34 protein-coding genes (2 of these 34 cut by a window edge) are annotated in these 57,671 nt (G+C 58.8%); 7 read left to right on the top strand and 27 right to left on the bottom strand.

The window, feature by feature from the left end; translation table 11 throughout:
* The 9 genes from ACFQY0_RS07005 to ACFQY0_RS06965 form a co-directional block, all read right to left on the bottom strand.
* A protein-coding gene (locus tag ACFQY0_RS07005; protein ID WP_379710742.1) for an alpha-E domain-containing protein crosses the window boundary here: on the bottom strand, window positions 1–353 show its 5' portion. The gene continues 694 nt to the left of window position 1, outside the view; only the first 353 of its 1,047 coding nucleotides appear in the window; the start codon lies at window positions 351–353; its stop codon lies beyond the left edge, outside the window.
* A gap of 5 nt (window positions 354–358) precedes the next feature.
* Window positions 359–1,789 (bottom strand): circularly permuted type 2 ATP-grasp protein, encoded by a 1,431-nt coding sequence (locus ACFQY0_RS07000; protein WP_379710740.1) that lies wholly within the window; start codon window positions 1,787–1,789, stop codon window positions 359–361.
* A gap of 123 nt (window positions 1,790–1,912) precedes the next feature.
* On the bottom strand, window positions 1,913–2,827 hold the full coding sequence (locus ACFQY0_RS06995) for an ABC transporter ATP-binding protein (protein WP_379710738.1): 915 nt from the start codon (window positions 2,825–2,827) through the stop codon (window positions 1,913–1,915).
* Window positions 2,824–3,729, bottom strand: coding sequence for an ABC transporter ATP-binding protein (locus tag ACFQY0_RS06990; RefSeq protein WP_379710736.1), 906 nt, complete (start codon window positions 3,727–3,729; stop codon window positions 2,824–2,826). The genes ACFQY0_RS06995 and ACFQY0_RS06990 overlap by 4 nt, the downstream gene beginning before the upstream one ends.
* A gap of 45 nt (window positions 3,730–3,774) precedes the next feature.
* Window positions 3,775–5,400, bottom strand: coding sequence for an ABC transporter permease subunit (locus tag ACFQY0_RS06985; RefSeq protein ID WP_379710734.1), 1,626 nt, complete (start codon window positions 5,398–5,400; stop codon window positions 3,775–3,777).
* 179 nt (window positions 5,401–5,579) lie between these two features.
* Window positions 5,580–6,923, bottom strand: coding sequence for a CmpA/NrtA family ABC transporter substrate-binding protein (locus ACFQY0_RS06980; RefSeq protein ID WP_379710732.1), 1,344 nt, complete (start codon window positions 6,921–6,923; stop codon window positions 5,580–5,582).
* 286 nt (window positions 6,924–7,209) lie between these two features.
* Window positions 7,210–8,928 carry a protein kinase domain-containing protein gene (locus ACFQY0_RS06975; RefSeq protein WP_379710730.1) on the bottom strand — a complete coding sequence of 573 codons (1,719 nt, stop codon included), beginning with the start codon at window positions 8,926–8,928 and terminating at the stop codon, window positions 7,210–7,212.
* Window positions 8,929–8,978: 50 nt separating this feature from the next.
* Entirely contained in the window at window positions 8,979–10,457 is a 1,479-nt protein-coding gene (locus ACFQY0_RS06970) for a NarK family nitrate/nitrite MFS transporter (protein ID WP_379710728.1), read from the bottom strand.
* A gap of 107 nt (window positions 10,458–10,564) precedes the next feature.
* Entirely contained in the window at window positions 10,565–11,599 is a 1,035-nt protein-coding gene (locus ACFQY0_RS06965; RefSeq protein ID WP_379710726.1) for a CmpA/NrtA family ABC transporter substrate-binding protein, read from the bottom strand.
* A 91-nt stretch (window positions 11,600–11,690) separates the two neighbouring features.
* On the opposite strand from ACFQY0_RS06965, the gene ACFQY0_RS06960 reads away from it, so the two are divergent.
* Window positions 11,691–12,614, top strand: a complete 924-nt coding sequence (locus tag ACFQY0_RS06960; protein ID WP_379710724.1) for a LysR family transcriptional regulator — start codon at window positions 11,691–11,693, stop codon at window positions 12,612–12,614.
* 107 nt (window positions 12,615–12,721) lie between these two features.
* On the opposite strand, the gene ACFQY0_RS06955 is transcribed toward ACFQY0_RS06960, so the two are convergent.
* The 6 genes from ACFQY0_RS06955 to ACFQY0_RS06930 all read right to left on the bottom strand — a co-directional run bounded on the left by ACFQY0_RS06955 (window position 12,722) and on the right by ACFQY0_RS06930 (window position 22,754).
* Window positions 12,722–13,987 carry an alginate export family protein gene (locus tag ACFQY0_RS06955; protein WP_379710722.1) on the bottom strand — a complete coding sequence of 422 codons (1,266 nt, stop codon included), beginning with the start codon at window positions 13,985–13,987 and terminating at the stop codon, window positions 12,722–12,724.
* Between the two features lie 325 nt (window positions 13,988–14,312).
* Window positions 14,313–15,815: a S10 family peptidase gene (locus tag ACFQY0_RS06950; RefSeq protein WP_379710720.1), complete on the bottom strand. Its 1,503-nt coding sequence runs from the start codon at window positions 15,813–15,815 to the stop codon at window positions 14,313–14,315.
* Window positions 15,816–15,881: 66 nt separating this feature from the next.
* Window positions 15,882–17,156: a hypothetical protein gene (locus ACFQY0_RS06945; protein ID WP_379710718.1), complete on the bottom strand. Its 1,275-nt coding sequence runs from the start codon at window positions 17,154–17,156 to the stop codon at window positions 15,882–15,884.
* 415 nt (window positions 17,157–17,571) lie between these two features.
* Complete coding sequence (locus ACFQY0_RS06940; RefSeq protein WP_379710716.1) at window positions 17,572–19,563, bottom strand: TonB-dependent receptor domain-containing protein; 1,992 nt, start codon at window positions 19,561–19,563, stop codon at window positions 17,572–17,574.
* Window positions 19,564–19,689: 126 nt separating this feature from the next.
* Complete coding sequence (locus tag ACFQY0_RS06935) at window positions 19,690–21,357, bottom strand: hypothetical protein (protein ID WP_379710714.1); 1,668 nt, start codon at window positions 21,355–21,357, stop codon at window positions 19,690–19,692.
* 83 nt (window positions 21,358–21,440) lie between these two features.
* Window positions 21,441–22,754 carry an NAD(P)/FAD-dependent oxidoreductase gene (locus ACFQY0_RS06930; protein ID WP_379710712.1) on the bottom strand — a complete coding sequence of 438 codons (1,314 nt, stop codon included), beginning with the start codon at window positions 22,752–22,754 and terminating at the stop codon, window positions 21,441–21,443.
* A 160-nt stretch (window positions 22,755–22,914) separates the two neighbouring features.
* On the opposite strand from ACFQY0_RS06930, the gene ACFQY0_RS06925 reads away from it, so the two are divergent.
* From ACFQY0_RS06925 to ACFQY0_RS06910, 4 genes are read left to right on the top strand one after another with little or no spacing between them, the layout of a single operon-like run.
* The gene (locus ACFQY0_RS06925; protein WP_379710710.1) at window positions 22,915–23,679 is read left to right on the top strand and encodes a TetR/AcrR family transcriptional regulator; all 765 of its coding nucleotides are present in this window, start codon (window positions 22,915–22,917) and stop codon (window positions 23,677–23,679) included.
* An 8-nt stretch (window positions 23,680–23,687) separates the two neighbouring features.
* On the top strand, window positions 23,688–25,100 hold the full coding sequence (locus tag ACFQY0_RS06920) for an efflux transporter outer membrane subunit (protein ID WP_379710708.1): 1,413 nt from the start codon (window positions 23,688–23,690) through the stop codon (window positions 25,098–25,100).
* Window positions 25,097–26,305, top strand: a complete 1,209-nt coding sequence (locus tag ACFQY0_RS06915) for an efflux RND transporter periplasmic adaptor subunit (RefSeq protein ID WP_379710706.1) — start codon at window positions 25,097–25,099, stop codon at window positions 26,303–26,305. Before ACFQY0_RS06920 ends, ACFQY0_RS06915 begins: the two co-directional genes overlap by 4 nt.
* Before the next feature lie 5 nt (window positions 26,306–26,310).
* Window positions 26,311–29,505 carry an efflux RND transporter permease subunit gene (locus ACFQY0_RS06910; protein WP_379710704.1) on the top strand — a complete coding sequence of 1,065 codons (3,195 nt, stop codon included), beginning with the start codon at window positions 26,311–26,313 and terminating at the stop codon, window positions 29,503–29,505.
* A 407-nt stretch (window positions 29,506–29,912) separates the two neighbouring features.
* Here ACFQY0_RS06910 and ACFQY0_RS06905 read toward each other — a convergent pair whose 3' ends face one another.
* The 11 genes from ACFQY0_RS06905 to ACFQY0_RS06855 all read right to left on the bottom strand — a co-directional run bounded on the left by ACFQY0_RS06905 (window position 29,913) and on the right by ACFQY0_RS06855 (window position 51,911).
* On the bottom strand, window positions 29,913–38,066 hold the full coding sequence (locus ACFQY0_RS06905) for an RHS repeat-associated core domain-containing protein (protein WP_379710702.1): 8,154 nt from the start codon (window positions 38,064–38,066) through the stop codon (window positions 29,913–29,915).
* Window positions 38,063–40,270, bottom strand: coding sequence for a hypothetical protein (locus ACFQY0_RS06900; RefSeq protein ID WP_379710700.1), 2,208 nt, complete (start codon window positions 40,268–40,270; stop codon window positions 38,063–38,065). The genes ACFQY0_RS06905 and ACFQY0_RS06900 overlap by 4 nt, the downstream gene beginning before the upstream one ends.
* A 12-nt stretch (window positions 40,271–40,282) precedes the next feature.
* Window positions 40,283–41,113, bottom strand: a complete 831-nt coding sequence (locus ACFQY0_RS06895; protein ID WP_379710698.1) for a hypothetical protein — start codon at window positions 41,111–41,113, stop codon at window positions 40,283–40,285.
* Window positions 41,114–41,749: 636 nt separating this feature from the next.
* The gene (plsX, locus tag ACFQY0_RS06890) at window positions 41,750–42,775 is read right to left on the bottom strand and encodes a phosphate acyltransferase PlsX (RefSeq protein WP_379710696.1); all 1,026 of its coding nucleotides are present in this window, start codon (window positions 42,773–42,775) and stop codon (window positions 41,750–41,752) included.
* An 86-nt stretch (window positions 42,776–42,861) separates the two neighbouring features.
* Window positions 42,862–43,044, bottom strand: a complete 183-nt coding sequence (gene rpmF / locus ACFQY0_RS06885) for a 50S ribosomal protein L32 (RefSeq protein ID WP_379710694.1) — start codon at window positions 43,042–43,044, stop codon at window positions 42,862–42,864.
* A gap of 12 nt (window positions 43,045–43,056) precedes the next feature.
* On the bottom strand, window positions 43,057–43,557 hold the full coding sequence (locus ACFQY0_RS06880; RefSeq protein ID WP_379710692.1) for a YceD family protein: 501 nt from the start codon (window positions 43,555–43,557) through the stop codon (window positions 43,057–43,059).
* Window positions 43,558–43,689: 132 nt separating this feature from the next.
* On the bottom strand, window positions 43,690–45,633 hold the full coding sequence (locus ACFQY0_RS06875; protein WP_379710690.1) for a glycosyltransferase: 1,944 nt from the start codon (window positions 45,631–45,633) through the stop codon (window positions 43,690–43,692).
* A 113-nt stretch (window positions 45,634–45,746) separates the two neighbouring features.
* Entirely contained in the window at window positions 45,747–47,474 is a 1,728-nt protein-coding gene (locus tag ACFQY0_RS06870; protein WP_379710688.1) for a hypothetical protein, read from the bottom strand.
* Between the two features lie 226 nt (window positions 47,475–47,700).
* On the bottom strand, window positions 47,701–48,777 hold the full coding sequence (locus tag ACFQY0_RS06865) for an Ldh family oxidoreductase (protein ID WP_379710686.1): 1,077 nt from the start codon (window positions 48,775–48,777) through the stop codon (window positions 47,701–47,703).
* A gap of 78 nt (window positions 48,778–48,855) precedes the next feature.
* Window positions 48,856–50,148 (bottom strand): hypothetical protein, encoded by a 1,293-nt coding sequence (locus ACFQY0_RS06860; RefSeq protein WP_379710684.1) that lies wholly within the window; start codon window positions 50,146–50,148, stop codon window positions 48,856–48,858.
* A complete protein-coding gene (locus tag ACFQY0_RS06855; protein ID WP_379710682.1) occupies window positions 50,145–51,911 on the bottom strand; it encodes a hypothetical protein in 1,767 nt (588 codons plus the stop codon). Before ACFQY0_RS06855 ends, ACFQY0_RS06860 begins: the two co-directional genes overlap by 4 nt.
* Window positions 51,912–52,148: 237 nt before the next feature.
* On the opposite strand from ACFQY0_RS06855, the gene smc reads away from it, so the two are divergent.
* Complete coding sequence (smc, locus tag ACFQY0_RS06850; protein ID WP_379710680.1) at window positions 52,149–55,940, top strand: chromosome segregation protein SMC; 3,792 nt, start codon at window positions 52,149–52,151, stop codon at window positions 55,938–55,940.
* Between the two features lie 83 nt (window positions 55,941–56,023).
* Here the strand turns inward: smc and ppnP are convergent, their stop codons facing one another.
* A complete protein-coding gene (ppnP, locus tag ACFQY0_RS06845; RefSeq protein ID WP_379710678.1) occupies window positions 56,024–56,347 on the bottom strand; it encodes a pyrimidine/purine nucleoside phosphorylase in 324 nt (107 codons plus the stop codon).
* A 205-nt stretch (window positions 56,348–56,552) separates the two neighbouring features.
* On the opposite strand from ppnP, the gene ACFQY0_RS06840 reads away from it, so the two are divergent.
* Window positions 56,553–57,671, top strand: partial view of a DEAD/DEAH box helicase gene (locus ACFQY0_RS06840; RefSeq protein ID WP_379710676.1) — the 5' end (the start) only. 1,401 nt of this gene lie beyond the right edge of the window; 1,119 of the gene's 2,520 nt are visible here — the first part of the coding sequence; its start codon is at window positions 56,553–56,555; its stop codon lies off the right edge, out of view.

Genomic DNA, 57,671 nt, shown 5'->3' with positions numbered 1-57,671 from the left:
AGGTAGAGCCCGTTGAGTTCCTCCCAGATCGATTCGGAAAGTTGATCCCGGACAGTCCGCGCATTCTCACGTGCTTGAGCAATGCAGGAGCGGATGCTGTTAGGATTCGACGAGGAGAGACTGAGGAATTGGATGATTTCGCTGCTGCCACCATCCGGGTAATGTTCGTCGAAGAGTTCTTCATCTCCGGTGCTCAGGATGATGGGTCGCCAGAAGGCGTCGATTCGCGGCAGATCAATGTGATCGACGTCGAGCAACAGCTGTTCGTTGACCTCAAGCATCCGGGCGAGGTTATCGGCCCGCTCAACATTGCGGACCATCCAGTAGAGGGCGTTTGCGACTCGGGATAACATGGGATTTAGTGGCTGAGAACCCAGGTGTCTTTGCTTCCGCCACCCTGGGATGAGTTGACGACCAGCGAGCCCTTGGTGAGCGCGACTCGCGTCAGACCGCCGGGGACGATCTTGATGTCGCGGCCGTAAATGATGTAGGGACGGAGGTCGACGTGACGGCCTTCCATCCCGTTTTCCGTCCAGGTCGGACAGCGGGAAAGGGCGAGCACGGGTTGGGCGATGAAGTTGCCGGGATCCTCAATGATTTTTTCACGGAATTCCTCGATCTCCTTCTTGCTTGCGGAGGGGCCCATCAGCATGCCGTAACCGCCGGACTCGTTGGTTGCCTTGACCACAAGTTCGGAGAGGTGGTCGAGAATGTAGGCGCGGTCGTCGTCATCGACCGCGAGATAAGTCGGCACATTCGGCAGGATCGGTTCCTGGCTGAGGTAGAACTCGATCATCTTCGGCACATAGTGATAGATCGCCTTGTCGTCCGCGACCCCCGTGCCGACGGCGTTGGCCAGCCCGACGTTGCCGGCCTTGTAGGCCCCCATCAGTCCAGGTACGCCGAGCACCGAATCCTTGCGGAAGACCAGCGGGTCGATGAAGTCGTCGTCGATCCGCCGATAGATCACGTCAACCCGGACGAGTCCCTTCGTGGTGCGCATGTAGACGAAGTTGTTCCGCACGACGAGGTCGCGGCCTTCGACAATCGGGATGCCCATCTGCCGGGCGAGGTAGGAGTGCTCGAAGTAGGCGCTGTTGAAGACACCGGGAGTGAGAAGCACGCAGACCGGATCGATGTCCCGACCCGGCGAGATGTAATGCAGCATGTCGAGCAGGTCCGAGGGGTAGGACTGGACCGGGCGGACGCCGGATGACTCGAAGATCGCCGGGAAGGCTCGCTTGAGGGCATTGCGATTTTCCAGCAGGTAGGAGGCACCCGATGGGCAGCGACCGTTGTCTTCAAGCACGTAATACTGTCCGTCGTCACCGCGTACGAGGTCGGTGCCACAGATATGAACGTAAACGTCCCCCGGGACATCGACGCCGCGGAACTCAGGGCGGTAGTGGACGGCATTTTCGACAAGATGGGCCGGAACGACGCCTTCCTTGATGATCTGCTGATCGTGATAGATATCGTGGAGGAAAAGGTTGAGGGCCGTGATCCGCTGGGTAAGCCCGGCCTCGATGTGATCCCATTCGTCGGCGGGAATGACCCGTGGCATGGGATCGAAAGGAAAGATGCGTTCGGTTCCCTGATTGTCGTGGTAGACGTTGAAGGTGACGCCTTGTCTCAGAAAGTGGCTGTCGCAGGCCGCTCGGCGAGTATCGAAATCCTCATCGGGGATGCATTTGAATCGCTCAAGAAGACCCTCGCAGTAGCTTCTAGGAGATCCATCAGGGAGGAACATTTCGTCGTGGAATCCGTCGGTCGTGTAGCCTTCAAACATACATCATTGGGGTTTTGGGAAATTGCTTGGAAACCCCAAATAGCAGACGGTGGGCCAAGGTGGCCCACAGAGCGTCACTCTGAAAGAAAAATGTTGAGAGCCCTCCCGCAGGAATGTCGGCGTCTAAGCCGCCGAGTGCGTGGCGGAGCTGCCCTTCTCCCTCTCCACCCCACAGAAACCCATCAGGTTGTCGCGCTTGTGGATGCGGGTCTCGCCCTTGAGGTGGGCGCGTTGTTCGAGGAAGGCGAGGAGGTGCTCGCGGTATTCGAAAAAGGCCGGATCGTTGAAGACTTCCTTGCGGTCGCGCGGACGTGGGAAGTCGATTTCCATGATCTCCCCGACGCCGGCCTTCGGGCCGTTCGACATCATCACGCAGCGGTCGGCCATGAAGACGGCTTCGTCGACATCGTGGGTGACAATCATGGCGGTGAGTTTCTCACGGGCGAGGATGTCGATGATGACATCCTGGAGCTCCATGCGGGTGAGGGAGTCGAGGCGGCCGAAAGGTTCATCGAGGAGCAGCACGCGTGGCTGCAAGGCGATGGCGCGGGCGATGCCGACACGCTGCTGCATGCCGCCGGACATTTCGCGTGGGTACTTTTTCATGGAATCGCCGAGACCAACGACTGAGAGCGCGTGTTCGACGATCTGTTTCTGAGTCGCCTTGTCGGCGTGGGGGTAGATGTTCTTCACACCGAGCATGACGTTGCCGAAGGCGCTCATCCACGGCATCAGGCAGGGGGCTTGGAAGACAACCGCACGATCGGGACCGGGGCCGTCGATCTCCTTGTTGCCGACGATGATGCCGCCGTCGGAGATCTCATTGAGACCGGCAAGCATGGTGAGGATGGTCGACTTGCCGCAGCCGGAGTGTCCGATGAGTGAGATGAATTCTCCCTCGCGGATGTTGAGGTTGAAATCCTCGACGACGCGGAAGTCCTCACCGTAGGGGTTCGGGTATTCTTTGACGAGGTTCGAGATTTCGACGAAGCGGGTATTCTCGTGCTGGCTCACAATGGAAAGGTGGTTGGGGTTCACGCGGCTGATTTGGGTTTGCTGGGTTGAGGTCGACGGTTCTTCAGGCGGGGTGTCGCGCTGGGGAGGGAGAAGTCCTTTGGTCGGACGTCGGGCATCGGGATGATCTCGCTCGTTTTGAGGCTCTTGGCTTCTTTGTTGAGGTCCATCATGAACTGGGTGATCTCGGACTTCAGTCGCATGAATTCCGGATGGTCATTGAGAGTGTGTCGATCGCGCGGCCGTTCCATGTTGACGATGAATTCGTCGGCCAGGGTGGCACCGGGACCCATGGTGAGCGGGATGATGCGGTCGGCCATGAGGACGGCTTCATCGACGTCGTTGGTGATCATGACAACGGTGCGCTTGTCCGTCTCCCAGATGTTGAGAATCTGATCCTGGATCTCGGAGCGGGTGAGGGCATCGAGTGCCGAGAGAGGTTCGTCTAACAGAAGGATCTCCGGGTCGAGTGACAGCGTGCGGGCCAGTGAGGCGCGCTGACGCATACCGCCGGAAAGCTCGTGAGGCTTCTTGTCGGGCGCGTGGCCGAGCTTCACCATTTCGATGTAGTGATTGATCTTCTCCGCCTTCTCGGATTTCGAGAGCTGCGGAAAGACACGATCAACGGCGAGTTTGATATTGTCGAAAACGGACAGCCATGGGAGCAGCGAGTAGTTCTGAAACATCAATCCGCGGTCGGGACCGGGGCCGTTCATGGGTTGACCCTTCATGCTGACGCTGCCGCTGCTGGGATCTTGGAGGCCGGCGAGGAGCGACATCAGGGTCGACTTTCCAGCTCCGGAGAATCCGATGATCGCGACAAATTCCTTCTCTTTGACCGAGAGGTTGATGTCGCGGAGGACTTCGGTGCGGTTCGATGGAGGACCGAAGCCGACGCTGACGTTCTTGAGTTCGAGGAATGACATTTTTTGAAATGCTGAGAACTGAATGGTTGAAATGCTGACATTGGGTCAGACGCCGGCAGCGCCACCTTCGAACGAGACGAGTCGTTGGAAGACGATCATGATGCGGTCGAGAATGAGGCCGATGAAGCCGACGATGAAGACGACCACCACCATCTTGGCGAAGGAGTCGGAGGCACCGTTATTGAACTGGTCCCAGACGAACTTGCCGATGCCTTCCGAGGAGGAGAGCAGCTCAGCGGCGATGAGCACCATCCAGCCCACGCCGAGTGAAATGCGCAGACCGGCAAAGATGAGTGGCAGGGCGGATGGGATGACGATCTTGAAGAGACGCGACCAGAAGCCGAGCTTGAGGACGCGGGCGACGTTCATGTGGTCTTTGTCGATGCTGGCGACGCCGAGGGCAGTGTTGGCGAGTGTGGCCCAAAGGGAGCAGAGCGCGACGGTGCAGGCCGAGGCGATGAAGGCGGGATTGATGTCGTAGCTCTTCAGGAACCACGCGTCTTCCCACATCCAGGCCATGAGGGCGCTGTCTTCAGGAGCAGGCACGTAGGCGCTGGCAATGATCAGGCAAATCGGCAGCCAAACGATGGGGGAGACCGGTTTGAAGATGGCGACGAAGGGAGTCATCGCTGCCATGAAGGTGGAGTTGAGACCGCAAAGGATGCCGATCGGAATCGCGATGGCGGAACCAAGAATGAAACCGGTGAAGACGCAGAGAATGCTCCGGCGTGTCTGATACCAGAGCGTCTTCGCACCGGCGTAGTCGGAAGTCTCGGTCTTTGCCAGGCGGGCCTCATCCTTGGCAATTCTCTTCGCGGACTTCAGGGCGTCCGCGCCGGTGAGCAACATCAGGGCGTCCGTGTCCTCCTTGATGTCGGCTTTGGCGGAAGCGACCTTTTCGCTGCGGTTGTCGCGTGTGAGTTGGTCGATCTTCTTTTCGAGAAACTGCTTCTCCTCGGCAGCCTGAGTCTGGGCATAAAGTGCGGCGGCGACTTCCTTCGACTTCTTGTCGCGGATGTTGTCGATTTCTGTCTTCAGGTTGCGAAGTTGCTCCTTTTCAAGGTCGGTCATCTCCGTGTCCAGTTTGACGGCGGCGAGGAAGGCTTCGTAGCCAGCCTGATCGCCGGGTTGGAGGCTTTCGGACTGACTCGCCAGGCTGGCTTTGCGTTCATCCTGGGCTGCCTCGAACTCAGTCTTGAGTTTCTCACGCTGCGCGGTGAGAGGCGCGATGGTCTTCTCCTGCTTTTCTTTGTAGGCTTCCTTGGTGGCTGCAACCTTTTCGGTGGTGGCCTTAGCGAGAGGTTCGATGGTCGCGAGCAGTGACTCCGTGGCCGTGAGTTCCGAAAGCCGTTCGGGGCCGGACATGAGATAGGCTTCCTCCTTCAGGGCTTCGTATTCGGCAAAGGTGTCGATGGCTCCATAGGCTTGGAACATTTCCTTGGGCGAGGGAAGGCGGCCGGACTTGGTATGAATCTTTTCCGAGGCGGAATTCCATGCCATGAGGAAGATGCCGATGGCGGCGACGGGGATGATGATCCATTGAACGATCTTCTTCGCCTGCACTGCCGGTTCCTCGCCATAGCAGAGTCGAACGACCGGCGATAGGAAGGTCAGGCCTGAGAAGTCGATGGCCTTCAGGATGGGGTATTTGATGGATTGGAGAAGCTTCATATCCGTTGGAGGGAAGATTTTGACTGGCTGGCAATTGGTCGGGATGGCCTTTTGAAATGGTAGGGAACCAGGATGATGGACTGGGAGTATCTGCCCCGTTTCACCTGGCTTGTTAGCGAGGGAGTGGAGCCAGCCCGGCAGTGTGCCGGACTGGTCCCATACCGATTCCAACCAAGAAATTATTCGGGGTCCTTGTTGCCGATCTTGTGGCTGTTGAGGTATTTGATCGGCTCTTTGCCGTCATACTCGACCTTGTCAATGAAGTCGGTTGTAGCAGGTTTGAAGCCATCCGTCTTCCAGGGGATGTCGTCTTCTTCGATCTTGCCCTCAGCAAGAAGCATCTCGGCAGCGGCGAGATAGATCTCGGGCTTGTAGACCTCCCTGGCTGTTTCGAAGTACCAATCCTTCGGCTTCGCTTCGGTGATCTGTCCCCAGCGGCGCATCTGAGTCAGAAACCAGACGCCATCAGAATACCATGGATAGGTGCAGTGATGTTTGTAGAAGACGTTGAAGTCCGGCATCGAACGTTTGTCGGTCTTCTGGAAGAGGAAAAATCCGGTCATGGAGTTCTTGATGACATCATAGTCGGCTCCGACGTAGTCGGGGCGCGAGAGAATGCGTGCGGCTTCCTCGCGGTTGACGAGTTCGCCAGCACTATTGGTTTCATCGAGCCACTGGCCGGCGAGAATCAAAGCTTTGGTGACGGCGAGATAGGTCTGGGGGTTTTCATCCGCCCATTCCTTGCTCACACCAAAGACCTTCTCGGGGTTGTTTTTCCAGATGTCGTAGTTGGTGGTGACGGGCACCCCGATGCCTTTGGCCACGGCCTGCTGGTTCCATGGCTCGCCAACGCAGTAGCCCTGGATGTTTCCTGCTTCAAGCGTGGCGGGCATCATCGGTGGCGGGGTGACCGAGAGTTCAACTTCGGCATCAGTGCGGCCACCGATGTCGGTCTTGGTATACATGCCCGGGTGGATTCCCGAAGCGGCGAGCCAGTAGCGAAGTTCGTAGTTATGGGTTGAGGTCGGAAAGACCATGCCCATCTGTAACTTTTCACCGTCTTCGAGCTTCTCGTCGACAATGGGCTTCAGCGAGTCTGCGGTGATCGGGTGGGGTGGTGTCGGGGAGTCGAGTTTGGAGTCATTCTCCTGCATCTGGCTCCAGATGTCGTTCGAAACGGTGATGCCGTTCCCGTTGAGGTCCATGGTGAAGGCGGTGACAACATGGGCCTTGGTGCCGAATCCGATGGTGGCTGCGATCGGTTGACCCGAGAGCATGTGGGCGCCATCGAGCTCACCCGAGATGACATTGTCCAGCAGCGTCTTCCAGTTGGGTTGAGCGATGACTTCGACTTGAAGTCCTTCGTCTTCAAAGAAGCCTTTTTCTTTTGCGATGACGATTGGCGCACAGTCCGTGAGTTTGATGAACCCGAACTTCAGTTCGTCCTTTTCGACGTCGAGTTGGTCGGCCTGAAGCGAGCCAATTGTTAGTGCGGCGATGAGTATGGTATTTCCTAATTGCATGTCTGGATATTGCGTGAAGTCACCGATAATCCAGCGTTTGGCATGCCACAGGTTTTATTAGCCCATGAAGCAGGGATCTAGAATTTCATTGTCTAAGTGAAACTGCTTCATTCGAGGTTTAAGTCCCATGTGATGAATGACTTAAAAGGTTTCGGAAGGTCGTTTGACATCCGGGAGTTTGAAGTTTGATCAATTATGAATGAGCTTGATTCACGGATCAGACTCGCGCTGAGGAATCGCGCTCATTCCGAAGGCCTTGATCGCCTCCTTGGGCCAGCGTAGAATTCTATTTCGCGATCCAGGTGATCACCCAGGCGACGAAGAAGAAGAGGGCGACCAGCTTCCAGACCAAAACTGGATTGCGCACCACCATTGGTAGCGGGGCGGTGGTGATCAGGTCGGGGTCGGGGTGTTCAAGGAAGCGAACGAACTCCGACATGGATTCGTGACGGCGATCCGGGAGGATCGAGAGCGCTTTTCTCAATGTTGCATCCATCCACAGGGGGACCATGGGATTGTGAGCTGTGGCGCTGGTGTAGGAGAGGGTATGGAAATCGCGAAGGATTTTGGCCCGGGCCCAGGGATCACCGTAGGGATGCTGACCACCTGTTAGAAGGTAGTAGGTGATCGTGGCAATGGAGAATAGGTCAGCGCTGGTGGTCGGTGTGGCTCCAAGGCGATACTCGGGGGCGGAGAAGTCGAGGGTGCCGAGTGCCTCGTTCCGATGGAAAGGTGTGGCAATCTCCGAAATGCCGCCAATCCTGCAGGAGCCGTAGTCGATGATCTTCACCGTGCCATCGGCATCGAGTAGAATGTTTCCCGGCTTCAGATCCTGATGGAGGGTGTCCTTTCGGTGGAGGGCGCGGGTTCCGGAGACGATGCCGCGAACGATCTTGACGACACTTTCAACCGAAGGGCTCGGATTCTGTTTGCTCCACTCGTCAAGGGTTGGTCCCTTGACTGGTTCGAGAACGTAGTAGAGGAAGCGCCGCGGCGTTTCGCGGCGTACCGCTTTGACGAGGTTGGCATTGTCCGTTCTCAGGCCGATCCATTCCTCGAGGGCGAAGCGCTCAAGGTAGCCCGGATCATTCTGGTAATGGATCGACGGAGTTTTAAGGACGAGTGGCCGGTTGTTGTCGCAGGTGTCGTGGACGAGATAGAGTTGCGAGTTCGGCGAAGCGGCGATGAGTTTCTCGACCATGAGCCCGTCCATGGATTGGCCAGGAAGAAGGTCGGGAGGGAAAGGGAGAGTGCTGAGCTGGCGGAAGACGTCGTCCTTATCCTGATCAGGAAGGGTGTCGACGCGAACAATCAGCGCCGAGCGGTTGTCGTCGCTATGATCGGTGGCGTCACCCAGTTCGGCGGCGATGGCTTCTGGATCCCTGCCTGAGGAAAGGATTTCGAGCAGTTTCGAGTGGGAGAGAAACTCGTGGATGCCGTCGGTCGAGAGGAGGAAAAGATCGCCCGGTTCGAGATCGAGGGTGTGGTAGTCGATGCGAGGGGTGAGGCTGATGCCCATCGCTCTTGTTAGATAGCAGGCGTCGGCGGAGACGCGGCTCGAGTGATCCCGCGAAATCTGCTCGAGCTCGCCGCTGCGGAGACGATAGATGCGTGAGTCTCCGATGTGAAAGATGTGCGCCGTCTGGGATTTGAAAACGACGGCGGTGAAGGTGGTGACGTAGCCTTTTTCCGCGGAGACAGATCCTTGTCCCTGTCCGTAGAGCCAGCGGTTGATGGCGGTGAGGACGCGCTGGCCGGCGGTTTTCACCTGCCATGACTCCGGTGTTTCGTAGTAGTCGTTGAGGAACGAACGAATGGTGGTCTCGCTGGCTTCCCGGGCGGCGCTGGCCGCTGAGACTCCGTCGGCGATGCAGGCCGAGATGCCTTTGGTGGCGAGAAGCGGGCCTTCGGGAACATGCATCCCCAGGAAGTCCTGATTCTCGGGCTTCGGGCCGGGGTCGGTGAAGCGACCGCTGGTGACGCTCAGGTTTTCGGCGAGATGCACGTTGGTGACGAAAGCCTTTCGGGCGGTGGATACAAGGCCGGAGACGGAATTCAGGAAACTTCGATCAATTGCACGGAGCCATCTTCAGCGACCTCGGTGATGTGGCCTTTCGGTTCGGTAAGGAACCACGAGGCGAAGAATCCGATGACCGATGAGGCGGCGATGATCATGAAGAAGGTCGGTGTGCTGACGAAGGAGTAGATGGTCAGGAAGGTGACACCGCCGACATTTCCGTAGGCGCCTGCCATGCCGGCGATCTGGCCGGTCATGCGGCGCTGGATCAGGGGGACCATGGCGAAGACGGCGCCTTCACCAGCCTGCACGAAGAATGAGCAGCACATGGTGGCGATGACCGCTAGCGCAAGTGGCCAGGCGGGGCCGATCTGGGAGAGCGTCAGATATCCGGCGGCGAGCCCGGCGAGGAGGATGAGCATGGTTTTGCGGCGACCGAACTTGTCGGAGAGCCAGCCGCCACCGGGGCGTGCCGCAAGGTTCATGAAGGCGAAACCTGAGGCGAGTAAGCCTGCTTTGACCGGAGTGAGGCCGAAGGTTTCAGCGAAGAAGGCAGGCAGCATGGAGACCACGGCGAGCTCGGAGCCGAACGTGATGAAATAATTGACGTCGAGGATGGCAACCTGACGGAAGGAGTAGCGCTGATGTTCGGGGACGGAGCCGGACTTCAGCATGTCCTCATTGACGCGATAGATCTGATAACTCTGGAAGATGAAGAGCAGTCCGAGAACAACGTAGGAGGTGGTAACGAATGGTTGGGTCAGTAGCCCGACACCGGTGGGCGAAAGTTTCCAGGCGAGCACAGCAAGCGCCGCATACATGGGAACGTTCATGCCGAGCAGGAACCAGAACTCGCGGGGCGTGGAGACTTCGAGGCCGCCGGACTTCTTCGGTTTGAAATACGTGGAGCCTTTGGGCGTGTTGCGAGCGGCGCGGTAGAAGAAGATCCCGTAGCAGAAAGCGATTGCGCTGATCGTGAGAAGCGCGTAGCGCCAGCCATTCTCACCGCCGAAGGCGAGAGCGAGCGAAGGGAGAAGCATCGCGGCAGCGGCGGAGCCGAAGTTGCCCCATCCTCCGTAAACTCCTTCGGCAAGTCCGACCTGACGCGCAGGGAACCATTCGCCGACGAGGCGGATGCCGATCACGAAGCCCGCTCCGACAAAGCCCATCAGGAATCGGGCGAGGGCGAGCATTTCGAAACTCTGGGCGAGGGCGAAGAACGAACAAAGCAGGCCGGCACTCACCAGGAGTAACGAAAAGGTGACCCGCGGTCCGAATTTATCAACGAGGATGCCGATCACGATGCGCGACGGAATCGTCAGGGCGACATTGAGAATCAAAAGGGCCTTCCACTGGGCATTCGAAATATCGAATGCCGAAGTGATGGCTTCTTTCATCGGCGCGTGGCTGAACCACAGCACGAAGGTGAGAAAGAAGGCGAACCAGGTGATGTGCAGGGTTCGAATCGAAGGCGATTTAAAATCGAGAAGGTTCAGTTTTCCGTCGGATGCGCTCATGGAGTGGTGAGTGACTTGTCAGCGAATGGCATGCCAAACGCGGCTGGGTGATTGGGTGCCTCAGGTGAATTGCCCATCCATCTCATGAGCCGGCTTCATGACCGATCTCAGGCTGGGAGGAGGATTTTTTCTGAAGCGCGGAAAAGGTCCTGCCGGTAGAGTCGGGTCAGGGGGGCGGCGGCCGTTTGGTCGGGGAGAAGGCCGGTCCCGCGCATACCGGAGAGAAACCAAGATGCCTTGTCGGCGGTCGGACAGTTCAGGTCGTTGCCGTAGAAGAGATGAAAGTTGGCGGCATCGATGTCGCCGCGGCCGCTGGTGAAGACCTTGCCGAGGCTGTTTTCGAGGGTCGACTGGGCGCAGCCGGTGTAGTCGGGTCGGGAAAGAATATTGATCATTTCCGGGCGGAAATCCGGATCGTGGCAGATTCGGCAGGCATGGAGCAGAGCGGCTCCCAAGGCGATGCTGTCGTCACGCCGCTGACCGATGAATCCGCCATCAACGAGCAGCACTTTTTCGGGATGGCCGGTGGCCAGTTCCGCCGAGGTGGCGGGGCACCAGCCGGTGCCTGTCAGGATGGACTCCGAGTTCCATGGTTCGCCGACGCAGTATCCATCAATATGGTTGGACTTGAGATGGCCGGGCATGAGGGGCGGCGGCAGGAAGACGATCTCCACGTCACGGCCGGGCTCGAGGCCGTGACGACGAAGCCATGCGTGGAGCAGGATGTGATGGGATGAAAAGCGGTGGGCCGCGGCGAATGTCGGTGGGCGACGCTTCTTCCAGCGATGGGTGATGAAGCCAGCCAGCCCTTCTCCCTGGCGAATGGTCTCGGGAGGAAGTTCGTTGGAAAGAGTGATCGCGTTGCCGTGGGCGCTGAGGACGAGGGGCACCGCGACATCCCGGCGCAGATTGCTGAGTCCGAGCGCGAAGTAGAAGGCGAGGCCGGCAATGGATTGGGCGGCGTCGAGCTCGCCGTAGAACATCATGTCCCGCACGGTGGCCCAGCCGGGCTGGCGGGAAAGTTGCACGTTTAAGCCGTAGTCCCTGAAGATTCCAAGTTCATGAGCCACGGCAACCGGAGCGCAGTCATTCAGTGGAACGAATCCCAATCGAATGGGCGAGGTGGTGCTTGGCTTGGACATGATGGGCAGACCTAAGCGCAAAGAGTGCCAATCCTGCTGCCTTGGCATGACGACTGCTGATTTTGACGATAATCCCCGATGAATCATCCTCATGAATGAATTGCTTCCCGATCTCCGCCAACTAAGAGCCTTTGTTGCGGTGGCCGATGAGGGGAGTTTCACCCTGGCAGCCAAAAAGCTTTTCCTGACGCAGTCCGCGATCAGCCACTCGATGCGTGCTCTCGAAGATAGTCTCGAGTGCCGGCTTCTGGAGCGCCTCGGCAAGAAGACCATTCTAACCGAGGAAGGGCATGTCTTTTTGAAGCGATGCCGGGGGGTGCTGGGCGAGCTGGAAATGGCCAGTCGCGAACTCGATGGGTTGAAGCGCTGGGGGCAGAGCCGCATCAGGATCGGAGCGCCTCATTCGCTCTGCCAGTTTCTTTTGCCGACCGTTCTGCGTGAGTTTCGTGATTGTTTTCCGCGATGCGAACCGACGATTGAAGCGGGCGATACGAGCACGCTGATTGAACGCCTCGCCGAACATGAACTCGATATTGTTCTCGGACTAAGGACACAGAGTAACCAATCCCTGGAGTCCCGGTCCTTGTTCAAGGATCAGTTGGCGCTGGTGGTGCCGCCTGTGCATCCTTGGGCGAAGACAGGTGTTCCGGATCGGGAAGAAGTCGCGAAGGTTCAGTTCATCATCTATGCGCGAGCCAGCGAAACGCATCGACTCGTTGAGAAGCACTTTGAGGACATGGGCATCCGTTTGCGCGCACCTCTGGTGCTCGGCGACATGGAGGCCATCAAGGAAATGTCGAAGATCGGTATCGGAGTCGGCATCGTGGCTCCATGGGTGGCCAAGCGCGAACTGGATGAGGGAACTCTCGTGGCTATCCCCACCGGCGGTGAGCCGATTGCCCGGGAGTGGTCGACCTTCTGGAATGCGGATCGCCCTCTCAGTCTGATCGAGGAGACCTTTGCCGGGATCTCAGGAATGGTAGGCGAGGATCTCTCGCGGCTGGGTCGCCGGTGAGCGCCTCAACTGGCTCGATCGCCCGTTTGAGCAAGCTGTCGCAACGGAAAAACGCCGAACCCTGGGATGGGATTCGGCGTTATCCGAGGTCGCGACGGAATTGCTTGTTAGAAGGTGTAGTTCAGTTCGATTGAGAATCGGGTGGTGTCGAAAGGAGCTGGGTTTACCGCGCCAGGCGCTCCCGGAGCACCATCCGAATCGAAGTAGGAGAACTTGGCGATCGCGAGGAAGTTTTCATTGAACTTCTTGGCGAGCACCGCGTCATATTCCCAGCCATAGTCGAAGTCCGAGTTATTATCACCGAAAAGGTGGATGAACTGGCTGAACTTCATCCCCCAGAAAATCGGGGTGGTGTGGCTGATGTAAAGATCGCTGATGCCCGGGTTGCGAACCAAACCGAGTCGAGCGCCGGTCAAGGTATCCGCGAATCCATTGAAGGCGTGGACAGTGGCCAAAGGCGTGACGAAGTCGGCATCCAGGTATTCCCATCCAAGATTGAAGTCTGTGTTCCACTGCTTGGTAGAGACCTTGAGGTGGGTGTAACCGGCGAGGTCCGGCTTGAACGCTGGCGAGCTATCGGTGTCCGTCTGGAAGGCGAACTCTCCATAGAGCGTCACCGGACCAAGCGGAGTGGTGGCGATTCCACCGTAAGTGTTGTTGCTGATGTAGCCGGCATTGGCGGCAGTCTCATCGAAATCCATCAGGTAGGCGTAGGCCGTGAGCGAGACGTCGCCGAATCCCCTGTAGTTGACATTGAACAGGTTGACGTTCCCCGCGAAGCTTCTCAGGGCGCCGGTTGCATCGGAGCCGAAGATCCGGTTGGCGCGGTTGATGTAGGAATAGAAAATGGTGAGGTCTTCGATCGAGGTGTTGCTGATCGAGATCCCGTCATAGGTCTGCTCGTTCTGCCGCCAGCCGACGTTTCCGACGAAGGCCGCGTTGTCGAGGATGATGCGCTGGCGTCCACCGCGGAACTGAGTATCAAATCCTTTGTATTGAAGATAGAGCTGGTTGAGCTCGTTGGTTTCCGGATCGTTGATCTGGGTGTCGAAGGGATTGTTGGGAGAGGTCGTCGGACTCGAACTGGAGTTATAGTTGTCATCAATGGCCTGAGTGAACTCGCCTTCGACGAGCGCACTGAAGCCATGCCAATCTTTGGTGACGAGGCCTACCCGTTCGCGAGTGGTGAAGGCGGTGGCGGAGTCGAGCAAGGGGTCGGCGACGTCTCCGTATTCAAAGCGCGCGCGAATATCCAGGATCGGCTTGATCCATGGTTCGGGAGCAGGGGCGGGCGCTGCTGGTTCAGCTGCAGGCGTTCCGGCTTGCGATGTGATGATGGTCGCGAAGGCGAGGGGTAAAATGTGGTATTTCATATCAAGTGGCGCAAGACGGTGAAGCGGTCTCTTTGCCAAATTCATGGCGGTCACCAATGTTTACGGAGAGTCACTCGCAGGGTCGGGATGAGCTGAACTCATAGGGGAACCCGCCGGAAATGCCGTTCTCGCTTGGTGGGCAACTTGAAACTGATGCAATCGAGCTGGGAAAACAAGTCGAATAAAGAAGTAAACTTCCGGATTATCTGGCCGAGCTGGCCTGGCTCCGGATGCTCGGGGGCTGGAGTCTGCCGAGAGGAAGTCTGCCACGACACCGCCATGCTCGGCGGTGTCGATGGGAAAATCCCGGGGGGCAAGGGCCCGCTTATTCAGCCGTTAGAAATGCGGCCAGATCCTTGCGGGCCTTCTCCAGGTCGGGCGGATTGAGGTAGAACATGTGGCCGGCGTCGTAGCCGACGTGCGAGATTCGCTTCAATGCTGATTCAGGGGCGTCGGTCATCTGGTTCAAGGAGTAACGGATGCCATCGAGGGGTGTGGCCAGGTCACAACCACCCTCCATGACGAGCACGCGAAGATGAGGGTTGTCACGAAGGGCGGTGCCGAGCCGGTTGGTGAGGTTGACGTAACCATTGGTGGCTCCCCATTTCCAGGGATGCACCTTTCGAGTGAGAATCTCATAGGGAGAGTCCTCTTCCCACCCCAGTTCCTCCGTAAGATAGGAGAGCATGGTGGTGGAGTAAGCGCCAAGCGCCAGCGAGAATGAGGGGTCATAACTCGGCCAGGAATCGGCTTCGTTGCCGGCGGGCCAGGCGACCCGAGCATCGAAGCGGCCAATGACCTTGCCCTCGGCACGCAGGAGTTCCGCACGGAAGCGGCTGGGGTCGAGCTGCAGGTCAAGCTTCTCGATCAGATCGGCATCGATGGAAGTGAGTCGCGAAAGGGTGGCGGCGACCTCCTTCTTCTTTTCGGGTGCGAGCGAATTTCCCTGAATCAGCGCGAGGGCGTATTCGCCATTGGCGAAGGCGCGTGCTTCGGAGACGAGAGCCTCCCGGTCACCTGTTAGTTTGCCATGATGATGGGCGACGGAGGTGAAGGTGGGGAGATATACCGAGTAGAGGAGGTTGTCTCCATCGCCTCCGCGGAGGGTGCGGAAATCGAGAAGCGATGAGAGCAGAACGACGCCGTTGAGAGACATGCCGTAGCGGGACTGGAGGTGCTCGGAGAGTCCGGCGACACGGACACCGCCGTAGGATTCTCCGAGGAGATACTTCGGCGAGGACCAGCGGTCGTTCTCGGTAATCCAACGGCGAATGAAGTCTGCAATCGATTCGATATCTTCCTCGACACCGTGGAAGTCGGAAGCTTTGCCGTCCTTCTCCACGCGGCTGTAGCCGGTCGAGACGGGGTCAACGAAGACCAGGTCGGTATGATCAAGGATCGAAAATTCGTTGGGGATGAGTCGGGCTGGGGGGCGGGGAGCTTCGGTGCCATCGCCGGGCATGGCCACGCGAACCGGACCGAGGATCCCGAGGTGCAGCCAGACCGCGGACGAGCCGGGGCCTCCATTGAAGGCAAACATCACGGGTCGCTGACTGAGATCCTCGACGTCCTTGCGCAGATAGCTAACATTGAAGATCGAGGCGCGCGGGGTGCCGTCGTCTTTCTTCAGCTGCAGCTTCGAAGTGGTGACGGTATAGTCGATTTTCTTGCCGTCGATCGTGACGGACCCTTCCCGGCTCACCGGCTCCTGAACTTTTTTCTCTTCTTGGGGAGCTTTCTTTTCGGGCGCTTGCCTGACTTCAGGCTTGGGCTCTGCTGCGAGGCAGGGAATGGCGACGAGGAGGGCGAGGGTAAAGGGTCGGATCATTGAGGTGATTGTTAGATTGGTGAGGTGAGCATTCTGACGGCGGAAGTTTGGAAGGCTCGAAAGCGCCTAGCGATCCCTTTCTCCGATTTCCCGCATTCGGGACTCGAGGTGCTTGGCGACGCTATCAGGGAGTTGGGCGGAGCTGAGCCATTGGGAGGCACCTTCCAGGTCGTTTCTCATCCAGCCTTCGAGTGTGCGACGATACATCTGTTCCTGCTCTCTCTCGTTTTCAATCCGAGAGATGTAGTCGGCAGCGATGGCGGGTTCCTCACGGAACGAGCGCCAGACGAACTGGCGGTAGGTCCCGTCGTCGGCATCTGCGGCGTGGGCATCGAGGAAGCTTGCCGCCTCGCGGGGATTTTCCGAGGCCATATGACTGCTGAGACCCCGCAAGGCATTGGTGCGAAGTTCGCCGGAAGCCATGCTTTCGAAATGCGCGATCGCGGCGCTTGAGTCCTCGCGGGCCCAGATGCCCATGACCTCGTCGATGGCTCCCTTTGCGGCGTCGCCGCCACTGCTGGCGAGCCATTCGGCCGTGCCTCGTGGGTCGTCCTTGGCGAGTTGTTCGGAGACCCGCTGAATCGCTCCGTCGCGAAGACGTTCGTCTTCAATTGAGCTGGCCCAGTTCTTGGCGGCATCATCACCCTGTGACAAGACGTGGGGAATGATCGCGCCGAGAGCGTCGCCGCGTTCTCTGGAGTAAGGCATCGTCAGCATCAGTTCGCTGGCGCGTGTCGGATCGTACTGGGCGAGGCCCCGGATGACTCCGACCAGGTAGGGGTTCGCCCTGTCACCATCGTGGTTTTCGTTTGCCCAGGCGATCGCCGCTTCGGGATCGCTGGTGACCCAGGTGGCAAGAATGGTATTGCGGGCGAATGGGCTGCCGGTGTTTGCCTTGGCGTAGTCGAGAGCTTGGAGCGGATCGGTCTTGGCCCATGCGGTGAGCAGCATGGAATATTCGCTCATGTTTTCCCGGGTCAATCCTGAGTCGCGGAAGTCGGCGACAACGCTTTCGAACTGATCGGGATCGAGCGTGTTGACAAAATCAAGCCACGCCTGAGCCCGGGCGAGGGGGTCGACGGTTTCCATGATCCGCTTCATCTCAGCGACGGCGGCAGGGCTTTCGCCGAGGCCGGTGTCTTCATGCGAACGGAGTGACTTGACTGAGCGCGAGCTCGCGAGATCGGAACCAGAGGAAGCGCGCGAGGAGCGTTCCGGAATCGAAGCGCTCGCTTCCTTGATGTCCGAGCCATCTTTGGGAGCGCTGGCCCGGCCAGCAATGAAGGCCCCTCCGCAAGCGATGACACTCGCAGCAAGGGTGAGAGGGAAGCTGGGTTTCATGAGTCTTCAGGAATGCTTGGAGGGGCTATCGCCGCCGACCAATCTTTTCGTTCATGAAATCATGTCACCGGTTTATCGGTGGGCAAGGCTCGGAGAATGCCCCCACGGATGGCTCTTTCGCCACTATCGAGGACAGGGCGGGGCCTGCCTTGGTGAAGACGGCTTCGGCCAGCAGCTGGTCGTCCGGTACGGCTGCGGTTAACTTGCTGGAGGGATTTTCCCGGGAGGCGCCCCGGCAAGCTCTGGCCAAGGGCAGGGATCTCCCGACGGCGTCGAAAAGCGGGAGCGATCCGTCCTATGCCGCAAATCCAACGGTGTCTCCCACGACTCGCCGGGGCGTTTGGGGAGCGTCGATCCCATGTCATCGCGGCCCGCTGCCGAGACGGTTGCAGCGGGCCTGTCGGAGATGAGCTTGTTAGAATCGGTAAGTTGCGGAAAGCCGGACATCGCGGCCGGGCTCATAGTAGCCGAAACCATTGGCGAGCGAGCCCTGATCGACGTATGCCTTGTCGAAAAGGTTGTCGACCGAAACGGCCAGGGTGAGGTCTTCCGCAAAGGAGGGCGTCCAGTTGGCATAGAGACCGTGGACGACGTAGCTCCGCTTGATGACGGCGCTGTTCTTCAGGGTTTCCACATACCTTACGTCGTATCCGAGATTCACGCCCCAGTCCGGGATGGAGTAGTCGATGCTGCTGACCCAGGTGCGTCCCGTGGCGGCTGCGATTCCGAGCACGTTGTCGATGTCCGCACCATTGAGTGTCGGGTCGGATTCAGAGACTCCCGCGCGAAGGGTGAGTCCATTCCAGCGGTATCCTAGTCCGAGGTCATATCCAATGGTTTCGAGTTCGCCAATATTCGTCCGGGGGTTTCCAGTGATGGCGATGACGTTGTCGATCGTGGTTTGGAACACCGACGCCGTGCCGAAGAAGTCGCCATTGTCGAAATCAACTCCCACTTCGAAGCTTTCCGACTCTTCAGGGCTGAGGAATGGGGAGTTGCGGGTCGACGGCGGGAGGCCTGGAGCTGGTCCGGCTCCATTGAGGTAGACTTCACCGGGCAGGACTCCGCGGAACGCCTGGGAATATCCGGCTCGAAAATCGAGGCAGGCATTCGGGCTGTAGACAAGCGTCGCATTCGGGCTGATGGCGCTATCGCTGAAGTTCTGACCGAACTGGTCATTGTATTCATAGTCGTCGTAACGGGCTCCGAAGGTGAGCAGTAACTGCTCGGAGATTTGCCAGTCATCCTGAAGGTAGATGCCGAAGACCGATGAGTCTTCCTTGCCGGAGTAAAGGGCTGGATTCGCCAGGGTGGCCCAGCCATTGGCTTCATAGTCGTCGTCGCGGAAATCCATACCGTAGACGACGCTGTGGTCGCCGATGAGGGAGGTGTTGTTGAGGTCAAAGCCCAGGCTCGAGATGCTGGTGTTCTCATCAAGAAACGCTGGATTCACATAATCGAAGTCCGAGGTGTTGTCGGTGTAGTAGGCGGAAAATTCGATGTCGACCCAGTCGTTGGACACGTTGTCGAAGTCGTATTTGAAATTCACCGTGTCTCTACCGAGATCAACAATCGTTCCGGGCTCGCGCGCAGGGCCAAGGAGGCTGCCTGCAATGTTGGCGCGGCGTCCCCAGGGTCCGCCGTTCTCGAAATGTTCGTAGCTGAGGCTGAAGGTATGTCCGTTCTGGAAATCACCATTCAATTTGATGTAACCGTTGCGCTGGATCGATGAGGTTTCATCGAGGGTGAAGCCACGGCCGTCTTCGTAGTCATCGAGATTGGTGTAAGAGAAGGAACCGATGACGCTCAGGTATTCCGTCAGGTTTCCGTAGAGTGTCAGGTTCTCCTTATAGCCCGAGGTGTTGGTGAAGTAGGAACTGCGCACAAAGCCGCCGAAGTTCTGGCCCGGCTCAAGCATGTCGGAGGCGTCTATGGTGACGAAGTTCACGGTTCCTCCGAGGGCGCCGAAGCCGTCGGTGGCACGGCCGACACCCGGACGGATCTCGATGGCTTTCAAGAGGTCGGGCTCGACGCCGATCTTGCTCTGGTGGTGGAAGGTGGTTCCGACTTGCGGGGTGCCATCGACTTCCACGTTGAAAAGAGCGTCTTCCATCCCGCGGATATAGATCTTCTGACCGCCGCTGGCTCCGCCACCGACCGCAACGTCGGGACGATCCTTGAAAATATCTTCAAGATCCAGAGCCTGATTTTGTTCGAGCTCTTCCGAGGTAATGACGTCGGCCTCGAACTCCGCCTTTGGCTCGTCCTCGGCATTCACCACCGTGTGATCGAGTAGCTCAGCTTGCTCCGGCTCCTCTGCGGACACCGCGATGAGAGGAAGGCTGGCAATGAGGCAGGTGACCGGGAGAAAGACCGACTGGCTTCGCTTAAATTTATTGAGATTCATTCGCAAGAACGGCGTAATTAGCGGTGAACCTTTGATCAATGACTTTTTTGTGGATTTATTGTTTTGGAGCGGCGAGGGGCGCGGACAGCTCGAGCTCGTGGATTCCGTCCCCTTGATGGATGTGGGTTACCGCGAAGGGCTCGGGTCGCCTGAAAATCCCGGGACCGATCCCTGACTGAGTGGCCACCCGTCGTGGTGACGATCAAGCGATGATCCGGCCACTGATTCGATCACCCAGAGGTGTTTCTCTGCGAAGACATCGTAGCCGATGACGGTGGCGTCGGGAGCGATGAACTCGTTCGCCAGACGGTCGGGATCGGCATTGGCGGCGGCGAGTTTGGCGGCCTGCTCAGGAAGAGCGCCTTCTTTGGGGAGCACGCAGAAAATCCCAAGTTCGTCGGCGGCGTAGACCGCAATCTTCTGGCCTGCTCGCTCGTAGAATGACCAGCCGCTGATGGTGAGCGAGGGCGACCATTCGTCAGGAATGCTGACGGGTCCCGCTGCGACCGCAAACCTGCGGTGGACGCCGGTATTGTTCCAACTTCGAATCTCGTCTCCCGGTCCTTCGATGTGCAGGAGATCGCGCAGATCGCTCGCGCCATCATCAAGCATGAGGGTCGTCGGGCGAGCGACGCACTGCCGGGCGAAGTCATCGGCGACACCTCCCGCAGTGATGAGAAAGCCGGGGCCGCCCGAGTAAATTTCGGGGGAGCCGTCCGAGCCATGGCCGATCCGAACGAAGTACTCTTCCGGTTTGGACCTCACCCATTCGACGACCGCATCGGCGGGGCGATACGAGCAGTAATTCACCCACATGGCGTGGTGCTGACCATGCCGTATCTTCAAGCCATCCATTCCGGCCAAACTCATCCAGGCCTTCATCATTGAAGTATGATAATCGCCATCGAGATTGGTTTCGCGGGCTCGACTGAACTGACGCCTGAACGGGGGAAAGCGGCGAAGCGCCATGCTGCCGAGGGCGTAGTCCCAATTCATCCGATCGAGGATGTGGGTGGCTTTCTCCTTGATTGGCCCCTCGGCAAACGAGGCGATATTCAAGAGGCTGCGGAGCGTGTAGCCGACGTAGGGAATGGAGTTGTATTCGTGAATGCCTGCCCGTTCCATGCCCTCGAGATAGTCCAACAGGAATGCCTCGAGTCCGTTCCGGGAGTTATCATATTGTGGGTCCGGGTTGCCATGCCGGGCAATCCACTGGTTTGTCAGATAGCGCGACCCCTCCGTCATGAGAACATGATTCTCCGTGTCGCGGAGGGGAAGTCCGAGGATTCCCGGTGTGAATACCACGGGCTCGCCGCCCTTTTCGGTCATCAGCACGTTGACGACATGTCCCACGGTTTGCGGATGGAGGATCTCCGGACGATCTCCGAAATTGTAGAGCATCAGCGTCAGCTGGCAGAGCGTGAAGTCATAGTCACGGTTAGAACCGACCTTGGCCCAAGGTTCGGCCTGCTGGAGGATGCGGTTGACCTCGTCAATGTTCTGACCGGTGGCGAGTTGGGAGAACAGCCGATCGCCACCGTCCTTATCGAATTTCAAGTTATGGCGGTACTTCTTCGCCAGGCCATCCATGACGGAATCCATCAGCGGGGAACGTTGATTCCACTGAATGGTTCGTTTGGAAGGAACCCGGATGTTGCCGAAATTCAGGTCAGTGGACCCGTGGGTCGAGACACTGAGATTGGCCAGAATGATCCAGAGAACGGTGTAGGTGAGGAGAAGCGCGATCAGCGCCGCGATGGCGCAACGTTTCAGGGTTTTGGAGCGCGATTTCAACTTCGGTTAGCCGGGTTTCCTCTGGGGTTGGGGAAGAGTGAGGACGGATGAGGCTAACGACGAGTTGATTGTGAGCCATCGCGCTACGGGTGCTCGGCCGGGGGGTGGACGATGATGCGCGCTTCGGGCTCATTTTTTAGGTAAGCGAAGGCCCAGCCCAACAGCACGGCGAGCTTGTTCCGGAAGCCAATCAGGAAAAGGATGTGGACGAGCAGCCAGGCGAGCCAGGCAGGATAGCCGCGCAGCTTGAGCTTGCCGGATTTCACCACGGCGACGTTCTTGCCGATGATCGCCATCAGGCCCTTGTCGAAGTAGCGGAATTGCGGACGCAGGCCGTGCTTTTTTTCGGCAAAGCGTGTCTTCTCAAGCCGCAATTCTTCTTTGAGAACCTTGGCGACATGCTGGCCCATCTGAACCGCGGCGGGAGCGACACCGGGAACGGCGACTCCCTCGCGGTCGCTCATTCTCACCAGATCGCCGGCGACAAAGATGTCGGGGCGGCCGGGAAGTGAGAGGTCGAGTTCGGGTGTGATGCGCCCGGCGGGATCCGCCAGCGGGACGCCAAGCTGTCGGGTAAGCGGATGGGCTTCGACGCCGGCGGCCCAGATGATGGCCGCGGCTTCCAACGACGTTCCGTCGGCAAATCTCAAGCAATGCTCGTCGACCTGGCTGACGCGGTGGCCGGTGAGAACTTCGGCACCCAGTAACTCCAGTCGATGCCTGGCATATTCGCTCTGATCATCGTCAAAGGTCGAGAGGATGCGTTTTGAATCTTCGATGAGGACGATCCGGAGGTCGGAGGTTTTCAGGTGGCGGAATTCATCCTTCATCGACTGCCGGAGCAGGGCTGCAAATGAACCGGCGAGCTCGACGCCCGTGGGACCTCCGCCGACGATCGCGACGGTCATGAGTTTCCTCTGCTCGGCGGGGTCTTCGCTGCGCTCGGCTCGTTCGAGATTGGTGAGGATCGTGCGGCGGACGGTCTGGGCATCGGCGAGTGACTTGAGCCCGAGCGTGTGCTGTTCCCATTCCGCGTTGCCGAAAAATGAGGTTCGTGCTCCGGCGGCAAGCAGCAGGTAGTCCCAGTGGTATTCGGTGCCCGACGCGCCGAGGGCGGTCTTGGACGGGGGATCGAGCTTCTCGATTTCGTCCATCAGCACCGTGACGTTTTTCGCCTTGGTGAGGATTTGCCGAATCGAGCGGGCAATATCCGGAGCGGCGAGAGATGCCGCGGCCACCTGATAGAGTAGGGGTTGGAAAAGATGATGATTGGTGCGGTCGACCAGCGTGACCTCGAAACGGGCGTCGCCGGCGAGCTTCCGGGCGCACTCAAGACCCGCAAAACCACCCCCGATGATCAAAACCTTGCGCGCTGTTGAATTCCCATGAGTCATCATGCGGTGAACATTGTCATGGCTTTGTTAAACGGCAAGGGGTAGCTTGTGAAAAAATTCACAAGCTCGTAAGACGCTATTGATCAGTGTCTTGTTGGCTCGCGAAACGGCTTATTCAATCGAGTGTTTGACAGCATGATTTTTTGAGACAGTTTGCCGCCAGATGACGAAGACGAAGTCCAAGGCCGCGAGTGGGGTTGCGACTCGCCAGCGATTGCTGGAGGCTGCCGAGTTGTTGTTTTCCGAGCAGGGATTCGATGCGGTGTCGGTGAGGGACATTACCGAGAAGGCGGGCGCGAACGTTGCTGCGGTGAACTATCACTTCAACAGCCGCGAGCACTTGGTCGAGTTGGTGATGGAGCGCTATATCAATCCGATCAATGACGAGCGCTTGGCGCGTCTTGAGGCGTTGGAGAAGAGATCGGGCAGCAAGTCGCTCGCGCTGGAGGAAGTGCTGGATGCCTTTGTGAGACCGTTCGTCACGCAAGTGCGGCGCAGCGAGCTTTCGGAGAACATGTTCTATAAATTGATGGGCCGTTGTCTCGGCGACCGGGGTGGGATGATGCCGAAATCGGTGGAGCAGGGGTTTCAGCTGATGCTGATCCGTTTCAAAAAGGCTTTTAAGAAGGCCTTGCCTGGAGTGGGTGAGGAGGAATTGCTGTGGCGGGTCCATTTCATGGTCGGATCGATGATTCATTCGATGGCTCACGGCGATACCTTGAATCGTTTCACCCAGGGGGCGTCAGGAAATCCCAGCATGGAAACGACTTTGTCGCGCTTCATTCGTTTTGGGGCGGCCGGCATGAGGCAGGAGATCGCACCGGCTGAGTCGCCGATGAAGAAGGGGTCGTCGCCAGCAGATGGGGAAAGTCAATCGGCAGAAGCGGAAGCCCGCTCCAAGGGTCCGCAGGAAGAGTTTCTATTTTGAGCATTCCTATGCGGACGAAACAGGGAATTCTAATGGGGGCATTGGGGCTGGTTTTTGCGGCTTGTGCCGTGATGCCGCCTGACAGCCGGATGGGAGAAGCCGCCGATGCGCCAGGGGCTTGGACGGCGACGCGCCAGGCGAAGGCGGGCATTGATGACCAGTGGGTCGACCGCTTTGGCAACCGTAGCTTGAGCCAACTTGTTTCGGAGGCCTACGCCTCGAACCGCGACCTGCAAGCGGCGGCGGCGCGGGTCGAGCGGGCCTCGTCCGTTGCCCGCGGAGCCGGCGCGGCGGCCCGACCGCAATTGAATGCGGCGGTGAACGGTTCACGCAGCAAACAGAACTTCATCGGCTTTCCGGGCGTGTCAGGTTCCTCGATTTCCAATGCCTACGGAGCGAGTCTGAATCTGCAGTGGGAGATCGATCTGTGGGGCAAGATCCGGGCGGGTGAGTCAGCGGCTCTGGCGGACCTCCAGGCGCAGGGAAATGTCTATCGGGGAGCCCGAGCGTCGCTCGCCGCTCAGGTAGTTCGTGCCTGGCTGCTGCTGGCCGAGACCAACGAACAGATTGCGCTGGCTGAGGAATCGCTCAAAATCCGTGAAGATACCGCGGAGTTGATTCGCGGGCGCTTCGAGCTTGCGGCGGGAGATGCCGGAGCGACGGCATCCCAGCTTCGCCTGGCTGAGACGGATGTCGCGACCGCAAGGGCGAATCTTGCGCAGAGACAGGGCGAGAGGGATCAGGTCCAGAGGCAGTTGGAAATCCTGCTGGGTCGCTACCCGTCGGCAGAGCTTGCGGGATCGGCGTCGCTTCCGGGTGTTCCAAGCTTCCCTCCATCGGGGCTTCCCTCGGAGTTGTTGCTCCGCCGTCCCGACATTCTTGCCGCCGAACGTCAGTTCGCCGCTGCGGGCAAGCGTGAGGAAGAAGCCCGCAAGGCGTTCTATCCAAGCTTTTCGCTGACCGGGAGTGGCGGGACGAGCACCAATCAGTTGAACAACATCCTGGATAGCAGTTTTGGGGTTTGGTCGATCGCCGGGCAAGCGGCTCAGCCGATCCTGAGCGGCGGCGCACTCAGATCCAATCTGGATGTTAGAAGCGCGGAGGAGCAGGAGGCTTTGGCGAATCTCCAACAGACCGTGCTGAGTGGATTCGGCGAGGTGGAGACAGCGCTGGCGGCCGACAAGTATCTGGCGAGCCGTGAAGCGTCGATCGGAGTCGCCCATAAGCTGGCGGAAGACGGTGCGATATCCTCGCGGGAAGAATTTGCCCTCGGGACCGGTGATGTGCTGACACTGCTGGCCTCGCAAACCCGCCAAATCGATCTTGCAACCCAGCGGCTGACCTTGCGCCGCCTCCGACTGGACAACCGGGTGAACCTGCATCTGGCTCTTGGTGGTGACTATAAAGTGACGAGCAAATGAACGAAGCAGAAGTTGAGATCAATCATGAGTCCGAGCGTCGCGGCGAGATCCGCGCGGTGATGTCGTTTGTCCTGGTTCTGGCGATACTTTTCGGGTCGATCGGCGTTGCCGTGATGTTTGTCGTGAACAAAGTCGAGTCGACTCCTGGAGAGGTGAAGGTGACGCTTCCCACCGTGGTCACCATGCCGTTGGAGGTAGGGAGCTATTCGCCAAAGATCACCAGCGAGGGTGTTGTTAGAAGCCGACGGGAGGTCAGGGTGGCGGCGGAAGTCTCGGGGAAGGTCGTCAAGATTTCCGACCAGCTGATTGATGGAGGTGCGGTCGAGGAGGGTGAGGTGCTGGCCTGGATCGACAAGGCCGACTACACGGCGGCATTGGCGCGGGCCGAGTCTTCGGAAGCGGACGCCGTGCTGAACCGCGATCTGGAAATTGCCCGGCAGAAGCAGGCCGAGAGGGACTGGCTGAAACTGAGGAAGGGGAATGAGGAGATCCCCGATCTGGTGAAAAGGGTTCCCCATTTGAAGAGTGCCGAAGCCCGTCTGGCTTCAGCCACGGAAGAGGTGGAGCGGGCGGTCAGGGATCTTGAGCGCACGGAAGTGAAAGCTCCATTCAGCGGCAGAATCCGGGAGGCCGGCGTCGAGAAGGGGGCGGTGTTGGTTCCCGGCTCGATGGTGGCGGAGCTCTATTCCGACGAGGATCTCGAAGTCAGACTGCCATTCTCACTGCGGGATTTCGGACTCGTCCCCGAAGAGGGAAAGAAGCAGGAAATCACCCTGACCGCCCAGGTCGGGGCAAGGGTTGAAAGATGGCCGGCCGTGGTGGACCGGATTGAAGGCGAGGTGGAGCGCTCGACTCTATCAGGTTATGCCATCGCCAGAGTGCTGCCATCCGAGGACGGAAATTATCCGAAAGTCGGCTTGTTCGTAAGGACGGAGGTTTCCGGGACCCGATTGGATGGAGTGGCGGAGATTCCGCGTCGGGCGTTGAGGGGCTCGTCGGAAGTGTGGGTGGTGGTCGAGGGCGAGGACTCGATTATTGAAAAACGGACGGTGGAGATCGTGCGCACCTCGCGTGAAGAGGTGGTCGTCCGAGGTGATTTCGAAGCGGGGGATCGACTGGTGCTGACCCGCCTCAATGCTCCGGTGGTGGGGATGAAGGTGCTGGAGGTGAAGGAACTCGACGAAGGTGAGGAGTCCAAGAACTAGCGGGTATGGAGAATTTGATCAAATGGTTCACCAAGAACCACGTGGCGGGAAACTTCCTGATGCTGGCGGTCTTGCTGACGGGCTTTGCGACCTGGTTTCAGCTCAAGAAGGAGATCTTTCCCGAGACGACGATTGATACGGTGCTGGTCAGGATCCCGTATCCCAATGCCACTCCGGAAGAAGTCGAACGCGGGGTGTGTGTGCCGGTCGAGGAGGCCATTGCCGACCTGACGGGAATTGAGACGATCCGCAGTACTGCGAGCCAGAACATGGGGACGGTCTCGGCTGATCTCATCGCCGGATACAATCTCCGCGATGTGATGGATAGCGTGAAGAGCCGCGTCGATGCCATCGACAACTTTCCCGAACAGGCAGAGAAGCCCTTGCTTGAAGAGGTCGTCATCAAGAATCCGGTGATGAATTTGGCGATCACCACGGATCGGCCGGTCGACGAGAAAACTCTGACTCGTCTGGCGGAGCAGATCCGCGATGACCTGATGACTTTCGAGTCGAAGGGCGCGACGACCTTTGGAGACTTTTTCGCCAACTTCTTCCGCGGGAAGCAGACGATTTCACAGGTGTCGATCGCTGGCACCCGCGAGTATGAAATCTCGATCGAGGTATCAGAGCAGCGGCTCCGAGAGCTGGGGCTGACCCACAAGCAGGTCGCCGATGCCGTGAAGCGAACCTCGGTGGACTTGCCGGGCGGTTCGATCCGTGCCGAGGGCGGCGAGTTGATTCTGCGGGCGCTCGGAAAACGCTTCAATGCGAACGAATTCCGGACGATCCCCGTGGCAAGCATGGCCGACGGTTCCGAGATCCTGCTCGAGGACGTCGCTGAAGTGGTGGATGCCTTTGAAGATGTCGATCTGGCCTCTCGCTTCGACGGCAAGGACGCGGTGCTGGTAAATGTCTATCGGGTGGGCAATGAGGACACCTTGACCTTGGCGGGACTTGTTAGAGAGTATGTCGAACAGGCGAAGGACCGGCTTCCGGAAGGAGTTTCCGTAGCGATCTGGAATGATCAAAGTTCCTATCTCCAAGGGCGTCTCGATCTGCTGACCCGCAATGCGGTGGTTGGACTTCTTCTGGTCCTCGGCGTGCTGGCCCTGTTTCTGCGTCCTTCCCTGGCTTTTCTTGTCGCACTTGGGATTCCGGTTTCCTTTGCCGGAGGGATTTTGCTGATGCCGGAGATGGGCATTTCAATCAACATGATCTCGCTCTTCTCCTTCATTCTGGTGCTGGGGATCGTGGTGGATGATGCGATTGTGACCGGCGAGAATGTCTACTCGCGAATCCAAAAAGGAGAACATCCGAGAGAAGCGGCGTGGAAGGGAACCCATGAGGTGGGAACGGTGGTGGTGTTCGGCGTGCTGACCACGATGATGGCCTTCACTCCGATGTTGGGTCTCAGTGGTGTGAGCGGAAAGATTTGGCCGAACATCCCTTTGATCGTCATTCCGACTTTGGCCTTCTCGTTGCTGCAGTCGAAGTTCGTGCTTCCGGCACACCTGTCATTGCTCTCACCGCACAGGAAGGAGAAGCCGTCGAATCCCTTGTTCCGTCTGCAGCGGAGGATTGCCGACGGTCTTGAGTGGTTTGTGATCCATGCTTACACGCCGCTGCTGGAGCGGGCGCTGCGAGCTCGCTATGTGACCTGGGCGATATTCATCGGGATCTTCATCATGGCGCTGGGATTCGTCGCGGGTGGACACATCAAGTTCAAGTTCTTCCCCGAGGTGGAAGGCGATGTGTTGGCTGCGAAGTTTGAGCTCCCCCAGGGCGTGCCGTTTTCCGCGACGCAGGAGGTGGCTGGACGATTGGAAGCTGCGGCGATCAAGGTCGGCAACCAGCTGAAGAACAAGGATGGCGAACCGGTGCTCCGACATATCCTCGCGAGCTCAGGTTCGCAGCCTCTTCAGACCGGTATGGGACCGGGTGGCCCGCCGAAGGGGACGCACCTCGGGGAAGTGACCCTCGAGCTGACCCCCGCAGCAGGCCGGGAAGTGACGACCAAGCAGGTGATCGAACAGTGGCGCAGCGAAGTCGGCGAGATTCCCGGACTGGTGGATCTCAATTTCAGATCCGAGGCCGCCGGTGGCGGAAACGCCTTCGATTTCATCCTGGTGGGACCTGATCTGGACCAGCTCATGAGGGCGACCAACTGGGTCAAGGAGAAGCTTGCCGCGTATCCCGGAGCCATCGACATCGCGGACTCGACGCGGAAGGGAAAGGACGAGTTGCGGCTGATCCGCCTGACCCAGTCGGGAAAGGCAGCTGGTCTTCGGCTGGAGGATGTGGCGATGCAGGTGCGCGATGCCTTTTACGGCAACGAAGCACAGCGATTGCAGCGTGGGCGTGACGAGGTGAAGGTCATGATCCGCTTTCCCCAGCACGACCGCAGAACATTGGAGTCACTGGAATCGATGAAGATCCGCACCCAGGACGGGTCTGAAATTCCGTTTCGCCAGGTGGTGGAATATGGCTTTGGAAGCGGCCCTGCCGTCATCAACCGCACCGACCGCCAGCGCTCGGTCAAGATCACCGGCGATGTCGATGAGTTCACGAATGCCAATGACATCATGCGCGACTTCAGTCCCAACGTGCTGGGCAAGGTCTCCGATGAGTTCCCTGGGGTGCGCTACATTCAGGAAGGCGAACAGAAGGACCAGGCTAACAGCATGCGTGAAATGGGCATCGGTTTCGTGGGCGCGCTCATCGGCATGTATGTGCTGATCGCCATTCCGCTGCGCTCGTACTGGCAGCCGCTGATCATCATGGTGGTGATTCCTTTCAGCCTGATCGGTGCCGTCGGGGGACACGTGCTGATGGGCATGAATCTCTCCATCATGTCGATGTGCGGCCTCGTGGCGCTGGCCGGAGTGGTGGTGAACGACTCGCTGGTGCTGGTGGACTTCGTGAACCGTCACCGTGAAGGCAACAGTATCTGGATGGCCGCGCGGGATGCCGGCGCCAGGAGATTCCGCGCGATCATCCTGACCTCGTTGACGACCTTTGCCGGGCTGATGCCGATGCTTCTTGAAACGGATATCCAGGCGCGTTTCCTGATTCCCATGGCCGTTTCGTTGGGCTTCGGAATTCTCTTTGCCACCGTGATCACCTTGTTCCTCGTGCCCTGCATCTATCTGATTCTCGAAGACGTCAGGAAGCTGATTACCGGGCGGAAGAAGGTGGTTTAGCCAAGGCGATCAAGCTAGGGAAGGGATTGGACCAGGATGGATAGGATAAATAGGATGAAGGCAGCGAAATCCAACTATCTCGGTGATGATCGTCATGGTTGAACCTCAATTCTAGCCTGAACTGAGGACCATGATTTCAAAATCCTATCCACCTGTCCCGCCATAGCCTTGGCGACGGGGGATCCTATCCATCTTGGTCCGAAAGAATTCAGCTGGAGTCGATTCTCTCCCTAACTTGATCGCCCTGGTGGTTTAGCCGAGAACAGACCGTTGACTTTCAAGTGTTGGGTGGCGCGCTTCTGAGACGGCTGGGAGGCACCATCGGTCCCGCTTACCAGGGAAACCGATGGAAGCTGTGAGAAGGGGCTGTGGCTCGGGAACTGAGTGATTCCCGGCCACGGTTTCTTTTACGGAGACTGGGCGAGTGCCTCCTCATTGATGCGATAGTAGTCATAGGCCATCAGGGGAAGGGGGAGGAATTTCGAGACATTCTCGGCGGCTGACTTGATTTTCTGAAGCAGGACCCAAACATCCCGTGTTGCCACAACCAGGCGGTAGAGGGCACTTTTGTTCAGAGCTGCAGTAACTGAATCTTTCGCGTAAGTCCCCAACTTTCTGGCTCCGAATTTTCCTATCTGGAAAATGGCCTGCTGCACGAATGTCAGCTTGTATTTCGGTTTAACGATATCGGTGAATTTGGGGGCGATGCTTCCAGCAATCACTGAGATTACTTTGGCGGCGAAGGCGGCCTTGAAGAAGGCGAGGCTTTGCGAGTAGATCATATCCGCCATCAGGAACCCGTAGTCTCCCAAAGGAAGTTGAGGACGCCTAGGATCGAAGACGGGAACACCAATTCCCGGAACGGTCAGGCGGGCGAATCCACGGAAATCGAGGTAGCGTTCCGCCAGCAAGATCGAGGTCTCCAAGAGCTTCTTGGCTAGAACCTGGGTGGCTCGCTCAATGTGGTAAGCCTGGACCTTTCGGAGATTGAACTGGATTTGGAAGCTTACCTGAATCCCCATGATACTGAAGAATCCGCTAGGGTCGAAGTTGGTGACCGGATTTGCATTGGCGTAGAGGTAGCGGTGGAGTGAAAGAGGTTCATCGGAGAACCCGTCAAAACGATCCGCACTCCAGAAGCGTCCTGTGTTGGGATCCGAGTAGCGGGCACGCAGGTAGTAGAGCCCGAGGTCCGAATCAAAGCGTTCGCCACGGTAGAGGAATTCACTCATCACCCCCGTCGCAGGTCCCAGCAGTTTGCCGTAGGCATCGTAGAAGTAGCGCTCAATCACAGCGCCGGTAGCATCAAGAAGCGCCGCGACGCTTCCACTGCCGTCGTAAAGGAAATAGTGTTCCGACGCCGCAGGTGACAACCTTTGGGAGATCAGGTCTGAGCCGAAAGAGTAAGCGGCTGCTACGCCACCCGACTCGTTCCGCTCTTCCACGGCTTCACTGTATCCCGTCAGATTGATGTCATCGATCAGGTATTGGGTTGTCTCACGAGTTGCCCCAGACGTGATGGTTTTTGATATGCGGATTCCCTCGGCATCATAAAGCAAATCAACCACGGAACTGTCGATCTTGGTTCTCCGGATCAGGCGGTTGCGGAAATCGTAGACATCGGTGCCCTGGTAGGTCGGGTTGGTGAGGGGCGACGTCAGGGTGTTTCCGTTGGCGTCGTAGTTTGTCCCGATCATCCGGTCATCGGCATCGTAGCCCATGGACTGGGAGGAGATGGCTGGGACGCTGCTGTTACGGGCGAGACGGTTTCCGTTTTTGTCGAGGTCATACTCGACCAAGCCATTATCGGATGCGGCTCCGCCACGGAGGTTCTCCGAACGAAGACGATAGAGATCGTCGTAGGTGTAGTCGTGAATGCGGCCGCCCGCGCGCGACATCCGTGAGCGGTCTCCCCGGGGATTGAGCTCATAGGCAAAGCTGTCGATCACGCTACTCGAGCTGTCGGAGATCTCGAGGCCGATCAGGCGGTTTCGGTCGTCGTAGCTGAAGGCATGTTCCACTCCGCTGCCATAGGTGGTGGACGAGAGGTTGCCGTTGAGATCGTAAGTGTAGGAAGTGGTCGAACCGGTCCGATTGTCGATAACCGAGCTCAGGCGGTTGGCGGCATCATAGCTGTATTCGAGGTCGATTCCATCAGCCCCATCGCTTCGGGTTGAAGTGAGCAAGTTGTTGTCTTGCCAGGTGTAGCTCAGGGCTCCTGTCAGAGTGCTCTTGCCCGTCAGTCTGGAGCGCTCGTCGTAAGTGTTGGACTCGGACGAGATGATGTCGCCCGAGTTGTTCAGGATCGTGCTGGTGAGCTGGTTGCCGTCTGCCGCGTAGGTAAAGATGATCCGTGCGGGCGCATGATCGAATGCGAGCGAGGGATGGCCGATGTCGGCGGTGATCTCCGTCATTCGGTCAAGCCTGTCGTAAGCGTAGCGGGTCGTGTAGCCGGCGAAGTCGGTGTGAGTCACCATGTTGTCGTAGGCGTCGTAGGTGAACGTCTCGGTGGCACCGCCAGGAAGGGTGCGGGAGGTGCGGTTGCCGAGGGCATCGTAAGTGAACTCGGTGCGGTTGCCATTGGCGTCGATTTGTGCCGTGCGGTTCCCGACCTCGTCGTATTCGTATTCCACCTTTCCGTCGCCGCCGGAGACGGGGCTGCCGTTTTCGTCGAGATACTCGACTTTCGAGATGCGCCCGAGTCCGTCGTAGGTGAACTTCTTGCCCCGTCCTTCCTCGTCGATGAGTTCGCTGCGGCGGCCGATTTCATCCCAGTTGATGTGGGTGCGGGTGGTGCCGTTCTGGGCAGTAGCCGGGAAGATTTCCTCCACCGGGCGGCCGCCGGCATCGTAGACCGTTTCGGTGCGGTTGCCTTCGGGATCAATCACTGCCACCCGGTTGCGATCGGCATCGTATTCGTAACGCGTGACCAGCTGGACACCTCCCGCAAGATGCTGAATCCGCGCAATCTCAAGATCGCGGTTGTCATATTGCATCTCGGTGCGGTTCCCCATTTCGTCGTAGAAGTCCGTCTGACGCCCGGCGAGGTCATAGACAGCTTCGGTGCGCGGGTTGTCGTCAGGATCGTCGGGCGTATCGTCGGGAAAGATGGTGAAGCGCAGCCGATCTTCGCCGTCATATTCGTAGCGTGTCGTTCTTCCAAGGGCATCGGTTTCTGAAATCCGGCGGTCTTCGGCGTCATAGGTCGAGGTGACCGCCGACAAGTCGGGAAAGGTCGTCTTGATCATGTTGCCGCTCGCGTCGTAATCGAAGCGGGTGACGCGTGCCTCGGATTCGTTGCCGGCATCGAAGTCGGCTTGGTTTTTCCAAACCAGTATCGCCGTCAGTTGCCCGACCTCGTTGTATCGATTTTCCTCAATGCGACCGTTCGGTTGAATGGTCAGCTCGAGATCGCCCTCGGGCGTGTAGGTATGGTCGACCGCGATCGCCTGTTCCGTTCCTCCAGGCAGCGTGCGATAGTTGATGCGCCGCAAGGTCAGACGCTGTGAATCGAGATAGGAGCGGATCTTGCGGAACAGATCGCCGTTCGGATTGCGCAACTCGGAATCGACGATGCGGGTCGCGTCGGCAAGACCTCCGTCGTCGAATCCCGGCTGCCCTCGGTCAAGATAGGCATAACTGGTGATGTTACCCGCGGGATCGGTCAGGGTCTGGATGTCTCCATTGGGATAGTAGGTGAAGACGGTGCCGGAACCGCCGGCATTGACCGCCGAGGTCATGCCCGTGACCGAGCCGGTCGCAGGGTCGTAGTCGATTTCGTCAGCGTTCCCTCTGGCATCGACGATGCTTGTCGGGTCGTTGCTGTCGTTGAACTCGATGCGGGTGGTGAACCCCGTTGAGGGATTGGCGGGATCTTCGCCGGTGGAAGCACCCGTTGTTTCCGCGATCAGGTTGCCTCTGGCGTCGTAGGCCCGGCTGACAACATTGCCGACCTGGTCAATCGAGTATTTTTGTTGGGTGGTGCCGGGATAGTACTCGAAGGTGGTGACGCCACCCTCGGTATCGATTCCGCGGACAACATTGCCGAGGGTGTCGAATTCCTGGACCGCCGTGTTGCCCAACCTGTCCGTAAACGTCTGGGTCATGGCGACCGGGTCATAGGAAAAGCCGACGGCATTTCCGCGCGGATCGATCTGTCGGATCAGTCGGCCATCATCATCGTACTCCGAACGGGCGGCCGATATCCCACGGGGGTCGATGATTTCAGTGAGGTAGTTCGGCCGTCGGGGGCTGGCATAGACAAACTCGGTTTTGGCGTCGGTGCGGTCGGTCACGAAGCGCAGGCGTCCGAGGGTGTCGTATTGGTACTGGATGGATTCGCCAGCGGGGTCGGTGATCTTTGTGATCCGCCCTTTGGCGTCCCGGCTGATGCCAACGCTGGTTCCATCGGAATGCTCGATGGCGTTGCGCGAAAAAGTGAGTTTGTTGCCGTTTCCATCACTGACCTGTTTGAGCCCCGATCTTTGATCATACTCATATTCGAGCCCGTCGCCGGTGGTGAGGATGTAGGAGTCCGGGTTGTAGCCGAAGGGCAGTCCGACGGTGTAGACCGCGCCGTCTTCTCCCAATTCAACCCGTTCGTAGTTGCGCGGGGCAATTCTCAGGGTCTCAACGACACCGGGGTCCGGGACGAAATAGGGGGCGTAGGTCGTATAGAGAAAGCTGTTGCGACGGTCCCGGACGTTGAAGGTGAAACCAAGACGCTCTCCCGTGGGTGAGGTGATGAAAACGCGGGTTCCGACCTCGAAGGGTGTGGCATTGAAGAAATCGGCGCCGGTGTCCGGAACGGTTTCCGTTAGATCGGCTTCGCAAAGGGCAAGGCTCCAGCCGGGACCGAAGTCTCCCTGGTGGCCGGTATCGAGCGAATCGTAAATCCGGCGAACCTTGATCGGAATCCCGGAGACGGGAATGTTCAGGTCTTCGAATTCAATACGGAAGTTTCCAAGCTTGGTCTGGCCGCAGACGAAGACGATCAGTCCATCGGCAAACCCGCGCCCGGAGGTATTGAATGCGCGGAGTCTGAGGATGTAGCTGCCGTTGCGCAGCAGGCTCGGGTCGAAGCTGCCCAGCTTGGCATCGTCCAGCGGTGTGTTTCCGCGGGCAAGCTCAACCCAGTCGGCGGCCGCGTTCAGGTTGTTCAGGCTCACCGAATCCGCTGGGGCGTATTCGAGCGTCCATTCGTCCAACACACCTGAACCCGCGGAGATCGTTCCGCGAATGTCGGTGATGTAGCTGAGGTCGCTTTCCGGAGCGGGGGAGGTGAAGGCGACACTCGGAACCGACTGGTCTCCACTGTCGAGGGTGGTCGTGGCAAGTGACCCAAGGCCATTGCTGTTGAAGGCCCGAAGCCGGATCACCCATTTTCCGTTGTCGAAAACAGGATCTGTCAGCGGCGCAAGGGTTTCATCCGTTTTCTCGCTGTTACCCGGAACCAGCTCGGTCCAGGCAACGGAGGGATCCGACAGGTCGTTCGAATTCACATCACCGAGCGGCGCGTAGTCCACGATATAGCGATCAAGCGTTCCACCATTGGCGAGAACGGAGCCGATCAGCATCGTCTTGTCGTCCGTCGGAGTGCGAGGCGAGGTGATGCGGGTCACCGGACGTTGGCCTGTCGCGGGATTGTTGCCGGATGGCGTCGAGGGCGAGCTGAAGTTGTTGTTGGCGGACGGATTGAAAACGATGCCGACCACCGTGCCGAGATTGCTCTCATTGAAGGCTGAAAGGCGGAAAACCAGGGGTTCGTTCGGCAAGCTTGCGGGATCGAGTTCCTTGAGAAGTCCGTTTGAAAGAGGCGTGGTGCCCCGGGCGAGGAAAGTCCAGGAGACGTTGCTGTCCGAGAGACTGCCGAGGTCGACCTGGGTGCGTGGCGCATAATCGAGAACCCAGCTACGGAGTGTCCCGCCATTCGCACTGATGTCCGCACGGATCCTGGTGGAGTCGTCTGCCGGTCCAAGGGGGGCGGTAAAGGCCGCGGTGGGACGGATTCCCGAGCCGCTACCGGTCGTTTGAGGCGGAGGCGCTGTGTTTGTGGACGAAGTCGGATTGAAGGTGATCGCGGTGATTCTTCCCAGCCCGTTGGTGTTTTCCGCCCTGAGACGGAAGGTGATCAGTTCATTCGGATAGTTGGCAGGGGTGATGTTGGCGAGGAGTTCGGCACTTTTCGGGACCGTGTCTTCGGCGATCTTCTGCCACAGCACGCTCGGATCGTTCAAATTGGCAGGATTGGCTTTTGATGCGGGAGCCCACTCTAACAGCCAGTGGGCGAGGGTGCCTCCATTTGGATCAACGGTGCCGAGAAATGCCGTCGGGTCGTCCGCCGGAGATAGAGGAGCCTGGAAGGAAACCAGGGGGCGAAGGTCGGTGGCGTTGCCAGCGGTCGAGCCGGGTGGAGCGATCGGCGTCTGACCGGGACCCGCCGGGGCAGGAGCGTTCGGGTCAAGAACCCGGATGTAGGAAACGACCTCGGAGACCTGATCGGCGGAGTCGATCGCGATGGCGCGTAGCTCGACCTGGCCGATGGTGCTGAAGGTCCGGGTGGTCGAAACCATCACCTGTCCGACATTGGGATCCACTTCGACATCGTCGATGAAGAGACGGGTGCGGAATACCTGCTGATCATCGGAGGCGATCGCTTGAATTCCCACCTCTTCGCCGGGCAAGACCGAGGGCGCGGTCTTCCTGATCGTGATGGTAGGCGGAAGATCGATCGGCGTTACCTCCACGTTGAAGGTCTGAGTGTCGGTAAGGCCATCCGTATCGGTGGCGACGATGGTGAAGGTGAAGGTTCCGGCCTCGCTTGGCTGCCAGAGGACGGTGCCGTTCGCCGCGTTGATCGTTGCTCCGGGCGGTGGCGGGATGTCGCCTGGAGACGTTCCGAAGGAATAGGTGATCCCGGTGCCGTCCGGATCTTCGGCTTCGGAGTCGTAGTAGTAGACGTTGTCGAGCTGTTCGGTGGTGAAACCGGAATAGATGACGCTGTCCTGCGAGTAGTTGTAGAATCCGAATCGACCGCCGGTGAAGGTATCATCCGCGACCTCGAGGCGATCAAGGAGGACGCCCTCTTCCCGGACCTCGACGACGATGTTTCCAGGGGTGAACTCGAGTGTGATTTGATAGTCCTGGAAGTCCTTCCAGGGGATGTCGTTCGGGGGTGAGAGGACTGTCGTATTTTCCCTGTCCCGATCCGACCACCAGAAGTCCGGTTCGGTGAAATCGCGGTCACCGGCGTCGAAGCGTTTGATGGACATGCCACGAAGGGCGGTTCCCCCGACGTAGCCTTGAGAGTTCTGTTTCCAATCGAAAACGTAGAACTGCTTGCTGTTCTGATAGCCGAAGATGAAGCCCATCAGGTCGTCGTCACCTGAGGTGTCGACCCGGAAGGTTCCGGTAACACGCAGGTTGAGCAGGCTCTGATTGCTGATGAGCGCCGACGGTTGGGCATTCCGTGTCTGCTCGACCGAAAGGCCATCGGGTGCGAGGACCCAGTTGGAGGCTCCCTGACTGCCGGGATAGTTCTCGACGGTCCAATTGGCAAGACTGAGGGGTTGTGAACCCCGCACGGATCCGAGGGATACACCCGGAGGTGGGGTGGTGATGAAAAACGGTGCGCAGGGCACATCTCCGAGATATTCAAAGGTGAGCTCCGAGCTTGCCAGGATCGAGCCATCGGCAGCGAGTGCTTCAACCTTCAACTGGTGCTGGCCGAGGGCGAGGGGTGTGCCATTGAGCCCATCGATGAATGATTCATCCAGGATCGCCGAGGCATTGCTCACCTTTGGAGTGATATCGGAGAACGCCCCTCCATCGATGCTTGCTCGCCAGATAGTGGCGTCGCCAGTGTCGACGCTGCTGAAGGCTGCGTGGTAGAGCGAGGTGGCTCCGTCGGTGAAGCTGTCACCGGTGTCGTTGCGGAGGAAAAGATGGATCGCAGGATCCGGAGGGAAGACTGAGAAATAGGTGTCGGCTACAAGGCTGCGGTCGCTTTCCTCGACCGAGTCACTGATGTTGAAATCGAAGTACGAGAGGTACCGTTGTTGGCCGAACTGCTGCTGCCAGGTCTCGCGCAGGACACAGGCATCCCGGAAATCCACATCGCGATCTCCATCGGCGTCACCGCAAACCTGATGGAATCCGAAAACAAAGTCATCCAGGGGAGTCGCCGATGCAGCGCAGGCCGCCCGACCGCGCTCGGTGACGAGTGTATCGGTATCGAACCAGGCGATATAGTTGCCGTCGGGAAGGAGTGCCGTCGTCGAGCGACCAATGATCCAGCTCGCCGTGTTGTTTCGGGGGTCGAAGCGGAGGGTGGCACCACTGAGGTCGACGATTTCTCCGGTGTCGATGTTCCGAACTGTGAGGGCCTCAGGCTGAATGAGCGGAGCGACATTGCGGTCGAACTTCACGCCGATCGCCTGAATCATTGATCGCTGCGGCGATCCGTCGTTGATCCAGGATCCGGTAATGGTGGGAAGCGATGGAGTCTGAGCATTGAGCAGATTCGGGAGCAGAAGTAAGGCGGCGAAAATCGAGGATTTCATGGTGCGGGGGTGTTGGTAACACGATAAAAACGACTATCGGTGGGGACGGATTCGGTTTTCGGTGGCCCCTGGTCGAGCCATTGGATGCGCTCGCCGGTGCCGATGATCGGCGGCATGCTGACATTCCAGTGATGCATGTCCGAGCTGTACTCGATGGTGTAGTTCTGATCCTTCTCGGTGAGGAACTCGACGATGATCCCTGAAGCAGTCTTGCGGACAACGCGGAGGTCGAGTTGCAGGGGATTGGTAGATGGCTGAGGCGGGAGCGAATCAACCGGTCCCAGACGGAAAGATGGCGTGAAATTGGGGTCGCGGCTGGGTCGATAGAATTCCAGGAGCAGTTCGAATGTCGCCCCCGCAGCGATCTCGCCGAAATAGTCCACGTAGGGCACGCCGTCGATCTCGCCATGAGCATTCCAGAGGATGACGCCTTCGGGAAGGTCATCGACGAACAGCCGGAACCCATTCAGGACGCGGCCCGAATTGTTGACCAGAGTCAATCGTTGCTCCAGTAAGCCGGTTTGCTTCTGCACGGTGATCTGGCCGGAGATCGTGATCTCGGGAAGCAGCGTGCCGATCACTTCAATGGTGGCGGTTCCGAAGGTGATATAGGGGTCCAGTGTTAGACAGAGTCCGGTGACGAAGATGTCTTCAGTAGGGCCAAGTTCGTTCCATGGCTCGATCGCCAAATCGTAGGTGCCCGGCGAGAGATCCGTGGCGCGGAAATTCGAGAGAACCGGGTTGATGCTCACTGTCCGGTCCTGGGAAAAGAAGCCGCTCCCCTTGATGCCGGCGGTTCCGGTAGCGGCAGAGTTGACGCCTTGGGCGTTGAGCAGAGGGCCGTCGCTATCGAGCAGGGCCGCAGCTTGAGGCGTGATGAGGCCCGCTAGGGTGCCGTCTCGACTTCGCAGCGTCACCGTCATCCCCTGGCTGTAGAGGCCGCCTTCTGGGATGGGTTCCATCACGAGGTTTCCGGAGACCTCTTCTCCGAGGTCGATGGTGTAGCTGGGTTGGTCGAAGCGGATGGTGGTTGGGCCTAACCGGGGTCCGAAGATCGATGAGCTCAGGCGGCAGATGGAAACCTCGAATTCGCCCGAATTATTATACCACCCGAAACCATCGGAGGATCCGAGGAAAAGTCGGGTGGCTCCGGGGGGGACGACAAATTGTTGTCGGGTTCCGGCATCATTCACTCCATCGCCAATGAAGAAGATCTGTCGGAGACCCGGTGCAAGAACCTCGAAATTGCGCGCCTCCGGTGGGTAGACAAATTCATCCGGTGCCGGATTTGCCGGAATGGCGTCGCTCAGGAAAACCCCGACCAAGGCGTCGACCGGCAGGGAATTGGCACCACTGTAACCGGCAATTCCGAGCGCTGACGAGCTGCTATAAAGTCCGCTTCCGTCGGGAAGGGTTGTTGGATTTGAAGCGCCGCCGAAGGAGACGGATCCAGTGGCGGAGAATGAGAGAATGTCTCCAGGAGCTACCTCGCTGGCAAGGACAGGCGATTGTTGGGGAACCGAATCGCCCTTCGTGCTTGCGCCATCGGCTTGCCCCGCCAGGAAGGGATTGGCATTTCCCGGGACGATGACTTCAGCGTGAAGTTCGGAAAGGTCAGCCAGGGCAGGGTCATCGGGTAGGCAGGGGGCAGAACCGGGAAGGCTGACGAAGGAAAAATCATCGAGCGCCGTGTCGTTGCCGCCGAAGGCGCGGCTGGTAAAGACAATTTCAATCGTCGCCGATGCGTCGTCCTCGGATGACCAAACCCTTTCAATCGGCGTCCATTTGCCAAGCTCAGCCGGAACTTCGATCGCATCGCCCAGCTGCGATCCATTGATGCGGACAAAGAACTCACCCGGGCTGGATCCAAACACGTTCGAGACCCAAAGTGAGAATACATAGTCGGTCTGGGTTCGAGTCTCGACCGTCTGCGACCAGGCATGGGGTGAGTCGTCCCGAGTCGAGCCGTTGACGACCAGCATCAGACCAGTTCCCGTGGTATGGTCGCCGATGGCGGAAAAGGCTCCGTTGCCTGTTCTTGGATTGCTCAGGACTGCGTAGGTCTCTGCGGGTGTGAGGTTGGTAGTTGATAGGTACTGCGAGCTGAAACCTGAATCCCCAGCTTCGAAATCGCCATTGATGATAAGATTTTGACTGGCAGCCGTGCCAAGGAGTGAACCAAGGAGCAATGAGATGAGCTTCATGAGTCGGTGATCTCAAAAGTTGAAAATAAGCCCTGCGCTGATGATGAAGGCTTCATCGAACGAGAGGTCAGCCGAGGCAGAGGAGGTGTTGATAGTGACGCTGTCGAGATACTGATATCGGGCGCTCAAATAGAGGCCGGTTTGCTCACTGAGTGCGTAGCTGGTCATGGCACCGATGTAGAAACCGGGAAGAACGGAATGGTCATTGACCCGTCCGCTAGTCGATGCACTGCTGCCGCTTGCGAGGGAAGTCGTTGACGCGTATTTGTAAGTGCTGTCCGCAAGAGCGAGGGAAAGGCCGAGTTCAGCTCGAAGTTGGAACCGTTCGCTGGGATGATAGGAAATCCATGGGCCAAGATTCAGGGTGAAAAGATTGGTGTGGAGATCGTTGCTGCGACTGACCAGTGACCCTCCGGGGATGCTGGCGCTGCTACGCGTCGCGCGGGTGTCGAGAAGCGGGCCGGGTCCCGTGAAACTCCCACTGTAGGGTGCCAAGGGAGGGATGACGCCACCGAGGGGAAAGCGGTCCACGATCTGGGTGGCGGTGCCGCGAGCCACTCCCGCTTCCGAGGAGTCAAGATCCGCATAGTGAAATCCCACGTGCATTCCCCACGTCATGGCAGATGAGGAGCCTCCGATCCTTCCGAGTTCGATTTCTGCAAAAATCTCGAAAGCAAGTTCGCCGTCGGGATCATCCTCGCCATAGCTCAAGGAAGGAAGGGCGCCACCTGCAGCTGTTGAGGTGAATGCGAGTGTTCCACCATTTGAAGGATCATACTGAGAGGCATCCTGATAGGCCCAATTCGTTGTCGAGCTGGTGAGTCCGCTGATATCAGGTCGCACAAAGCCATTGTCATAATCGCCGAATACGGGGCCCGGGGGGATGAGCGGAACCCCTGCAATTCCTGGCGATCGGTTGGAGAAGGAGGAGGACGAGTTGAGGAGAGGTGCATAACCCACACCCAAACTCCAGCCCTTGGGATCCGGGGGCGGTTCAATGATGGATTTGGAACTTTTTGCTCCAATTTCACCCGCAACCAGGAGAGGTGAAGTGGCGATCATAACGGCGAGACCATGGAGGGGTGATCTCGATTGAGGGAGGGGGATACGTCCGGAGGGAGACATAATCAAAAGGTCTTTCCTCCAATGTGCTATGAGGCCGATGTTGATCTGTAAAGAAGAAATCAGCTTGGTTAAGCTTCGCGAAGTTTTGAGATGAAGCAGTTCAAGAGCATGATTCATCAGCAAACGTGATCGCTCGGAACTCAATGCGACGCTTGGGCTTCCCCCGAAAAGGACATAACTCGTCGGTGGTTCGGACGCCAGGAATGGAGAGACTTAAGCAGGACTCGCGGAGGGGCGAGGTGCCTGATGCGGCTCCGTCGTTGGGCCCGCGAATAGACTCTCGAGTTACCGAGCGGGCCATCGGGGCTTCAGGCGAAGGAAGGTGGAGCCCGTCAGCGGGGGGCGCCTGGGATTCTAACCCTTGAGACGTTCCAAGGTCTCCGAAATGTGCAGGTTGACCTGATGATTGACGCTCTCGACACCCACGCGGATGGCGTTGCGGATGGCGAGGGCGCTGGAGCCGCCGTGGGCGATGATCACCACGCCATTGACGCCCAGAAGCGGACTGCCGCCGTAGGACTCGGCGCTTGCGCGCTCCTTGAGTTCGGCAAAGGCACCCTTGGCGATGAGGGCTCCCATCTTGCGCACGGGAGAGGCGGTGAGGGAGGCCTTGAGCCACTTCGACATCGCCTTGGCGGTGGCTTCGCAGCTTTTAAGTACAACGTTTCCCGTAAATCCGTCGCAGAGACAGACATCGAGTTCGGATTCGAAAAGATCGTGGCCTTCCACGTTGCCGAGGAATTCAAAGGGAGCCTTGCTGGTCTCGGTGAATTCCTTGATCAGCTTGAAGGTATCTTTGGTGAAGGCGGTGCCCTTCTCGTCTTCCTCACCATTCGACATGATGCCGACCTTGGGTCGCTTCACGCCCATCACACCGGTCGCAAAGGCGCTGCCCATGATGGCGTAGCCGAGGAGGTGGGACGGTTTGGCTTCCGGGTTGGCGCCAGCATCGAGGAGGTGACAGGCACCAAATTCATTCGGCAGCGCCGAGGCGATGCCGGGGCGCTCGATGCCGGGGATGAGGCGAAGTTTGATTTGGGCGCCGGCGACACAGGCACCGGTATTGCCTGCGGAGACGAAAGCATCGGCGCGCCCGGCCTTGACGAGGTCGAGGGCGAGCGAGATGGAGGATTGCTTCTTTCGGCGAATCGTCGTGGCGCCCGGCTCGCACATGCTGATCACCTCGGCGGCGTGAATGATTTCGAGGCGCGGGTCCTTCAGATCGAGGCCGTGGGTGGGGGCTTCCGCTTCGATGGCGCCCTGATCTCCTACGAGAAAGAGCTTTTCGATGGAGGGATAGCAGGCCAGGGCGTCCTTGGCCCCGGCGAGATTGACGGCGGGGGCGCGATCACCTCCCATGACATCGAGTGCGACTTTCATCTGATTAAAAAGGTGAGACGTGGATACAAGAAATCACCGAGCCGGATGACCGGCACGGCGACTTGAAGGAATAGGACTCGAATGCCTCAGAAGGCATCCACTTCCAGCACCTTGCGCTCACGGTAGACACCGCAGGAAGGGCAGGCAATATGGGAGGGCACGCGGCTCTCGCAATTGGGACAAGTCTTGAAGATTGGGGCACGCCAACGGTTTGCGCCACGGCGCATTTTTTGACGGCTCTTGGATTGACGACGCTTTGGTACGGCCATGGGAAAAAGTGTTTAGCGTTCTGGATCGGTGTTCTTAAGGGCATCGAGGGCAGACCAACGGTCGTCACCTTCGTCGCGGGGGCGCGTCTTTACGTCATCATCGGAGGGTTTGTCTACTGCCAAATATCGTGGATCGATTTCACACTCGTGTGGCTCGTCCGCATCGTCGCATCGAGGGTCGGCCGGAAACTGGATCAAAACCTCTTCTCGCAAGGCTTCCGTGGCGTCAATCTGGCTCGAATTCTCAATTTCTAGCGAGATTGCTGCGTTTTCGACAAAAATTGTCTGAGTAAAAGGATGGAGTGTCCGAACGCAGGTGAACTCGAAGGGAGCCGAAAGGGAGCCGGTCAAAAGAAGCTCGGATTCGAAACGCTGAACAAAAAGATCGTAGCGGAGCGGGCCGACGGCCTTGGCATCGTTCGAAGGAAGGTCGAAAACGGATTCCGAGATCTCTCCCGAAAAGGCCTGTCCCTCTTCGGGCAGGACGCTGAGGTCAATGATGAAGCCTTTCATGCCTGAGATGTAAGGCGAGATTGGCAATTTGAAATGGGAAATTTCGCGATCGATGAGTTTTGGCCCATGGGGAGGCCGCCATCGCTCGTCAGGAGGGTATGCAGGCGCATTCCCAAGCCGGGGGCAATCCCCTTACGCGACCTCGCTGACCACGGCCTGAAGGAGGCTCTGACGACCGATCTCGCCCAGGCGGGTGAGAAAGTCCTGATAGTAGAGCACTTCGATCCGCCCGTCCTTGTGTTCGACGACGCAGCTCATGTTTTCCACCCAGTCTCCGGAGTTCAGGTAACGGATGTTTCCCATCAGCTTGTCTTCGGGCGTGTGGATGTGGCCGCAGATGATGCCATCGCAGCCTCTTTTTTCCGCCAGCTCGATGAGTTGTTCCTCATACTGGCTGATGAAGCTCACCGCCCCCTTGACCTTTTCTTTGATCTTCTTGCTGACCGAGTAGTAGCCCTTGCCGCGCCATTTCCGGTAGTGGTTGTAGACGCGGTTGATTTTGAGAAGTGAGTCGTAGCCGAAGGCTCCCAGCACCGCTAGCCAGCGGAAACGGGTCGAGACGGCATCGAAGCCATCACCGTGAATGACCAGATACCTCTTGCCGTCTAGTCCGGTGTGAATGGCGTCACGCTTGAGCTCGATCGGTCCGAAGTTCATCGGGAAGAAGCGGTCGAGGATGTCATCGTGATTGCCACGCAGATAGATCACCTTGGTGCCCTCCTTCTCGCTCTTTCTGAGGATGGCTCGGATCACCCGGGTGTGACGTTTGCTCCAGGAGGTGCCGCGTTTCAGGGCCCAGCCGTCGATAATGTCGCCATTCAGATAAAGGGTCTTGCAGCGGCAGTGCTTGAGGAAATCGAGCAGCTCGGTGGTCTTGGCTTCAGGGGTCCCAAGATGGAGATCGGAGAGGAAGAGGGATTCGAAATGCAGCAGGCGCTTTCCCTTGTCCGGCGATTTGGGAGTCCCGAATCGGCCTGCCGTTTTCTCCAGAGCAGACTCGAAGATGTCGATAATGGTGGTCCAGCCGTGCTCCTCGGCGTGGGACCTCGCTTCGCGCCGGACATCTTTCCACGAACAGATCTTCGAGGCGGCTTCCGCCCGTCTCCGGAACTCCTGTTCGTCGCCCTTGCTTGCCTTGAGTCCGTTCCGTCCGTCGACGACGTGGATGCGCGAGGCGGCGTAGTCATAACTGACGGTGACCAAGCCGCTGGCCATGCCTTCTAACAGGACATTACCGAAGGTCTCTGTTTCACTGGGAAAGAGCAGGACATCGGCGGAGGCGTAGTGCTGAGCGAGATCGTCTCCCGAGCGAACACCGGCGAAGTGCACATCAGAAAAGCGCTCTTCAAGGCGCTTGCGCAGAGGGCCATCTCCGACCACCACGCAGCGCACCTTCGGGTGGGTTTCGCGGATCTTGCTGAACGCCTCCAGGCCCATTTCCAGGTTCTTCTCGGGGGCGACCCGACCGACGAGTAGGTAGACCGGTGTCTCATCGTCCGCTCCCCATTCCCGACGCAGCTCTGCATTTCGTTTGTCAGGATGGAACAGTTCGGAATCCACGCCTCGTCCCATGACTTCGACGTTTTTGAAATCATGCTGCCTCAGCGTTCGGGCGACATCCTCGGAGGGAGTCATCGTGACATTGGCGAGTTCGTGGATTTTCCTCAGCCAGCCGAGCATGGGCGACTTCAGACTGCCGAGTCGGTACTGTTCCAGATACTCGTGAAAGCAGGTGTGGAAGCCGGCGATCGAGGGAATGCCGAGACTTTGCGCTGCTTGGAGTGCGGAGAGTCCCATCGGACTTTCCGTGGCGACGTAGACCACGTCGGGACGCTTGCGGTTCCAGCGTTTCCGGAATTTCACAGGGCGGGGGAGACCGATGCGCACTTCCTTGTATCCCGGCATGCGGAGAAAGCGGGTGGATGTCTGGCCGGTGCTTGCAGAGCTGTCTTCGCCGGATCGGATCACATGCACGAGGTGGCCTCGCCCCCGCAAGCCCTCCACCAATCGCCCGATGGTCATGGCGACTCCATTCACATCAGGCGCATAGGTGTCGGTAATGATATCTATTCTCATCATCTCGGAGCTTGGTTTTCTCCTTCAAGATAAGAATGCCCCGGGATCTCTTCGGGATCAGATAGGATTTGTGTGAACATTCCGGAACATTCCGCCCCCGGCTCAATCGGCGGTCATCGCATCACGCTATCGATACCCATCGCGGACTTCCGGACGAATTTCGGCAAGGCTTTCTGTCCCTTCTTTCCCACCAACCGGTAGATGAACGAGAGCAAACTCAGGATGACGAGGTGGTCGATCACTCGATAACCGCTCTGTTTTCTCAGGAGGAGCCCGGTAACCCAGCCAATGGTCCGGCGTTTGACCTTGAACGGCTTGAACTCAGTCTTGATGCGGTAGCGCTGGCGCTGACTCCTCGGCCATTTCTGCTTGTAGCGCTTCTTGGCGGCGATGATCTCGTCGATGGTTTCCTGCTTCCAGGGGAGGAAATAGTAGCGCCGCGCCAGCGCGATCAGCTGAAAGCTGTCCTGCATGAACTCAATGTCCTCGACGGGCAAGTCAGAGGATCGGGCGAGCTCCTTCATCTTCTCAAAAAGTGTCAGCACCGCCTCGGCATCGCGCACCGCTCCTTCGTGGTCGCTCACGAAGTGGCGCATCAGCTTGCGCATCGGAGCCGTGAAGAAAATGCAGTCCCAGTAGACATGAACCAGCGGTGGGATTCTTACGCGACGAAAGAAGCGCTGCTGCTGGGCATAGTCCGGAATGTAGAGCAGCTCACGGATGACAATGTCCGACAACTGAAGCAGCTTCATCACGGATTCCACACGCTCGGATCCGAGGTGTTTCTCAATCGTCTGCCGCGCGGTCAGTTTGTGACGAAAGATGCCGATCGCGCTCACGCAGTTCAACTCGATCCAGATTTCTTCGGGAACCGCAGACGACTCGACGAAGGGGCGACGCCGGAATCCGTGCCACCCTCCGGTCATGCACCACATGGAAAATCCCACGAGATTCTCGTCGCCCTCCAGCTCCTTGTGAAAGGCCTCGCACTCGCTGCCGATGAACGACGGGTATTCGCCAGCGCCTTCGTATTCACGACGACCCTGAAACTCGATGATCTTGGGCGTCTTCGTGCGTGTCAGAACATCATTGAGAGGAAGGTAGCGAAAGAAGTCTGAGGCGCCGTGCTTGAATGAAAGAATCAAAGCGTCCGTCTTGAGTCCCTGAATCATCTGGCCGATGCGGTTGCGGTGCCAGATAAGGTCGCCAATCGGGTGCGCGCCGACGGTCCAGGTCCTCAGGATGAGCTTCTTGCCGAGGGACTCGAACAGAGGCAGCAGACGCCCGAGAAGTTTCCGCGCATCCTTCGCCGTGCGAATATGGAGCCGCGAGCGGATCGGGTCGTCAACATCCAGCCCATCACTCTCGCCAATGCGCAGGATCAGTCCGGAGACCTCGGGAAACGATTCGAAAAAGGTCCGGATCACGTCCGCATACCACTCCTCCATTTCTCCCCGGTCGCCGGCAAGCCGCTCGTCGATCGCGCTGCTTGTGCAGACGACGTCGGACGTCACGAAGACCTTCATGCCGGCCTGCAGGTGGATGTCCATGACCCGCCGCATGCGAGCCGCCAGCTGCGAGTTGCGCTCCCGGACTTCATCTTCAAACCACGGATGATCGCTGAGGTGGGCGAGGTCGTCGAGCGTCACGGCATTGTAACCCATGTTCGAAACCCGCCCGGCGAAGTGCCGGCTTTCCTCCTCGATCATCTGCCACTGATCGTCGGCTTGCTCGCCTACGGTCTGCAAGTGACCAAAGGGAATCTTCGACCAATTGATGCGGCGCTTCTCATAGCCCCGGAAGAAAGGCCCGATCGCGTCTATCAGAAATAGTTTTGTCAAACTGCGGAATCATCTCAACCCGCATCCGTCATGCTTGTGCTTCTACGGGGCGAATTCGTCACAGGGGCCCCGTCACAGGGGGTCCTCGGATCGATCAGGGCATGACTCCTGAAGCGCGTGGGGTCGCCGCTCCCGTGGCTGACGCCGAATGCCGCTCAGCGGCCGTCGCGACGAATCAGGGCGGGAGATCGAGGCTCCCGCCCTTTTTTGAAGGTGGCCTGCTGCCTCAGATGGGCTTCAGTGGCTCGGCGCCGACTTCTGCGGCGAGCTCGGCGAACTCATCGAGCTCGGCCTGGGTGAAGTGGAGACCGCCGGCTTCGTCGGAGCGCTTGCGGGCTTCGGCTTCGAACTGGCCGGGGAGAATGCACTTCTCGTTGCCGTGGCCGAAAATGTCGCCGATGACTTCCTTGAGGTTCTCCATCTGATTGCGGCCTTTGGCAAAAGCGTTGCCGGAAATGGCGTCCGGATGGATGACCTGGAAGTAGAAGGCGGTGCTGGTCTTTTCACCGGGGCCAGCCTGGGAGGCGCGACCACGGATGCTTGGAAGCGAACCTCCGATGAGGGCACCGTAGAGTTCGTTGAGAAGGCACATCGCGTAGCCCTTGTGCGCGCCGAAGGGAAGGAGCGCCACGACTTCGTTCGGGTCGGTCGTCGGATTGCCGTCCTTGTCGACCGCGGCATTCGGCGGAAGCTCCTTGCCTTCGCGTTTGAGTGCCTGCACGCGACCCATGGCAACCACGGAAGTCGCCCAGTCGCTGACCAGCGGGAAACCTACGGCATCCGTCGTAGGAAAGCCCCATGAGTGCGGGTTCGTGCCGAGGGTTGGGAATTTGCCGCCGAAAGGAACGACCTCAGCGAGGGCGGAAGTGCAGTTGGTGTAGGCGATGTAGCCGCGCTCGGCGGCTTCCATCACGTAGCCACCGCCCCAGAGGTAGTGGAAAGCGTTGTCGACCGAGACCTGGCCGATGCCGAACTCGTCGGCGAGCTCGATGCAGCGGTCGATCGCGCGGTAGGCGACGGATTGACCGAGTTTGCGATTGGCGTTCCACGTTTCCGACGCGGCGAACTTCGATGGGATGACTTCGATTTCCGCACCCGGGGTGCAGCCGCCGGTGGCCGAGCCGAAAAGGTGGTCGAGGTGAAGGGCCTTGAGGGCGTGATGGGTGCGGATGCCGTGACGGGCAGCTTCGGCGGCCAACTTGGCACCTTCAGCGGACTCATCGGCGGTGAAACCGCGGGATTCGTAGGCAGCTTGGACAAGGCGATCGTGGTCGGCACGGGATACGGTAAGGAAATCGGACATGTTTGTTGGCGTGAGCTGCACAGAGAAAAGCGGAGCTGTGAGACAACTCAAGTGCGGAATTGAGCATCCCGTGGGGGACTACTTTCGCTGCGACTCCGCCCATTCCCTTCGATCGGCGGGGAGTCCGGCAATCCAGGCGTCCTGCTGGTTGGCGGGGAGATGAAAGAGTGCGATTCGGAAGAATTCATCGGAGAGTCCGAGGAAGGGAAGCTCGGCGACTTCCTGAGGCGTAGCTCCCTTCGCCAAGTAGACCAGAGCCCTTCGCTGCATCGCCGGATCGGTTAGGGAATTCGCCCACTGCCATCCTGAGTCACGATCCAGCCTGGCCCAACTGCGGGCTAAATCGTTGACGGCGTAGAGATTGCTTTTCTCCGAGGGAATCTCATTGAGAAGGGCCGCCGTCTGTTGGAGATCGCTCAAGGTGTCCGATGGCCGGGCGGAGACCATGTCGGAGGCGATCATCCTCGTTGCCGTAGGTGGGAGATGTTGAAGCGCCACTTTGAGGGAATCCAAGTCGAGGGTGCCGCTGGCAATGACGCCTTTGAGGGCTTCGGTGCGTTTTATTCCTTCGAGATCGAGCGCAAGGCGGAAAGTGCTGTCAGGGTCCGCCTTTGCCGCCGCCTCAAATCCCGAAACCAGCCATTCGTCACCCCAGAACCCGTCTCTAGTCGGATGGTAGTCGGCACGGCTCATCCATTCGAGGGCGGCGGCAGGATCCTGCTTTGCCCAGATCGGTAATGCCTGGTTGAGAAAGCGACGGTAGTCACTTACGAGTGGAAGCGTTGCCAACGCCGCCACGACTGCCTCGGGATCGTCTTCCATCCATTTTCTGTGCCCCCAGCCGAAGCGATTGAAATCTCCAGCGCGCGCGGCGAGGGCCACACCTTTTTTGACATCGAGGTCGAGGACCGTGTCGATGACGGTTTTTCTCAGTTCGCCGCCGAGTCGTTTATCCGTGATGGCTGAGACCGCATCCATCGCGGAATCAGGGTCGGCAGCAGCCCAGATTTTGAGGAGCTCCGGCGCGAAGTCCGTGAAACGTAGTAGATCAAAATCCTGTCGCAGCCACGCCCAGAAACCGGCGGGATCCGCTTCCGCCCAGAGCCGTGCGGCAAGGCGCGAACTCTCGGGAGAATCGAGTTGGGATCGGAAGAAGCCCGGCCACTCATCACGGCGGAGCGTGGCCGCCTTTTCGGCCAGCGCCTGCATGCGCGATGCGGGGGCGAGATTGGCGGTCGAAAACGAGCGGGTGGTTTCCGTTCGCTTGATCGGCTCGGCGGGCGGTGCTTTCGATTCCTTCGGGCACAGCAAGGGAAGCGCGAGCCCGATGAAAAAGCCTGAACAAGCGACGACGGCGAGGAAGGCTTTCATTGCTTCGCTCCTCCTTTCATCGTGTTGAGGGATTCATGGAGAACGGAACGCTCTGCGGCCGAGATGTCGGGTGACTTCAGAAGTTCGAAGGCGGCGGGGTAGCCGATGTTACGAGCCACTTCGCTCAAGTGCTTTTTCAGGTAGTTGCCACGGACCTCGCCTTCAAGATAGACGGCCGACATGGTGAACGCGATGTCCGGGCTGTAGCGCATCACATAGTCCTCCATCGCCCGCCAGGCGGTGGCTCTTTGAGGTGCCTCCGGAAGATCCTCAACCCAGCGACTGGCTCCAAGGGGATCATGGTAGCCCCAATTGAAACCAAGCGTGTTGTCCAAAAGGATATAGGTCTCCAAACTGGCAGCCTGATCTTTGCTTGGCATTTCCTGGGTGATTACCCAATTCGCGGCTTTGACCGGATCGGATTTGCCCCATTCCATGGCGAGAGCATGCAATTGATCGCGATTCATCTCCGTCGGTTCGTCAGTGCTGAATAGCTGGCTGAAATACCTTTCGGGTGAGCTGGAAACCAACTGTCGCATGGCTTCCGTTGGCTTGTCCCTCAAGTGTTGAAGCTCCTTGGATTCCAGTCCCTGCTCACTCGCGAATTGCAATGCGGCTTCGGTGTCGTGTGCGGCCCAGTTCAAGCAGATCGCGGTTAGGACAAAATCGCGTGCTTCTCCGGGTGGCAAACTCGCAGCCTTCTGAGCATCCGCGGCGGGGTCCACGCCATACCAGCCGTCGTTGTTGATGGCGGCGCTCAAATACCGCCTCGTGCCCCAGTCGACTTCGGAGTCTAACAACTTCTGATGGAGTGTTGCCACATCGATGAATGGATCGGTGTGCAGAGCAAGATTTGCGTGTGAGAGTGGTGAGTCGGGAGCCGCAAAGAATCTCAACGCCATGCTGGCAATTTGTGGTTGGTGGCTGGAGGGGAGGTCCGTTAGGCCGAGTTGCTCGTAGGCCGCTTGTGCACCCTTCACGTCGGTTCTGATCCATTCGGAAAAGATGCTGAAGTAAGTCTCCTTTTTGTTGGGAAATTCCATGGCTTGGACCCATGCCAGAGCGGATTCCGGATCTTCGAGGGCGAGACCTCGCGCGACGGCGCCGATGAATTTCGCTTTCGCATCATCCTTGATCGAGGAATCGGCGATGAGGCGGGCGATGTCGGGTCGGCTGCGGGCCAGTGACGTCAGCGCGGCCAGGGCTCTATCTCCAAACGGGGTCCCCATGCTCAGGGCGCTAAAATAGCTGGTAAAGTCCGGCCTCCCGCTCTCGATGGCAAACAGCGCGCGAGCAGAGTTAAGGGTGTTGTGTTCGGTTTGGGCCATCGCAGCCTGCTCATCCACCGCGACCCAGGCGTTGAAAAACGATAGGCTCCATTCGCTTCGCCAAACGCCTTTCAAATCGTAGATTTTGGCAAGGATTCCATCCGCATCCTCGAATGTCAGCCATTGCCGAAACAGGGCCTCGAGCTCGATCTCTCGGTCCTGCTCCTGGAGCTCGTTGATGTCGTGGACCATGCTTTCGCACTCGGCGGCCGAAAGCTTCGTGACTTTTCCGAGAAACGCGCTCGTCGGTCCGCTCGCGAGGGGAAGGGTGGGCGCTTGCGCTTCTTTGGTGCGGGGTGGGGGTGCAAGAGGACCGGCCTCGGACGGCGATGAGGCGAGATGTTGGAACGAAATCTGACAGGCCAGCCCGAGCGCGAGCCCGAGCAGCGCTGCCCCGCAGATCCATGTCGTGGACGCTGACTTCCAATCCTTCACAGACTCGAAAATTTGAGCGTCTTTCCCGCAAGAGTAAATCACCATTTCCGACGTCGTCCTGCGAACTACTTTGGATGACTTAATTAGCTTCAATCGCAATATGTGGTGCTCTCATTGGTTTTAAGGCACTACATTTAGTGCTTTAGCCGAATCAAGCTTTCAACCAGAGTCGCTCGCGCTAGCGTCCGTTTCGCCCGGATTCCCTCCCGGGTTCACCCTTAACCCCGCTTCTGTCACATGTATCTCAAATCACTCGATATCCATGGGTTCAAGTCGTTCGCCGACAAGACCCATCTCGAATTCCACGAAGGCGTGACCGGGATCGTCGGTCCGAACGGCTGTGGTAAGTCCAATGTTGTCGATGCGATCCGCTGGGTGCTCGGTGAAACATCCGCCAAGGCACTGCGCGGCGGGGAGATGGCCGACGTGATTTTCAACGGCACGGAAAAGCGCAAGCCGCTGGGCATGGCGGAAGTCACGCTAACGATGGCCGACTGCGAGGAGTCGCTGAAAGTGGATTACAACGAGGTCTCGATCACCCGTCGCGTGTTCCGCGATGGAAAATCCGAGTATCGGATCAATGGCACGCTTTGCCGCCTGAAGGACATCCACGACATGCTGATGGACACCGGCATCGGACGGACGGCCTACTCGATCATGGCGCAAGGTCAGATTGACCAGATTCTTTCCTCGAAGCCGGAAGAGCGGCGGATGGTTTTCGAGGAAGCGGCAGGGATCACGAAATACAAGAAGGAGAAGAAGGAGGCTCTGCGGAAGCTCGACTACACCGAGGCGAACCTTCTGCGTGTGAGCGATGTGTTGGCGGAACAGGAGCGCCGCATGAATTCGCTCAAACGCCAGGTGGCCAAGGCACGTCGCTACAAGAATCTCGCGGCCAACGTCCTCGTGCTCGACACGCACCTGGGACATCGGCGTTTCGTCGAGATGAGTGCCGAGCGCGATGAATACCACACCTCGATTCGATCGCTTGAGGCGACTGAGTGTGAGCTTGAGCGTCTGATGGCTCCGAAAGAGGAAGCGGTTGCGGATGCGCGTCTCGCAGCGCGGAATTTCGAAGGCGAGCTGGCCGAGCTTCGTCAGGAACTGAACAACCACCGCAACGCGCTAGCGAGTGCGGAAGGCCGGATCGCATTCAATGACGAGCGCCGTGCCGAGCTCGAAGGTCGGGTGGGGCAGAACCGCGAGGAGATCGAGGCGACTCGGGAGAAGCTGGAGCGTCAGGAATTCGACTTCGTGGCCGCCAACGAGGCCTTGGAGCAGCTTGCCCGGCGGATTGCGGAAATGGAGATCCAGCTCGAAGAGCAGGAGGAACGGACTCGCGGAGCGGCCGCCCGCCGTCAGGAGTTGGAAGGACAGCTGCGTGAGTCCCGGGTGGAAGCCAACCGCACCCAGACGATCATTGCGGCGACCCAGGCGAAGATCGAGAGCTCGCTGGCCCAGCTCGAAACCAGCCGTGAACGCGCCAAGCAGCTCGCCGATGAGGAAGAGCGCCTCAATCAGGAACTCGAAGAAGCGACCGTTCAGCGTCAGGAGATTTCAACGAAGCTCGAAGAGCATGCCGCGAACACTTCCGAGCTGGAGGAGGCATTTCAGAAGGCCGAGCGCCAGTACCAGCACAATCGTGGCGATCTCGATGCGGCTCGCACGGCGGCTTCCGAGGCGCATAAGAGTCTGGCGCAGCGTTCCTCGCGTCTCGATGTGCTCAAGCAGCTTGTCGCCAGCGGTGAAGGATTTGAAGGCGGCACCCGTTCGGTGCTCAACGGTCTGGATGCGCCGGACCAGTTCAAGCCCGGCATTCAGGGCGTGCTCGCAGGCTTCATCGAAGCCGACAACGAGTGCGCGCGGGCGGTTGAAGCTGCTCTTGGGAGTCACCTGCAGGCGGTGCTCGTTTCCGACGAGTCGCTGGCAGAGCAGCTGATTGCCCGTCTAACAGAGAAGAAGCTCGGCCACGCGGCGATCCTTCCGGAAAGTTTTGTGGGTGGTTCCACCGGCACCCAGATGGAGACGCTTCCCGAAGGCGCGACCGCATGGGCGCTGGATCGGGTGAAGACCGATGCACGCATCAACGGCGTGATCGAGCGGCTGCTGGAAAAGGTGCTGATTGTTCCTGATCTGGCGACGGCACTGAGGCTCCGTGCCAGCCATCGCGATGTGATTTTCGCCACCAAGCAGGGCGAGCTGTTAGGCTCTGAAGGCATTGTCTCGGGCGGTGCGGCGGGTGAGGGAAATGTTTCCGTCCTGGAGCGGCAGAATGAAGTGCGCGAGCTCGAGTCGGAGGTCGCCGGTCTGGCTCAGAAGGAAGAGGAGCTTCGCCACCGGGTGACGCATCTCGAGTCAGAAGTCGTCAGGCTTCAGGAGGAAGTCGAGTCCGCCCGCGAACGCATGCAGCGCCACAAGGTGGAGATGTCGACGCTTCAGGGAGAGCTTTCGCTCGCAACCCGCGAGCTTGAGAGCGTCGAGACCAAGCTTGAAGGCGTTCGCTGGGAGCGCGGCGATCTCGAGAGTCGCGAGCAGTCGGCAACCGAAGGTCGTGCAAGCCTTGAACAGGAACTCTACGCCGGACGCGAGCGATTGGCGGGTTGCGAAGGCGACCAGCAGCGCTTGCAATCGCAGGTCGAGTCGGCGCAGCGGGAAGAGTCCGAACTAGCTCAGGCGCTGAACGAACTGAAGACCTCGCTCGCCGTTGAAAGGCAGAGCAAGCAGGCACAGGAAGCGCAGCAGCAGCCGATGGAGGCGCGGCTTGCCGAGCTGCGTGAGATCAGCGTGCGTCGTGAGACCGAGATCAACTCCTTCATTGAGCGCATGCAGGGCGCGGTCGAAGAGAATGCGCGGCTGCATGAAGAGAGCGAAACCCACCGGCTCGAAGCGGAAGATCTTGAGGTGGAACTTGAGTCACGCGCGGGTCGCCGAAACGAACTTCTTGAGGCAATCGACAAGGCTGAGGCGGAACTTTCCGAAGCACGCCGCGGGCTTTCGAAGGCCTCTGAGCAACGCGGACGCGAGGAAGTCGCCGTGACCAAGATCGAGCTGAAGCTTGAAAACCTGGTCAATGCGATCCTCGAGCGCCACAACATTGAGTTGGCGACCTTTGAGCCCGATGCCCATGCCTTGCTTTCCTGCATCTCGGAGCAGAAGGCGGCGCAGGCGCGCGGTGGACGTCAGCGGATGGTCGACGGCGACGACGATGACAATGGGGAATCGGAAGCACCGGTCATGGTCGTCGATGACACGGCGGACGAAGATGAACTTCAGCTGCCTGCCGAAATGGTGGGTGAGCCGGACTGGGGCTTCGTGGAGGCCTGCGTCGGCGATCTCAAACGTCGTCTCGATTCCATGGGACCGGTCAACGTGGATGCGATCGAAGAATTCGAGGAACTCGAAGAACGTCACAACGACGTGCGCACCAGCTACGAAGACCTCGTTTCCTCGAAAGAGGAGCTCATTCAGGTCATCGAGCGGATCAACGAAGAGACCGAGCGTCGCTTTGCGGAGACCTTTGCTCAGGTGAAGATCAACTTCCGCGACATGTTCAAGGAACTCTTCGGTGAGCAGGGCAAGGCTGACCTCTTGCTGGTCGATGAGAGTGATCCGTTGGAATCCGGAATCGAGGTAATTGCCAAGCCTCCGGGCAAGAAGCTGCAGAGCATCTCGCTGCTCTCCGGTGGAGAACGCTCGATGACGGCGGTCGCACTGCTGTTCTCGATCTACATGATCAAGCCGAGTCCGTTCTGTGTGCTCGACGAGCTCGACGCGCCGCTCGACGAATCGAACATCGGTCGCTTCGTCAAGGTGCTCGATCGTTTCGTGGATCGCTCCCAGTTCATCATCGTCACGCACTCGAAGCGCACCATGAGCCGCGCCGATGTGATGTATGGCGTGACGATGGAGGAGTTTGGAGTTTCCAAACCGGTCGGCATGCGTCTCACGGCATCCGACGACACGGGCGGTGCCAGCAAGGGTGAAGCGAAGTCGGCGGCTCAGAAGGCCGCGCTGCGCCTGGACGCGTAAACAGTTCTTCCGACAGAAGAGGGATGGGGGCGGTGGCGGAGACCTGAGTGGGTCCGAGCCGCCGCCTCCTTATTTTTTCATGCTCAGAGGAATGAGCAGACGTAGTGACAGGGACTGTCGGATACGGTGATGGTAAAACCGGAGTCGCCGGGCACTTTGAAGGAGGTGCCGGCGTCGTAGGAGTCGGTGCTGTTGGAGTCATCGATGACGACCTCGCAGTGACCTCCGACGATTTCCATCAGCTCGGGAGCTTCGGTGCCGAAGTAATACTGACCGGGAAGGATCACGCCGAGGGTTTTGCGTGAGCCATCGGGCAAAAGGATGGTGTGCGAGATGACGTTGCCTTCGAAATAGATGTTGGCCTCGGCAAGGGCAGTGACGTTTTGGAATTCCATGGCGTTGTCCATGGCGGGATTTCGAGGCGACGACAAGAGGAATTGCGACCTCGTGGGAGCGCCGCCCTTCTGGCTGGCCGAGTTGCGGGCGAGCCACTCGGTGGGGGTAGTGGTCAATCGTCGCGAGTGAGGCGCCGAGGTGGCCAGGGGATGGCGAATCACCGCTCCTTGGAGGGGTTGCAATTCGTAGGCGGGCCGTCAGGGTCGGGGCTGCTGTATGCCCGTCCTCGACCCCACGAAAGTTTCCGATCCCTCCTCGAGTTCCTCCATCCTCGATGCCTTCCTCGAATACCTGATAGAGAGCGGGATCGAGCCGTATGGTCATCAGGAAGAGGCGATTCTCGAGCTGTTCGAGGGGAAAAACGTGATCCTCAACACGCCAACCGGTTCGGGGAAATCGCTGGTCGCGCTGGCCCTGCATTTCCGGGCAATCTGCCAGAAGCGTCGCTCCTACTACACCGTGCCGGTGAAGGCGCTGGCGAATGAGAAATTCCTGTCGCTGTGCAAAACCTTCGGCCCCGAGCAGGTCGGGATGATCACGGGGGACGCGACGGTCAACCCGGGAGCTCCGGTGATCTGCTGCACGGCGGAGATTCTTTCGAACATGGCGCTGCGCGAGGGCGCTGCCGCGGAGGTGGATGATGTGATCATTGATGAATTTCACTACTACTCGGACCACGAGCGTGGCGTGGCCTGGCAGGTGCCTCTGCTGACTTTGCCGCAGGCGAGGTTCCTGCTGATGTCGGCGACCTTGGGAGAAACGAAGTTTTTCGAGAAGGAACTGAGCGATCTAACAGGCGCGGAGACCGCGTTGGTGAAGTCGGAGGACCGCCCGGTTCCCTTGGAATTTGAATACAGCACGACGGCTCTGGAGGAGAAGGTCGCGGAGCTGGTGGAGCAGGATCGGGCACCGATCTATCTGGTTCACTTCACGCAGCTTGCCTGCGCCCGGACGGCGCAGAACCTGATGAGTCAGAACTTCTGTTCGAAGGAGGAAAAAGCGGGGATTGCGGAGGTGTTGGAGAAGGCGGATTTCAGGAGTCCGTATGGCAAGGAAATCAAGAAGCTGCTGCGGCATGGTCTGGGGATTCACCACGCGGGAATGCTGCCGAAGTACCGGGTGCTGGTGGAGAAACTGGCGCAGCGGGGTTTGCTGAAGGTCATCTGCGGAACGGATACGCTCGGGGTCGGGGTGAACGTGCCGATCCGCACGGTGATGCTGACCCAGCTCTTCAAGTATGGCGGACAGAGCACCAAGATTCTGGCGGTGCGGGATTTCAAGCAGATCTGCGGACGCGCCGGGCGGCGGGGATTTGACAACGTCGGCTACGTGGTC

The sequence above is a fragment of the Haloferula chungangensis genome (assembly GCF_042664875.1).
In the GTDB taxonomy this organism is placed as follows: domain Bacteria; phylum Verrucomicrobiota; class Verrucomicrobiia; order Verrucomicrobiales; family Akkermansiaceae; genus Haloferula; species Haloferula chungangensis.
This window is presented reverse-complemented; position numbering and strand designations above follow the sequence as displayed.

Excerpts from the sequence above, each read along its gene's own strand:
- ppnP (WP_379710678.1), bottom strand. The coding sequence starts at position 56,347 with ATGGACAACGCCATGGAATTCCAAAACGTCACTGCCCTTGCCGAGGCC.
- ACFQY0_RS06940 (WP_379710716.1), bottom strand. The coding sequence starts at position 19,563 with ATGAATCTCAATAAATTTAAGCGAAGCCAGTCGGTCTTTCTCCCGGTC.
- ACFQY0_RS06960 (WP_379710724.1), top strand. The coding sequence starts at position 11,691 with ATGAATGAATTGCTTCCCGATCTCCGCCAACTAAGAGCCTTTGTTGCG.
- ACFQY0_RS06910 (WP_379710704.1), top strand. The coding sequence starts at position 26,311 with ATGGAGAATTTGATCAAATGGTTCACCAAGAACCACGTGGCGGGAAAC.
- ACFQY0_RS06860 (WP_379710684.1), bottom strand. The coding sequence starts at position 50,148 with ATGAAAGCCTTCCTCGCCGTCGTCGCTTGTTCAGGCTTTTTCATCGGG.
- ACFQY0_RS06985 (WP_379710734.1), bottom strand. The coding sequence starts at position 5,400 with ATGAAGCTTCTCCAATCCATCAAATACCCCATCCTGAAGGCCATCGAC.
- ACFQY0_RS06920 (WP_379710708.1), top strand. The coding sequence starts at position 23,688 with ATGCGGACGAAACAGGGAATTCTAATGGGGGCATTGGGGCTGGTTTTT.
- ACFQY0_RS06990 (WP_379710736.1), bottom strand. The coding sequence starts at position 3,729 with ATGTCATTCCTCGAACTCAAGAACGTCAGCGTCGGCTTCGGTCCTCCA.
- ACFQY0_RS07000 (WP_379710740.1), bottom strand. The coding sequence starts at position 1,789 with ATGTTTGAAGGCTACACGACCGACGGATTCCACGACGAAATGTTCCTC.
- ACFQY0_RS06915 (WP_379710706.1), top strand. The coding sequence starts at position 25,097 with ATGAACGAAGCAGAAGTTGAGATCAATCATGAGTCCGAGCGTCGCGGC.
- ACFQY0_RS06880 (WP_379710692.1), bottom strand. The coding sequence starts at position 43,557 with ATGAAAGGCTTCATCATTGACCTCAGCGTCCTGCCCGAAGAGGGACAG.
- ACFQY0_RS06930 (WP_379710712.1), bottom strand. The coding sequence starts at position 22,754 with ATGATGACTCATGGGAATTCAACAGCGCGCAAGGTTTTGATCATCGGG.
- ACFQY0_RS06955 (WP_379710722.1), bottom strand. The coding sequence starts at position 13,987 with ATGAAATACCACATTTTACCCCTCGCCTTCGCGACCATCATCACATCG.
- smc (WP_379710680.1), top strand. The coding sequence starts at position 52,149 with ATGTATCTCAAATCACTCGATATCCATGGGTTCAAGTCGTTCGCCGAC.
- ACFQY0_RS06925 (WP_379710710.1), top strand. The coding sequence starts at position 22,915 with ATGACGAAGACGAAGTCCAAGGCCGCGAGTGGGGTTGCGACTCGCCAG.
- rpmF (WP_379710694.1), bottom strand. The coding sequence starts at position 43,044 with ATGGCCGTACCAAAGCGTCGTCAATCCAAGAGCCGTCAAAAAATGCGC.
- ACFQY0_RS06900 (WP_379710700.1), bottom strand. The coding sequence starts at position 40,270 with ATGAAGCTCATCTCATTGCTCCTTGGTTCACTCCTTGGCACGGCTGCC.
- ACFQY0_RS06875 (WP_379710690.1), bottom strand. The coding sequence starts at position 45,633 with ATGAGAATAGATATCATTACCGACACCTATGCGCCTGATGTGAATGGA.
- ACFQY0_RS06865 (WP_379710686.1), bottom strand. The coding sequence starts at position 48,777 with ATGTCCGATTTCCTTACCGTATCCCGTGCCGACCACGATCGCCTTGTC.
- ACFQY0_RS06945 (WP_379710718.1), bottom strand. The coding sequence starts at position 17,156 with ATGAAACCCAGCTTCCCTCTCACCCTTGCTGCGAGTGTCATCGCTTGC.
- ACFQY0_RS06950 (WP_379710720.1), bottom strand. The coding sequence starts at position 15,815 with ATGATCCGACCCTTTACCCTCGCCCTCCTCGTCGCCATTCCCTGCCTC.
- ACFQY0_RS06970 (WP_379710728.1), bottom strand. The coding sequence starts at position 10,457 with ATGAGCGCATCCGACGGAAAACTGAACCTTCTCGATTTTAAATCGCCT.
- ACFQY0_RS06965 (WP_379710726.1), bottom strand. The coding sequence starts at position 11,599 with ATGTCCAAGCCAAGCACCACCTCGCCCATTCGATTGGGATTCGTTCCA.
- ACFQY0_RS06980 (WP_379710732.1), bottom strand. The coding sequence starts at position 6,923 with ATGCAATTAGGAAATACCATACTCATCGCCGCACTAACAATTGGCTCG.
- ACFQY0_RS06905 (WP_379710702.1), bottom strand. The coding sequence starts at position 38,066 with ATGAAATCCTCGATTTTCGCCGCCTTACTTCTGCTCCCGAATCTGCTC.
- plsX (WP_379710696.1), bottom strand. The coding sequence starts at position 42,775 with ATGAAAGTCGCACTCGATGTCATGGGAGGTGATCGCGCCCCCGCCGTC.